Source organism: Polynucleobacter sp. (genome assembly GCF_040400325.1).
In the GTDB taxonomy this organism is placed as follows: Bacteria; Pseudomonadota; Gammaproteobacteria; order Burkholderiales; family Burkholderiaceae; genus Polynucleobacter.
Genome location: NZ_JBBAQK010000009.1, coordinates 1 through 57671, shown reverse-complemented (window position 1 = coordinate 57671; position 57671 = coordinate 1). Strand labels below are relative to the sequence as shown.

General features: G+C 43.0%; 53 protein-coding genes, 2 tRNA genes and 1 pseudogene (1 of these 56 running past the window's edge). 37 read left to right on the top strand and 19 right to left on the bottom strand.

Features of this window, described 5'->3' with window-relative positions:
* The 9 genes from nuoL to ABWP14_RS08085 all read left to right on the top strand — a co-directional run.
* Positions 1-359 carry the final stretch of an NADH-quinone oxidoreductase subunit L gene (gene nuoL, locus ABWP14_RS08125; RefSeq protein ID WP_353202471.1) on the top strand. 1696 nt of this gene lie to the left of the window's left edge, so 359 of the gene's 2055 nt are visible here — the last part of the coding sequence; its start codon lies off the left edge, out of view; it ends in the stop codon at positions 357-359.
* Positions 360-383: 24 nt separating this feature from the next.
* Complete coding sequence (locus ABWP14_RS08120; RefSeq protein WP_353202470.1) at positions 384-1850, top strand: NADH-quinone oxidoreductase subunit M; 1467 nt, start codon at positions 384-386, stop codon at positions 1848-1850.
* A 10-nt stretch (positions 1851-1860) separates the two neighbouring features.
* Positions 1861-3360: an NADH-quinone oxidoreductase subunit NuoN gene (nuoN, locus tag ABWP14_RS08115; protein ID WP_353202469.1), complete on the top strand. Its 1500-nt coding sequence runs from the start codon at positions 1861-1863 to the stop codon at positions 3358-3360.
* Between the two features lie 124 nt (positions 3361-3484).
* On the top strand, positions 3485-4084 hold the full coding sequence (locus tag ABWP14_RS08110; RefSeq protein WP_353202468.1) for an NUDIX domain-containing protein: 600 nt from the start codon (positions 3485-3487) through the stop codon (positions 4082-4084).
* 65 nt (positions 4085-4149) lie between these two features.
* On the top strand, positions 4150-4635 hold the full coding sequence (locus ABWP14_RS08105) for a DUF1178 family protein (protein ID WP_353202467.1): 486 nt from the start codon (positions 4150-4152) through the stop codon (positions 4633-4635).
* A gap of 70 nt (positions 4636-4705) precedes the next feature.
* Positions 4706-5455, top strand: coding sequence for a transporter substrate-binding domain-containing protein (locus ABWP14_RS08100; protein ID WP_353202466.1), 750 nt, complete (start codon positions 4706-4708; stop codon positions 5453-5455).
* Between the two features lie 24 nt (positions 5456-5479).
* A complete protein-coding gene (locus tag ABWP14_RS08095; RefSeq protein WP_353202465.1) occupies positions 5480-6133 on the top strand; it encodes an amino acid ABC transporter permease in 654 nt (217 codons plus the stop codon).
* A 34-nt stretch (positions 6134-6167) separates the two neighbouring features.
* The gene (locus ABWP14_RS08090; RefSeq protein ID WP_353202464.1) at positions 6168-6905 is read left to right on the top strand and encodes an amino acid ABC transporter ATP-binding protein; all 738 of its coding nucleotides are present in this window, start codon (positions 6168-6170) and stop codon (positions 6903-6905) included.
* Positions 6902-7570 carry an amino acid ABC transporter permease gene (locus ABWP14_RS08085; RefSeq protein ID WP_353202463.1) on the top strand — a complete coding sequence of 223 codons (669 nt, stop codon included), beginning with the start codon at positions 6902-6904 and terminating at the stop codon, positions 7568-7570. The genes ABWP14_RS08090 and ABWP14_RS08085 overlap by 4 nt, the downstream gene beginning before the upstream one ends.
* A 62-nt stretch (positions 7571-7632) precedes the next feature.
* On the opposite strand, the gene ABWP14_RS08080 is transcribed toward ABWP14_RS08085, so the two are convergent.
* Positions 7633-9153: a CoA-acylating methylmalonate-semialdehyde dehydrogenase gene (locus ABWP14_RS08080; protein ID WP_353202462.1), complete on the bottom strand. Its 1521-nt coding sequence runs from the start codon at positions 9151-9153 to the stop codon at positions 7633-7635.
* A gap of 167 nt (positions 9154-9320) precedes the next feature.
* Here ABWP14_RS08080 and ABWP14_RS08075 point away from each other — a divergent pair, with 167 nt between their 5' ends.
* Positions 9321-10442: an NADH:flavin oxidoreductase/NADH oxidase gene (locus ABWP14_RS08075; protein WP_353202461.1), complete on the top strand. Its 1122-nt coding sequence runs from the start codon at positions 9321-9323 to the stop codon at positions 10440-10442.
* Between the two features lie 37 nt (positions 10443-10479).
* Positions 10480-11457 carry a Bug family tripartite tricarboxylate transporter substrate binding protein gene (locus ABWP14_RS08070; RefSeq protein WP_502930159.1) on the top strand — a complete coding sequence of 326 codons (978 nt, stop codon included), beginning with the start codon at positions 10480-10482 and terminating at the stop codon, positions 11455-11457.
* Positions 11458-11462: 5 nt separating this feature from the next.
* On the opposite strand, the gene ABWP14_RS08065 is transcribed toward ABWP14_RS08070, so the two are convergent.
* On the bottom strand, positions 11463-12773 hold the full coding sequence (locus tag ABWP14_RS08065) for an amidase (RefSeq protein ID WP_353202460.1): 1311 nt from the start codon (positions 12771-12773) through the stop codon (positions 11463-11465).
* Between the two features lie 71 nt (positions 12774-12844).
* Here ABWP14_RS08065 and ABWP14_RS08060 point away from each other — a divergent pair, with 71 nt between their 5' ends.
* Together ABWP14_RS08060 and ABWP14_RS08055 are read left to right on the top strand one after the other, a co-directional pair.
* Positions 12845-13507, top strand: a complete 663-nt coding sequence (locus ABWP14_RS08060) for a SprT-like domain-containing protein (RefSeq protein WP_353202459.1) — start codon at positions 12845-12847, stop codon at positions 13505-13507.
* Positions 13508-13567: 60 nt separating this feature from the next.
* Positions 13568-14659, top strand: coding sequence for a tartrate dehydrogenase (locus ABWP14_RS08055; RefSeq protein ID WP_353202458.1), 1092 nt, complete (start codon positions 13568-13570; stop codon positions 14657-14659).
* 7 nt (positions 14660-14666) lie between these two features.
* Here the strand turns inward: ABWP14_RS08055 and dnaQ are convergent, their stop codons facing one another.
* The 5 genes from dnaQ to ABWP14_RS08030 all read right to left on the bottom strand — a co-directional run bounded on the left by dnaQ (position 14667) and on the right by ABWP14_RS08030 (position 21151).
* Positions 14667-15377, bottom strand: coding sequence for a DNA polymerase III subunit epsilon (dnaQ, locus tag ABWP14_RS08050; protein WP_353202457.1), 711 nt, complete (start codon positions 15375-15377; stop codon positions 14667-14669).
* Positions 15377-18475, bottom strand: a complete 3099-nt coding sequence (locus tag ABWP14_RS08045) for an efflux RND transporter permease subunit (RefSeq protein WP_353202456.1) — start codon at positions 18473-18475, stop codon at positions 15377-15379. Before ABWP14_RS08045 ends, dnaQ begins: the two co-directional genes overlap by 1 nt.
* A complete protein-coding gene (locus tag ABWP14_RS08040; protein WP_353202455.1) occupies positions 18472-19770 on the bottom strand; it encodes an efflux RND transporter periplasmic adaptor subunit in 1299 nt (432 codons plus the stop codon). The genes ABWP14_RS08045 and ABWP14_RS08040 overlap by 4 nt, the downstream gene beginning before the upstream one ends.
* A 108-nt stretch (positions 19771-19878) precedes the next feature.
* Complete coding sequence (gene rnhA / locus ABWP14_RS08035) at positions 19879-20343, bottom strand: ribonuclease HI (protein WP_353202454.1); 465 nt, start codon at positions 20341-20343, stop codon at positions 19879-19881.
* Between the two features lie 4 nt (positions 20344-20347).
* Complete coding sequence (locus tag ABWP14_RS08030; protein WP_353202453.1) at positions 20348-21151, bottom strand: class I SAM-dependent methyltransferase; 804 nt, start codon at positions 21149-21151, stop codon at positions 20348-20350.
* A 6-nt stretch (positions 21152-21157) separates the two neighbouring features.
* Between ABWP14_RS08030 and gloB the strand changes: the two genes are divergently transcribed.
* The 7 genes from gloB to ABWP14_RS07995 all read left to right on the top strand — a co-directional run bounded on the left by gloB (position 21158) and on the right by ABWP14_RS07995 (position 31031).
* On the top strand, positions 21158-21967 hold the full coding sequence (gene gloB, locus ABWP14_RS08025; RefSeq protein ID WP_353202452.1) for a hydroxyacylglutathione hydrolase: 810 nt from the start codon (positions 21158-21160) through the stop codon (positions 21965-21967).
* Entirely contained in the window at positions 21967-23406 is a 1440-nt protein-coding gene (locus ABWP14_RS08020; protein ID WP_353202451.1) for a transglycosylase SLT domain-containing protein, read from the top strand. Before gloB ends, ABWP14_RS08020 begins: the two co-directional genes overlap by 1 nt.
* A 27-nt stretch (positions 23407-23433) precedes the next feature.
* Positions 23434-25317: a propionate--CoA ligase gene (locus ABWP14_RS08015; RefSeq protein ID WP_353202450.1), complete on the top strand. Its 1884-nt coding sequence runs from the start codon at positions 23434-23436 to the stop codon at positions 25315-25317.
* Between the two features lie 205 nt (positions 25318-25522).
* Positions 25523-26716: a glutamine-hydrolyzing carbamoyl-phosphate synthase small subunit gene (gene carA / locus ABWP14_RS08010; protein WP_353202515.1), complete on the top strand. Its 1194-nt coding sequence runs from the start codon at positions 25523-25525 to the stop codon at positions 26714-26716.
* Entirely contained in the window at positions 26716-29979 is a 3264-nt protein-coding gene (carB, locus tag ABWP14_RS08005; RefSeq protein WP_353202449.1) for a carbamoyl-phosphate synthase large subunit, read from the top strand. The genes carA and carB overlap by 1 nt, the downstream gene beginning before the upstream one ends.
* 58 nt (positions 29980-30037) lie before the next feature.
* A complete protein-coding gene (greA, locus tag ABWP14_RS08000) occupies positions 30038-30514 on the top strand; it encodes a transcription elongation factor GreA (protein ID WP_353202448.1) in 477 nt (158 codons plus the stop codon).
* A gap of 22 nt (positions 30515-30536) precedes the next feature.
* The gene (locus ABWP14_RS07995; protein WP_353202447.1) at positions 30537-31031 is read left to right on the top strand and encodes a DUF4149 domain-containing protein; all 495 of its coding nucleotides are present in this window, start codon (positions 30537-30539) and stop codon (positions 31029-31031) included.
* A gap of 52 nt (positions 31032-31083) precedes the next feature.
* Here the strand turns inward: ABWP14_RS07995 and ABWP14_RS07990 are convergent, their stop codons facing one another.
* Positions 31084-31710 (bottom strand): YhbY family RNA-binding protein, encoded by a 627-nt coding sequence (locus ABWP14_RS07990; RefSeq protein WP_353202446.1) that lies wholly within the window; start codon positions 31708-31710, stop codon positions 31084-31086.
* Between the two features lie 93 nt (positions 31711-31803).
* Between ABWP14_RS07990 and ABWP14_RS07985 the strand changes: the two genes are divergently transcribed.
* The 4 genes from ABWP14_RS07985 to glmM all read left to right on the top strand — a co-directional run bounded on the left by ABWP14_RS07985 (position 31804) and on the right by glmM (position 36783).
* Entirely contained in the window at positions 31804-32478 is a 675-nt protein-coding gene (locus ABWP14_RS07985) for an RlmE family RNA methyltransferase (protein ID WP_353202445.1), read from the top strand.
* A gap of 146 nt (positions 32479-32624) precedes the next feature.
* Positions 32625-34502, top strand: coding sequence for an ATP-dependent zinc metalloprotease FtsH (ftsH, locus tag ABWP14_RS07980; protein WP_353202444.1), 1878 nt, complete (start codon positions 32625-32627; stop codon positions 34500-34502).
* Between the two features lie 37 nt (positions 34503-34539).
* Entirely contained in the window at positions 34540-35379 is an 840-nt protein-coding gene (folP, locus tag ABWP14_RS07975; protein WP_353202443.1) for a dihydropteroate synthase, read from the top strand.
* A gap of 60 nt (positions 35380-35439) precedes the next feature.
* A complete protein-coding gene (glmM, locus tag ABWP14_RS07970; RefSeq protein WP_353202442.1) occupies positions 35440-36783 on the top strand; it encodes a phosphoglucosamine mutase in 1344 nt (447 codons plus the stop codon).
* 31 nt (positions 36784-36814) lie between these two features.
* Here glmM and ABWP14_RS07965 read toward each other — a convergent pair whose 3' ends face one another.
* Entirely contained in the window at positions 36815-37786 is a 972-nt protein-coding gene (locus tag ABWP14_RS07965; RefSeq protein WP_353202441.1) for a hypothetical protein, read from the bottom strand.
* Entirely contained in the window at positions 37783-38181 is a 399-nt protein-coding gene (locus tag ABWP14_RS07960; protein ID WP_353202440.1) for a hypothetical protein, read from the bottom strand. The genes ABWP14_RS07965 and ABWP14_RS07960 overlap by 4 nt, the downstream gene beginning before the upstream one ends.
* A gap of 401 nt (positions 38182-38582) precedes the next feature.
* Here ABWP14_RS07960 and pstS point away from each other — a divergent pair, with 401 nt between their 5' ends.
* From pstS to phoR, 7 genes and pseudogenes are all read left to right on the top strand, one after another.
* On the top strand, positions 38583-39575 hold the full coding sequence (pstS, locus tag ABWP14_RS07955; protein WP_353202439.1) for a phosphate ABC transporter substrate-binding protein PstS: 993 nt from the start codon (positions 38583-38585) through the stop codon (positions 39573-39575).
* 84 nt (positions 39576-39659) lie between these two features.
* A complete protein-coding gene (gene pstC, locus ABWP14_RS07950) occupies positions 39660-40649 on the top strand; it encodes a phosphate ABC transporter permease subunit PstC (protein WP_353202438.1) in 990 nt (329 codons plus the stop codon).
* A complete protein-coding gene (gene pstA / locus ABWP14_RS07945) occupies positions 40646-41512 on the top strand; it encodes a phosphate ABC transporter permease PstA (protein WP_049805592.1) in 867 nt (288 codons plus the stop codon). Before pstC ends, pstA begins: the two co-directional genes overlap by 4 nt.
* A gap of 56 nt (positions 41513-41568) precedes the next feature.
* Positions 41569-42356, top strand: a pseudogene (gene pstB / locus ABWP14_RS07940) (phosphate ABC transporter ATP-binding protein PstB).
* Positions 42357-42369: 13 nt separating this feature from the next.
* Entirely contained in the window at positions 42370-43077 is a 708-nt protein-coding gene (gene phoU, locus ABWP14_RS07935) for a phosphate signaling complex protein PhoU (RefSeq protein ID WP_353202437.1), read from the top strand.
* A gap of 14 nt (positions 43078-43091) precedes the next feature.
* The gene (gene phoB / locus ABWP14_RS07930) at positions 43092-43805 is read left to right on the top strand and encodes a phosphate regulon transcriptional regulator PhoB (RefSeq protein ID WP_353202436.1); all 714 of its coding nucleotides are present in this window, start codon (positions 43092-43094) and stop codon (positions 43803-43805) included.
* A gap of 66 nt (positions 43806-43871) precedes the next feature.
* A complete protein-coding gene (phoR, locus tag ABWP14_RS07925; RefSeq protein ID WP_353202435.1) occupies positions 43872-45173 on the top strand; it encodes a phosphate regulon sensor histidine kinase PhoR in 1302 nt (433 codons plus the stop codon).
* Here phoR and ABWP14_RS07920 read toward each other — a convergent pair.
* A complete protein-coding gene (locus tag ABWP14_RS07920; protein ID WP_353202434.1) occupies positions 45159-45374 on the bottom strand; it encodes a hypothetical protein in 216 nt (71 codons plus the stop codon). The two genes, phoR and ABWP14_RS07920, sit on opposite strands and share 15 nt — an antisense overlap.
* A gap of 284 nt (positions 45375-45658) precedes the next feature.
* Between ABWP14_RS07920 and ABWP14_RS07915 the strand changes: the two genes are divergently transcribed.
* Positions 45659-45886: a GDCCVxC domain-containing (seleno)protein gene (locus ABWP14_RS07915; protein ID WP_353202433.1), complete on the top strand. Its 228-nt coding sequence runs from the start codon at positions 45659-45661 to the stop codon at positions 45884-45886.
* 98 nt (positions 45887-45984) lie between these two features.
* Positions 45985-47547: an exopolyphosphatase gene (ppx, locus tag ABWP14_RS07910; RefSeq protein WP_353202432.1), complete on the top strand. Its 1563-nt coding sequence runs from the start codon at positions 45985-45987 to the stop codon at positions 47545-47547.
* 1 nt (position 47548) lies between these two features.
* Here ppx and ABWP14_RS07905 read toward each other — a convergent pair whose 3' ends face one another.
* Genes ABWP14_RS07905 through ABWP14_RS07890 form a run of 4 tightly spaced genes read right to left on the bottom strand, consistent with a single transcriptional unit; the run spans position 47549 to position 50776 of the window.
* The gene (locus ABWP14_RS07905; protein ID WP_353202431.1) at positions 47549-48481 is read right to left on the bottom strand and encodes a GNAT family N-acetyltransferase; all 933 of its coding nucleotides are present in this window, start codon (positions 48479-48481) and stop codon (positions 47549-47551) included.
* 42 nt (positions 48482-48523) lie between these two features.
* Positions 48524-48928: a diacylglycerol kinase gene (locus ABWP14_RS07900; protein ID WP_353202430.1), complete on the bottom strand. Its 405-nt coding sequence runs from the start codon at positions 48926-48928 to the stop codon at positions 48524-48526.
* Positions 48929-48941: 13 nt separating this feature from the next.
* Positions 48942-49970: a glycosyltransferase family 4 protein gene (locus ABWP14_RS07895; protein WP_353202429.1), complete on the bottom strand. Its 1029-nt coding sequence runs from the start codon at positions 49968-49970 to the stop codon at positions 48942-48944.
* Positions 49967-50776, bottom strand: a complete 810-nt coding sequence (locus ABWP14_RS07890; RefSeq protein WP_353202428.1) for a UDP-2,3-diacylglucosamine diphosphatase — start codon at positions 50774-50776, stop codon at positions 49967-49969. Before ABWP14_RS07890 ends, ABWP14_RS07895 begins: the two co-directional genes overlap by 4 nt.
* A gap of 286 nt (positions 50777-51062) precedes the next feature.
* On the opposite strand from ABWP14_RS07890, the gene ABWP14_RS07885 reads away from it, so the two are divergent.
* Entirely contained in the window at positions 51063-51662 is a 600-nt protein-coding gene (locus ABWP14_RS07885; RefSeq protein ID WP_353202427.1) for a lysophospholipid acyltransferase family protein, read from the top strand.
* A gap of 55 nt (positions 51663-51717) precedes the next feature.
* Positions 51718-52623: a polyphosphate kinase 2 gene (ppk2, locus tag ABWP14_RS07880; RefSeq protein ID WP_353202426.1), complete on the top strand. Its 906-nt coding sequence runs from the start codon at positions 51718-51720 to the stop codon at positions 52621-52623.
* Here the strand turns inward: ppk2 and ABWP14_RS07875 are convergent, their stop codons facing one another.
* Positions 52624-54699: a TonB-dependent receptor gene (locus tag ABWP14_RS07875; RefSeq protein WP_353202425.1), complete on the bottom strand. Its 2076-nt coding sequence runs from the start codon at positions 54697-54699 to the stop codon at positions 52624-52626. It abuts the gene before it with no gap.
* Positions 54700-54787: 88 nt separating this feature from the next.
* A complete protein-coding gene (locus ABWP14_RS07870) occupies positions 54788-55153 on the bottom strand; it encodes a hypothetical protein (protein ID WP_353202424.1) in 366 nt (121 codons plus the stop codon).
* 60 nt (positions 55154-55213) lie between these two features.
* Between ABWP14_RS07870 and ABWP14_RS07865 the strand changes: the two genes are divergently transcribed.
* Positions 55214-55290: transfer RNA gene (locus tag ABWP14_RS07865), tRNA-Pro, on the top strand.
* Positions 55291-55327: 37 nt separating this feature from the next.
* A tRNA-Arg gene (locus tag ABWP14_RS07860) sits at positions 55328-55404 on the top strand.
* A gap of 330 nt (positions 55405-55734) precedes the next feature.
* Here ABWP14_RS07860 and ABWP14_RS07855 read toward each other — a convergent pair.
* Positions 55735-57147, bottom strand: a complete 1413-nt coding sequence (locus ABWP14_RS07855) for a carbohydrate porin (RefSeq protein WP_353202423.1) — start codon at positions 57145-57147, stop codon at positions 55735-55737.
* Between the two features lie 261 nt (positions 57148-57408).
* Positions 57409-57671, bottom strand: a 263-nt coding sequence (locus tag ABWP14_RS07850) for an integrase core domain-containing protein (protein ID WP_353202422.1), incomplete at its 5' end; no start/stop codon positions are given.

Below are 57671 nucleotides of genomic sequence, written 5' to 3'. Positions count from 1 at the left end.
TTGGAGTATTGACAGCGGCGATTGGATATCTTTGGGTGCCTAAATTACCCGCTCAATTTGCTAAAGCATTTGCACCCATCAAAACATTATTCGATAACAAATACTATTTAGATGATCTAAACCAGGCTGTATTTTCTAAAGGCCTCATTTGGATTGGTGGCTTCTTATGGCACCGTGGTGATCAAAAAATTATTGATGGTTTCTTTGTTAATGGCAGCGCGCATGTAGTTGGGCGCTTTGCTGGAGTGATTCGCCATTTGCAATCCGGTTATCTTTATCACTATGCCTTTGCAATGATTGCAGGCCTAGCTTTATTGCTAGCCTGGGTTTTATATGCCTACCTACCTTTTGTTCGCTAGGTCTATGTTACTTAAGTACCCACTATGATTCTTTCTTATGTCATCTGGATTCCGATCGTTTTTGGACTCATCATTTTATTTTATGGGTCTGATAAACCGTCGGCTGGTGTTCGCTGGTTAGCGCTGATTGGTGCAATTCTTGGCTTTATTGCAACGCTTCCTTTAATCATCCAGTTTGATATCGCTAATCCAGGAATGCAGTTTATTGAGAAGTTGAGTTGGATTCCTCGTTATGACATTAATTACTATCTTGGTATCGATGGTATTTCTGTCTGGTTTATTGTTCTGACTGCATTTATTAATATTATTGTAGTGATCGCAGCATGGGAAGTAATCGATACTAAAGTTTCGCAGTACATGGCTTCATTCATGATCCTTTCAGGATTAATGATTGGAGTATTTTGTGCCTTAGATGCCTTGCTGTTTTATGTGTTCTTCGAAGCCACCTTAATTCCGATGTACATCATTATTGGCGTATGGGGTGGTCATAACCGTATCTACGCAGCATTTAAGTTCTTTTTGTACACCTTGCTTGGATCCTTGTTGACTTTAGTTGCCATGCTTTACCTGTACAACGCAACGAATACCTTCGATATCCTGGTTTGGCAAACTGCACGTCTTGATATTGTTGAGCAAATTCTCTTATTTGCCGCATTCTTTATGGCTTTTGCTGTAAAGGTTCCAATGTGGCCATTGCATACCTGGTTGCCTGATGTCCACGTAGAGGCTCCTACGGGAGGATCTGTTGTGCTGGCCGCCATTATGTTGAAACTAGGTGCCTATGGTTTCTTGCGCTTCTCATTACCAATTGCCCCGGATGCTAGTCAATATCTCGGACCTTTTATCATCTTCCTATCTTTAGTAGCTGTGATCTATGTTGGGGCTGTAGCCCTAGTACAAAAGGATATGAAAAAACTGGTGGCCTATTCATCGGTCGCACACATGGGATTTGTAACTCTTGGCTTTTTCCTCTTTAGCCCTTTGGGCATTGAGGGCGGTATCGTGCAAATGATTTCACATGGTTTTATTGCCGGCGCAATGTTTCTCTCCATTGGTGTTCTATATGATCGTATGCATACCCGACAAATTGCCGATTACGGCGGGGTAGTGCATCGGATGCCTGTTTTTACTGCTTTTGCAGTACTCATGTCAATGGCGAACTGCGGCTTGCCTGCCACATCTGGTTTCGTTGGTGAGTTTATGGTGATCTTGGCTGCAGTTGACTACGACTTTGTTATTGGTATTTTGGCTGCTACTGCTTTAATTCTAGGGGCTGCATACTCTCTATGGATGGTCAAGCGTGTGTTCTTCGGCGTGATCGCCAATGATCAGGTAGAGCAGCTTAAAGATCTGAATGGCCGAGAATATTTCATGATGGCCGTTCTGACGATTTGTGTGATTGGTATGGGTGTATATCCAAAACCAGTTACTGACATCATTCATCCAGCCGTCATTAATCTGCTACAGCATGTTGCTGTAAGCAAACTCTGAGTAAAAGCAAATGCAAGCATTCGACCTTTACGCCATCCTGCCGGAACTCGTTTTACTAGTAGTGACTTGTCTGCTATTGCTTATTAGCGTTTACATTCGTGAAAACCATGCAATCACACCTGGTATAGAACAAGATATTTTCCATACGCCCCGTGCAGTTGGTTTTGTATATTTTTTCACCATGATATTGCTCGTATATTTAATTTTTTCTTATATTACTCGCATACCAGATATTTCATTAGTTGCCATGAATGGTTTGTTCCAGTCAGATCCATTCTCCAACTTACTGAAAGCGTGCTCATGTATTGCTGTATTAGTTAGCCTAATTTATTCCAAGCAGTATCTAAAAGATCGCGCATTATTTCGTCCAGACTTTATTGTTTTAGCTTTACTAGCATTGTTGGGTCAAATGGTCTTAATTTCGGGTGCCAATCTCTTGACGCTCTATCTTGGCCTAGAACTAATGGCTTTGCCAACCTATGCTTTAGTAGCGATGCGACATAGTAGTGAGAAAAGTGTTGAAGCAGCCATCAAATACTTTATTTTAGGAGCCTTGGCATCGGGATTCTTACTCTATGGAATGTCGATGCTGTATGGTGTTACAGGCTCATTAGATCTGATTGAGATCTTCAAAGTAGTTGCCGATCCTCGCGTTAACCATTTAGTCATGGCTTTTGGTTTAGTCTTTATTGTAGCTGGTCTGGCATTTAAGTTGGGTGTAGTGCCGTTTCATATGTGGGTCCCAGATGTATATCAGGGTGCTCCTACGGCAGTGACTTTGCTGATTGCGGCAGCACCTAAAATTGCTGCATTTGCCTTATTATTCCGTTTGCTAGTTAATACATTGCTGCCTTTGATGGGAGATTGGCAGCCAATGTTGGTGATACTAGCTATGTTGTCTCTCATTGTAGGCAACGTGACAGCGATAGCGCAGATTAATCTTAAGCGTATGTTGGCCTACTCAGCTATCGCCCAAATGGGTTTTGTTCTTTTGGGAATGCTATCTATTTTTGATGATATTGCTTTTAGCGCATCAATGTTTTACGCAATAACCTATGTATTAACTACTTTGGGTACATTCGGTTTATTGATGATTCTGTCACGCAAAGGTTACGACTGTGAAACCTTAGATGGACTCAAGGGATTAAACAAAATACATCCGTGGTATGCCTTTATAGGTTTGATCATGATGTTCTCATTGGCTGGCATTCCACCAACGGTTGGATTTGCAGCAAAACTCGGAGTTTTAGAGGCTTTAGTAGATGCTGAACATACCTTTTTGGCAGTGATTGCTGTGTTTGCCTCTTTAATTGGTGCTTTCTATTACCTGCGGGTAGTCAAGGTCATGTATTTTGATGAGCCAGAGCATGAGATAACAGTTTCTGGATCAAGTTTTACGAAAAGCATTCTAGGCTTGAATGGTCTGCTGGTACTCATCATTGGTATTGTGCCGGCTAGCTTGATGACAGTTTGTTTGGATGCAATGCGCCGTACCTTGCTAGGATCCTAGAGCATCTATAGTTGGTGTGGGTATATAGGCTCCGCTTGGGGCCTATATTCTTTTGAGATGCCATTGAAATGACATTCCTTTTTTGTATGATGAGTTATTCCATTTTAAGAAAGCCACGAACTTCATGACTGAAAAATTATTTTGCGATTTACCTGCGGGTGATAAACACTTACGTGAAGAGTGTATATCTGGTGAAGACATCTATGGTGGAATTTTTCTTCATATGAAGCGAGATCAGGTTCGTTTACCTGATGGTCAGCAAGCTGTGCGTGAGTATCTAACTCATCCAGGAGCAGTTGCTGTATTGGCTATCTTAGATGATGGCAGAGTTTTATTGGAGCGTCAGTATCGCTATCCCATTGCAAAAACCTGTATTGAAATTCCTGCAGGTAAATTAGAGATTGGTGAGGATCATTTGCTTTGTGCTCAACGCGAGCTCGAGGAAGAGACGGGCTACACTGCAAAAAAGTGGAGTTATATCCGGCGCATTCACCCCGTAATCTCCTACTCTACAGAATTAATTGATATTTATTTGGCTGAGGATCTAGTGCCTGGCAAAAGTAAGCTAGATGATGAAGAGTTTTTAGACGTATTTGCTGCCCCCCTTGAGCAATTAATTGCTTGGGTAGAGGGTGGTGAAATCACGGATGTAAAAACTACCATATCAGCTTATTGGCTTGATCGTTATCGCAAAGGGCTTGTGAAACCACATTCCATTAAATAATAACTATCAAAACCCATTAAAATAGAGGGTATTGAATTTGGTACTTTTGCCCCGATATAGGTCTTATGAAAGTTTATAACCTCGCATGTCCTTCAGATCACCGCTTTGAAGGTTGGTTTGCCTCTGAAGCTGATTGTCTTGCCCAGCAGGATAAAGGGATCTTGGCATGCCCAATTTGTGACAGTACTGTCATTACGCGGATGCCTTCTGCGCCACATATCGCTAAATCATCCTCAACAGAACTCGCTATCGTGCAGCCCGAGAGTCCTCATTTAAGCGGTGATGCTGTTGCTCTTACTGGCCAGGATCACTCCCAGCTTGAAGCTCAGATTCAATCAGCCTTCTTAAAAGGTATGCGAGAGTTAATGGGCCGATCTGAGGATGTTGGTAAAGCCTTCGCAGAAGAGGCTCGAAAAATTCACTATAAAGAAGCGCCTGAACGGAGTATTCGGGGTCAAACTACTGTAGATGAAGCAGAGTCTCTCAGGGATGAGGGAATTGAAGTCTTGGCGGTGCCTATGATCCCTGCATTTAAAAATACTCTCCAGTAAGTGTTTTAGCAAATCCCATATACTTGTTAGGATATTTTTTAGACCTAACTTGATTAATGGGGATATGTGAATGAAACGGATTTTTCTGGCTCTAGTAGTCTGCCTAATGGCCTTAGGCATTTCTGCATGCTCTAAATCGAATTCAAAAGAAATTAAGGTGGCAGTATCTCCAGCTTCGCCCCCCATGGTGTTTGAACAAAACGGCAAGATTGTTGGTGTCGATATGGATATTTTTGATGGTTACTGTAAAGCCCGCTCTTGTACTCTTAAGGTGACGCCATATGATTGGCAGGGAATGTTAGGTGCAGTGTCTAGTGGTCAAGCCGATGTCGCCTTTTCAGGAATATCCATTACGGATAAACGCAAAGAGGTCATGGATTTTTCGCAGCCATATTACGATAATGCTTGGCATTTGGTGAGTATGAAAAATCGTAATATTCAAATTAAGGATTTGAATGAGCTTAAAAAATATAAGATTGGCTATCCGCGTGGGATGGCTTATGACGATCTGATACGTAATGAGTTAGAGCCAAAGGGTTACTACTCTTTAAGCGACGTAAAACTCTATCCTTCTTATACTGAGGTCATCACAGATCTACAAAATGGCAACATTGATCTTGCCTTCATTGAAGAACCGGTACTGGCTAACTTTATTAATAAAATGAAGTTACCCATTGAAAGTGATTATGTCTTTAGCGGCTATGACAAGCTTGGTTTTGCTTTTGCCAAGGGATCGAAGTTACGCGATGATTTTAATGCCTACTTGAAAGAACTCGGTCCAGACAAAGTGAAGGCTATTCTAGATAAGTGGATGAATTAGTTTTTAGTTTTATAGGGCTTTCTTGTGAATTTTTATGACATCCTTGCTCAATTAGCGCAAGGTATTTCTTACACTGTCATTGTTACCTTAGTCTGTAGCGCTACAGGTTTGGTAATCGGCCTTACTTTAGCGAGTTTACGTCGACTAAAAATTCCTGGCGTAACACCACTGATTGATACCTATACCTATATCTTCAGGGGTGTACCGGTTTTAGTCTTACTTTTCATGGTGTATTTTGGTTTGCCTAGCGTGGGTATTAAAGTGCCGCCCTTGATGGCGATGGCACTCAGTCTTGGCCTTGTTGCCTCCGCCTATCTTGCTGAAGTATTTCGTGGTGCCTTCAATTCAGTCAATGCCGATGAAATTTTGGCAGGCCAAGCAATGGGAATGAGCAAATTACAGGTGCTTTGGTATATCGATTTGCCGCAGATGTTTCGTTTTTCAGTGCCAGGCATGATTAATGAATTTACATCTGTTTTAAAGTATTCCCCATTTGCTTACACCGTCGGTATTCCTGAGATTACCAAGCAGGCAATTGCCCTAACTTCTACAACTTTGCGCGGTGTTGAGATTTACTTTGCTGTTGGCATACTCTACTTCGCTATTTATCGTATTTTATTGTTCGGTATTCAGTTAATTAATCGTCATTATCAAATTCCAGGATTGGGTAAAGCATGATGAACTCAAGGATTACATTCAGAGAGGCTGCTTCGTGGCATTAATTCAGGTTCGTGACCTCAAAAAAATATACGGCGATCAAGTCGTACTATCAGACATCAATTTTGATGTAGAGGATGGGGCAGTCCGTGTCTTGATGGGCTCCTCTGGCTCAGGTAAATCTACGTTATTACATTGTCTTAATCGCCTTGAAGATCCCACCTCAGGATCTATTTTGTTTCGCGGCAAAGAAGTGGCTGGTCTCGATGTTGATGTGAGGGCATTGCGGAAACAAATTGGATTCGTATTCCAACAATTTGCCTTATATAGCCACCTGACCGTTTTAGAAAATGTGACATTAGCCTTAACAGTATTAGAGGGCATGAAAAAACCAGAGGCAAATGAGAAGGCCTTAGTGACCTTATCAAAATTTGACATGACGATTCACCAACACAAGTATCCAGCCCAGCTTTCGGGAGGCCAACAACAACGAGTAGCGATTGCCCGAGCCTTGGCTATGGATCCAGCGGTACTGGTATTGGATGAACCGACTTCAGCGCTTGATCCAATCATGTCACGTGATGTCGCCGATTTAATCAATCGTCTGCATGAGGCTGGTATTACGATGCTCTGTGTTACTCATGATTTAGCACTCGCGCAAAATATTTCTGATACGGTGATGTTCTTAGACAAGGGAGTCATTCGTGCGGATGAAAAGATTTCAATCCTGATGAGTGACACATCTGATCCTGATATTCATGCATTCTTTGGTAATAAGGATAACAAGAAATGAATGCATGGAAGATTTTTGAAGCAGATCTGATCACACAGATGCCGCTGATTTTGTTGGGCCTCGTCAATACCCTAAAACTGGCGGGCCTAGTTAGTATTACTGGCTTGTTACTTGGGATTGTGGTGTTTTATCTTTCGATAAGTAAAAATGTCTTCATTCGTACAGTCACTAATTCTTATATATCGTTTTTTATTGGTATGCCCCTAATTGTCCTATTGTTCTTGATGTACTACGGACTACCGCAATGGGGTCTTCGGATGGATCCTTTTACTGTTGCTACGATTGGGTTTACATTAAATGTGGCTGCTTATAACGCTGCCTATATGAAAACAGCTTATAACGGATTGAATTTTATTCAACTAGAGGCTGCTGCAGCACAGGGCTTTAGTCCTTTTCAAATCTTTCAGCTCATCACTTTGCCTCAAGTCCTGAAATTATCGGTTCCAGCATTAACCAATCAAGTCATTGCTAATTTAAAGGATAGTTCTGTAGCCTTTCTGATTCAATACACGGAGTTTTTTGCACGAATGCAAGAATTAGCCGCAAGTAACTTTCAATTCTTTAAAGCTTACTTACTCACCGCAATTGTTTACTTGGCAATGGTATCTGTCATCGTCTTGTTTGCCAGGGCAATTGAGAGAAGAGTGGTTTTTCCAACACACTAAATTAGAGTTTTTATAACAAAAAAATGACCCGTAGGTCACTTTTAAGTTTGAGAAAGAAGTGATTATTTAGATGTTGGCATAACAAATTCAGCACCCTTAGCAATACTCTCTGGCCAGCGCTGCATGACACTTTTTTGTTTAGTATAAAAGCGCACGCCTTCTTTACCGTAAGCATGCGTATCACCAAAGATCGATTTCTTCCAACCACCAAAACCATGCCAAGCCATTGGCACTGGAATGGGTACATTGATACCAACCATACCCACTTGAACCCTGCGAGCAAATTCACGGGCGATATTGCCATCGCTTGTAAAGCAGGCAACCCCGTTACCAAACTCACAAGAGTTCACTAAATTGAGAGCATCGGTGAAATTTGCTACACGTACACAAGAAAGAACAGGGCCAAAAATTTCTTCTAAGTAGATTTTCATGTCAGGGGTGACATTATCGAATAAGGTGCCGCCAATGTAAAAGCCACTCTCGTTACCGGGAACCTTCAGGCCACGCCCATCTACTAAGAGTTTTGCACCAGAAGCTATGCCACTCTCGATATATCCGGTAATGCGCTCTAATGCAGCCTTTGTCACAATCGGCCCCATCTCAGCATCTAACTCCATACCATTTTTAACTTCCAAGGTTTTGGTGCGCTCAATCAGTTTAGGCATGATTTTCTCAGCCACATCACCGACCAAGACTGCAACCGAGATTGCCATACAGCGTTCCCCAGCTGAGCCATAAGCAGCCCCTACCAGTGCATCAATTGCCTTATCAATGTCCGCGTCGGGCATGATCACCATATGATTCTTAGCACCGCCCAAGGCCTGCGAACGTTTACCAAAGTGGGCACAACGCTCATAAATATAATTTGCAATTGGGGTCGATCCAACGAAGCTGACAGCCTTAACGTCTGGATTTTCAATCAAGGCATCTACCGCTTCTTTATCGCCTTGAACAACATTAAAGACACCATCTGGTAAGCCAGCATCCTTTAAAAGTTTTGCCATAAACAATGCGGCAGAAGGGTCAGTAGGGCTTGGTTTGAGGATAAATGTGTTGCCACAAGCTATCGCCATTGGATACATCCACATCGGCACCATCACAGGGAAGTTAAATGGAGTAATTCCAGCGACAACGCCTAAAGGTTGGCGCATCACCCAGTTATCAATGTCTGTAGAAACCTGTTCGGTATAGTCCCCTTTTAGTAATTCGGGGATACCGGTAGCAAATTCTAGGATCTCAATGCCACGAGTGACTTCGCCTTGGGCATCGGTAAAGACTTTCCCATGTTCGGCGGTAATGATGGCAGCTAATTCATCGCGATTGGCATTCATTAATTCTAGAAATTTGAACATGATGCGGGCCCGGCGCAATGGGCTTGTTTGGCCCCAACTCACAAATGCCTCTTGAGCAACTGCCACTGCAGCATCAACCTCTTTGCGGCTAGCTAAAGCAACTCTGCGGGCAACAGATCCTTGGGCAGGGTTGTATACGTCTGAAAAACGCCCATCCTTAGGGTTGACGAGCTTGCCGCCAACGTAGTGGCCAGTATCATCTTTTGATGCAAAAGCTTGTGGTGCATTCATAGTCATTTGCGCTTATTTTTTCAAGGGTGTTAGATAAATGATAAAGAGAGCGAGTCTAATGTTGTGCAGGACTTCGCTGTCTCGTTTATTCTACTATTGCACTATTTTATCGCTATAAGTCTGTTTTGGATATTTGTTACATTTTGTGAGTTTTTTAAAGGTCCGATATGAGTCTTCTTTTCTCTGAATACACTCTAAATAGCCCCCGTGGCCCATTAAAGCTAGCGAATCGGGTGGTTGTGGCCCCAATGTGCCAATACTCAGCTATGAATGGTGAGGCTACTGACTGGCATCTGATGCATTGGGGAAACTTACTGAATAGTGGGGCGGCTTTATTCATTATTGAAGCTACTGCAGTCACTCAAGAGGGGCGTATCACACCTGCCTGTCTGGGACTATGGGATGACCGTACCGAAGCTGCCCTATCAGATAAATTGATCAGAGCTCGTAAATTGGCGCCTGCTACACCGGTATTTATTCAACTGGCTCACGCTGGTCGAAAGGCATCGAGTGCTACCCCATGGGATGGTGGTCAATTGCTTGCAGTAGATCAGGGCGGCTGGGAAATGGAAGCACCTTCTGCTATTCCACAATTAGAAGGCGAGCGCTTGCCACATGAACTCACTAAGGAAGATTTACAAGAATTAATAGAAGCTTTTGTCGTTGCGGCTAAACGCTCAAACAAAATTGGTATCGATGGAGTGGAATTGCATGGTGCCCATGGATATTTATTACATCAGTTTTTATCTCCGATAGCCAATCAGCGTCAAGATGAATATGGTGGCTCATTTGAGAACCGCATTCGTTTTCTACTGGAACTCTTTAAGGCTGTACGAGCAGCATATCAAGGGGTTTTAGGTATTCGATTATCTGCTAGCGATTGGATTGCCGGAGGATGGACTCCTGAGGAAACGGCAGACTTGGCGGCACGTCTTAAATCCTTAGACGCCAACTATGTTCACATCTCATCTGGAGGTATTTCTCCTGCACAAAAAATTGCCATTGGCCCACACTACCAAGTTCCTTTTGCCAAGATTGTCAAAGAAAAATCGGGACTACCTACCATGACGGTAGGTCTCATTACCGACCCCCATCAAGCCGAAGAAATCTTACAAAGAGGTGATGCTGATTTAATCGCCCTAGCAAGAGCCTTTTTATATAAGCCACGTTGGGCTTGGGAGGCTGCTACAGCTCTTGATGGCACTGTTGCCTCTAATGAGCGCTATTGGCGTTGCTTACCAAGAGAAGCCCAGGCAATATTTGGTAATGTAAAAGTTGGTCAAAGATAATTTTAAAAATACTCAATAAGAGTCAAGGGAGATCTCCATGAAACATATTTACCTAATAAAGACTGCTCTGATTGCAATGTGCGCTTGCATGATTTCGGTTATTGCACACGCACAAACATTTCCTGACAGGCCTATTACATTAGTAGTACCTAATCCTCCTGGAGGCTTAGTCGATACTTCTGCACGCATACTGAGCGAGCCTTTGACGAGAGTGATTGGGCAGCCAGTCGTAGTCGATAACAAGCCCGGCGCAAGTGGTAATACTGCCTATCAATACGTCGCAAAAGCAAAACCCGATGGCTACACTTTGTTGATTTCGTACTCGGGATATCACGTTGCTAATCCTGCGCTGATGGATAAACTTCAATGGGATCCCATTAAAGATTTTTCACCCATCGCGCTATTAACTGTCTCAACTAACGTGATTGCTGTCCATCCCTCGGTGCCTGTCAATAATTTAAAAGAATTGATTGCTTATGCAAAGGCTAATCCGGGTAAGCTCAATTATGCGTCCCAAGGAAATGGCTCTGTTTCTCATATCGGCACTGAGATATTTAAACAAAGCACGGGAGTAGATATGGTGCATGTACCCTATAAAGGCTCTGGGCCAGCGATCCTGGATGTTTTAGCTGGTCAAGTACAAGTCTTTATTACAACGCCGCCCTCGGTAATGCAGCATGTTCAAAGCGGAAAGTTAAAAGGCTTAGCCGTTACTGGCAAGAGTCGCCATCCAGGTATGCCAAATGTGCCCACCACTGCTGAAGCTGGCTTGGCATCATTTCAATTGGAGGCATGGGTGGCTTTATATGCTCCAGCAGGGACACCAGGCCCCATTATTACTAAGCTGACAGATTCTGTGAAAACAAGCTTAGCTTTGCCTGAAGTCAAAGAGCGTGGAGATTCTGCTGGCATTGAGTTGCGCTATCTCAATCCTCAGGCAATGGATGCATTACTCAAGAAAGAGTTACCTTATTGGAATAAGGCGATTAAATCAGCTAATATCACCGTGGACTAACAGTCTTATGCCTGGTCTCTTAAAATGGGATCAGGCAATGCTTGAGCAAATGCTCTAGCAGCACTCAATAAGAATCGATCTTTTCCAGGACCTGCAATCAGCTGCACGCCTACTGGCAAGCCATTGGGGCCACTACTGACATTAAGGTTGATGCATGGTAGTCCTGATAGAGTCCATCCCCGGCAAAATACTGGGTTACCGGTACCATCTTTTGCTAGCGGAGCTTCACCAGGTGCGCTAGGAGCAATCAAAATATCGACTTCATTATCAAAGAGTTGCGCAATAGCAAAACGCGCCGCTTGGGCTTTCATTAAATCCTTTTGATACTGTTCGTAAGGTATTTGCGCGCCTTCAGAGAGTTGCTGTGATAGCTGAGGACTCAATTTTTTATTAAAACGTGTGCGCTCAAAAATAAGCGCACGGGCCATCTCAAAACTCATGATCCGAGTTTGAATTAAGGTTAGATCTTTGCAGGCTGCCGGTAAAGAAATATCTTGAACCATTCCTTTAGCAATCTCTTCAGCAGTAAAGCGGGCTAAGGCTATAGCGCCAGCAGTTTCTTTGCTAGCAAAAGACCAATCCTTAGTTTTGCAAATAGCCACTCGTGGTTTGTTATGAAGTTGATCAATCTCATCGAGAGAAAGGTCATTACTCATGGCTGCAACACCCAGAGCAACATCTCCAACACTTCTGCCAAAGCAGCCCAAGGTATCTAAAGAGGGAGCTAAAGCTTTAACACCAGCCAGCATGACTTTGCCAAAGCTGGGTTTATAACCGACAACACCACAATAGGATGCTGGTCGAATAATAGAACCGGCGGTTTGACTGCCTGTTGCCAAAGGAACCATAAAGTCTGCAACAGCTGCAGCTGATCCACTAGACGATCCCCCGGGGGTATGTTTAAGGTGATGTGGGTTGTGAGTAACAGGGGGCTTAAATGTTGCAAATTCTGTACTGATAGTTTTGCCTAGGATAATTCCGCCTGCTTGACGCATTAAGGCTATAGAAACCGCATCTGAGGCAGGGTAGTTGTTGGCATAGATGGGTGATCCATAGCTAGTCGGTAAGTCATAGGTATCAAATAGGTCTTTTACGCCTATCGGCAGCCCATGCAGTATTCCTTTAATTGAGCCCTTATCAAGCTCCCTAGCGCGTGCCAGGGCATTTTCTTTGCCGAGACTTGACCAAGCCTTCACTAGGCTCTCTCGATGGCCTATACGATCCAAACAGGAAAGCAGTAGGTCGGTTGCTTTGATATCTCGCCTAGCAAGTGCACGTGCAGCTTGCGAGGCACTTAGGCTCTCTAGATCTTTCATTCCTTTATTCTACTAAGTGTGGCGTATGATCGCAATTTAACATTTTTAAAGTACTCAGAAATTCTACCTAAATGAAGCAACATTCCGTTCGTGAAGCATGGCTTGAGGATGCCGTTAAACACCTTGAACCCGTATTCTCTAGAGCTGGGTATGCTATTCCCCCCGTGCGCGTTTCTTGTGGATTTCCGGCATCTAGTAGCCCCAGAACCACTTTGGGCCAGTGCTGGCCTCGCCAGCGCTCAGAAGGGGGCATCAATGAAATTTTTATTTCACCTAAAATTGATGAACCAGTGCAATTGCTAGATACTTTGGTTCATGAGCTTTGTCATGCCGTTGATGATTGTTTTAGTGGACATGGAGAAGACTTCAAAGGGATTGCACAGACAGTAGGCTTGGAGGGGCCAGCCAGAATGGCTCATGCTACCGAAGAACTAACTGTCAAATTGATGATGATCAGTCAAGAATTAGGACCCTACCCACATAAAGCGATTATCTTCCCACCCCCAAGAGCAAGTAATGCGAGCAGAAGTAAGGCTAAATGTGGTCAATGTGGTTACGAGGTTACTTTGCTAAAAAAATGGGCCAGCTATGGTGCTCCTATCTGTCCAAAAGATCATATCCGCATGCTAGAAGATGTCCCTGAAACGATTGAAAATACAAGTGATTACGATAGCGAGTCGGTTGGTAAGGGAGCTAAAAAAGCTCCTGATGAGATTCGTAGAGCCATTAGTTAAATTATTCAGTTGTAAAATTTTACTATTCAAAATAACACCTCAATTGAGAGACCTTTTCACATGAATGCAAAGAAAATTTTCAAAAATCCAAAGATTGCTGTAATTGCTGGCGACGGCATTGGCAAAGAGGTTATGCCTGAGGGTCTTCGTGCATTAGAGGCCGCCAATCGAAAGTTTGGGGTTGGTATGCAGTTTGACCATTTTGATTTTGCAAGCTGTGATTACTATCTCAAGCATGGCAAGATGTTGCCTGATGATTGGTTTGATACCTTGATGAAGTATGACGCTATTTTCTTTGGCGCAGTAGGTATGCCAGACATCTTGCCTGATCACGTATCTTTATGGGGTAGCTTGATCCAGTTTCGTCGCGGTTTTGATCAGTATGTGAGCCTACGTCCTGTTCGCCTCTTGCCTGGTGTTCCTTGTCCTTTGGCAAATCGTAAACCGGGTGATATTGACTTCTTCGTAGTTCGCGAAAATACTGAGGGCGAATACTCCAGCGTAGGTGGCAAGATGTTTCCCGATACCGATCGAGAGTTCGTCATTCAAGAATCAATTTTTACAAGACAGGGCGTCGATCGTATTTTGCAGTACGCATTTGACTTAGCTCAAAGTCGCCCTAAAAAGCATTTAACTTCAGCCACTAAATCGAATGGTATTGCCATTACCATGCCGTATTGGGATGAGAGGGTTGTGGCCATGTCTAAAAACTTCGCGGATGTGCGAACAGATAAATATCACATTGATATTTTGGCTGCACAATTTGTAATGAACCCTGATCGTTTTGATGTGGTTGTTGCGAGCAATTTATTTGGAGATATCTTGTCTGATTTAGGTCCAGCTTGCACAGGAACGATTGCGGTAGCGCCATCGGGAAGCATTAATCCTGAAGGAAAATTCCCATCTTTATTTGAACCAGTGCATGGATCTGCGCCAGATATTTACGGCAAGATGATTGCTAATCCGATTGGCCAAATATGGAGTGGAGCAATGATGCTAGACCACTTGGGTTACCCTGAAGCTGGTAAAGCCATCTATTCCGCAATTGAAAAAGTGCTAGCCTCTGGGCCCGGTAATGCGCCTTTGACGCCCGATGTAGGTGGCTCTGCTAAAACGGATGATTTAGGCAAGGCAATCGCTGCTGCAATCTAGAAATCATTTAGCTAACGGTTTGAATAGGACTCCATACGGGGTCCTTTTTACTGGCCGTGGCTATTTCTTCTAAAACTTTTTCATGCAGCAGACATTCATCAGCACTTGCTGCAATGAATTTTAAATTCACGGGCAGTGATTTCTTATGACCGTCAGAATCTGTGTCAACGGTATAGTCAATTAAATCAATCGATAGATCTTCTTGGCCACGCGTCATCGCTACATAGACTTCTGCTAACAATTGGGCATCTAATAGCGCGCCATGAAGTGTACGGTGTTGATTGCTAATAGAAAAACGCTCACACAGTGCATCTAATGAATTACGCTTACCAGGGAACATTTGACGAGCCTCTAGTAGGGTGTCAGTTACTCTGCTAGCTAAATTTCGAAACGGTGGGCGCTTTAAAAGAGCGAACTCATTATCCAAGAATCCTAAGTCAAATGCGGCGTTATGAATCACAATTTCTGCGCCATCGACAAACTCAATCAATTGTTCAACAACATTAGCAAAGATGGGTTTATCAGACAGAAATTCTCTCGAAAGGCCATGAACCGCAAAAGCTCCTGCGTCGATATCCCGCTCAGGATTAATGTAGTAATGAAAAGTCTTATCGGTTAGGCGTCGTCCAACCATCTCTACGCAACCGATTTCAATAATGCGATCTCCGGTTGCAGGATTTAATCCCGTTGTTTCAGTATCTAAAATTACTTGGCGCATTAGGTACCCTCAAGGACTGATGGCGGTATTTCCATTGGGCCTTTGCCCGCGTATTTATCAAGGTAAAGATAAATCACAGGGGTAATAATCAAGGTAACAAATTGCGATAGGATTAGGCCACCAGCAACACTAATGCCCAAGGGTTGGCGCAACTCTGCTCCTGCGCCAATACCAAATGCAATCGGCAGGGCGCCCATTAGGGCTGCAAAGGTAGTCATCATAATAGGACGGAAACGCAAGATACAGGCTTCTTTAATTGCTTGTTCAGGGCTCATTCCTTGATTACGTTGTGCATCGAGCGCAAAGTCAATCATCAAAATGGCATTCTTTTTAACGATACCAATCAGCAGCAAAATACCAATAGAAGCAATGACTGTTAACTCAAAGCCAAAAATACGCAATGCTAATATTGCCCCAATGGCAGCAGATGGCAAACCCGCCAGAATAGTGAGCGGGTGAATATAACTTTCATATAAAACTCCAAGCAGAATGTAAATCACTCCAAGAGCAGCCAAAATTAAGATCACCTGGCCGGATTGATTCTCTTTAAATACTGCTGCATCACCACCATAGCTGGTAATAATAGAAGGCGGCAGACCAATTTCTTTGGTGAATTCTTCTATTTTCTTGGTTGCATCGCCAAGGAAAACATCGGGCGCTAAGTTAAATGACAGAGTCACCGCAGGTATTTGCCCAAGATGATTCACCGAGGTAGGGCCGATCGATCTAGTAAATGTTGCAACACTAGAAAGGGGAATTAATTTATCAGTAGCTCGACCGCGAACAAATATTTTATTAAGATCAGTTTCATACTGCCGATCTTCTTTAGCAGTTTCTAGAATGACATAGTAAGTGTTGACAGGGGTGTAGATGGTCGATACTTGTCTTTCACCATAAGATGCATACAAAGCAGATCGAATATCAGCGATCGTAATACCTGCACTGGCTGCCTTTTCTCGATTAATGTCAATTTTGACATTCAGACCTTTTAATTGTGAATCACTTGTAACGTCCCTAAAGATCGGATCGGTACGCAGTTTTTGCATGAGCTTGTCGGCCCATTCATTGACACCATCAAAGCCAACACTTTGCAGGGTAAATTGGTAGCGACTTTTACTACTTCGACCACCAATTTGTAAATTTTGTACAGGGCGCATATATACCTGAAGCCCCGGTATTTCTCTAAATTTGACTCTCAGATCTTCCATTATCTTAGCCATCTTTGCACGTTCACTTTTCGGTTTGAGAACAGTAAAAATACGTCCAGTATTTTTGCCAGAGCTATTACCGCCACCGATAATAGAAATTGAGGTGTCTACGTTTGGATCTTTACTAACGATATCAGCTGCCTGGTCCTGAAGTTTTAACATCGAATCAAATGACATATCCTCCGATGCTTCGGTAGTCATCAGAATTTGTCCAATGTCTTCTTCTGGAAAAAATCCCTTTGGGCTATTCATAAATAAGAAAATAGAAATAGCAAATGTAGAGATAGCACCCAACAAGACTATCTTACGATGGTGTAATGCTAAATCAAGATAGTGAATATAGGTTTTGAGCATCCAATTGAAGAAGCGATCAAATTGTTTGTTGATAGCGAATTCTTTGGCGTGTACCCCAGGCTTAGGCAGGAAGCGACTACACAACATTGGCACTATTGTTAAAGAAACAATGGCCGATACAAAAATCGCCAAAGAAACAACCACTGCAAATTCTCTAAAGAGCAGGCCAATGGGTCCAGGCAAAAAGAAGAGAGGAATAAACACAGCAATTAATGAAATCGAAATAGAAATAATGGTAAAGCCAACCTCTTTACTGCCCTTGAGTGAGGCCTTGAGAGGGTCCATACCATTTTCAATATGACGCATGATGTTTTCTAGGACTACGATTGCATCATCAACCACCAAACCTACTGCTAGCGTAATACCGAGCAGCGAAATATTATCAAGGCTATAGCCCATGATGTAGAGTAAAAAGAATGCGCCAATTAAAGAAATGGGCAAGCTAATTGACGGTATTAAGGTTGCTGCTGCGTGCTTTAAAAATAGGAAGATGACCAACACAACCAACAACACAGTTAAAGCAAGTGTGACATTCACATCGTGTATCGCTTCAATAATAGACAAAGATCGATCGTTTGCCACTTGGAGCTTAATCGACTCAGGCATCTGCTTTTGTATCTCAGGCAGTAATGCTTTGACTGATTTGACAACCTCCACAGTATTTGCATTAGGTTGACGTAATACTGCGATTGCAATCGATCTTTCGCCATTAGAGCTCGCTAGTGTATAGACGTTTTCGTAACTCTCTATCACTTCAGCAACATCTTTGAGGTAAATAGGTAGACCATTTTTTTGGCTGATGATGAGATTCCCAAATTCTTCAGGTCTGACTAATTGAGGGTTTGCGTAGATTGTGATCGATTGGCGAGGCCCATTAAGAACACCTACCGGGGTATTGGAGTTGGCCTTATTAATGGCATTGGCCACATCATCCATGGTGAGGTTGCGGTTACCCAATGCATCAGGGCGAGCCAGCACTCGAACTGCGTAACGCTTTGCACCATAAACAATAATTTGTGCTACACCGCTAATGGTGGACAGATTTGGTGACAGTAAATTTTCTGCATAGTCATTTAAATCCGACAAACTCACTGATGGGGAACTCAAACGCACAACTAATACAGGCGTATCAGCTGGATTGACTTTGCGGTATGACGGTGAAGTCGTCATTTCAATTGGAAGCCGTCTTTGCGCCCTTAAGAGTGCTGCCTGGACATCAACCGCTGCTTTGTCAATATCTCGATTGTTATTAAATTCCAAGGAAATGCTGGTGCTGCCCAATGAATTGACAGAGCTGATGGCTTTAATACCGTCAATCGTTGAAAATTCCTTTTCCAATGGCAGTGCAACAGCGGACGCCATATTTTCTGGAGAGGCGCCCGGTAGTGATGCGCTAACTGAAATAACGGGAGTATTAAAACTTGGTAAGGCCGCTACTGGAATATTGAAATAGGCGACTGTTCCGGCAACGACGGTTGCAAAAGAAAGCAAGACCGTCATAACGGGGCGCCGAATACATAATTCGGAAAGCGTCATTTTTTCTCGGTCGCAGGTGGGTTTTGAGGAGCGGCGTCTTTAGTTTTAGCTTCGCGTACTTTACTGCCAGGACGGAGATTTTGTTTACCTTCTACTACTACCTTATCGCCCGCTTCAATTCCAGTAACGATAGAAGTACCTTGGTATTCGTAAACTACTTTAACGGGCTTTGCAACAGCCTTTCCTTCGCTATCTACTGTATATACAATTCTTCCTCTAGGATTGATGATGATTGCCTGTGAGGGAACCGAGAGAGCATCCTTTAAGGTATTAGCCACTATAGATACACGAGCAAACTGACCCGGAAGAATGCTCATGGACTTATTGGGGATTTGTGCCTTGACCCTTACTGCTGCAATTGAAGGGTCGACTTGGTTATCGATGACAAGCACCTTGCCCTCATAGGTTTTCTTACCTGAATCACCGACTGTGACTTTGACTGTCAGAGGCTCTCCATCTAATTGATTTTCAAGCAATATAGGGATATCTTTTTCAGGTACTACAAACTGAACATTGATGGGATTTAGTTGTGTAATAGTCACCATCGACCCAACACTTGATGTTGCAGTTGAGCTGGTAGCGGTTGTGACGACGTTACTCGCTTGTACTAGAGACCCAGGGAACACATTTACAATTCCAGCACGTCCAGTAATCGGAGAGCGAATCGAATCAAAGGATAACTGAACTTCAGCTGAGCGGGCTGCTGCCTGAGCAGCCTTAGCATTAGCCAAGGAGGTTTCTAAACCCGCTTTAGAAATAAAGTTTTTACTGACGAGTTCAGTGGCGCGCAGATATTGTTTTTGGGCATCTTCAGCTAAGGCATTCAGTCTCTCATAGTTAGCAGTATCATTGCGATTATCTAGCGTAAATAATAGATCGCCAGCTTTGACTTCCTGACCATCTTTAACATGAATTTTGGCAACTGTATTGGTCACCATTGGTCTGATATCGACAATCGCATTTGAAACCATCGTACCAGTGGCCTCAATCACAAGCGGAATATCTTTCTTCTCAACCACAATGGTACTTACTGTCGTGGGTCCACCACCTTTTTCGGCCCTAGCGACTGGCGGATAAAAATAATCATAGGTTTTTGAACCTGCGAACAAAATAATGATCACAATGAAGATGCGCCATTTGAAGCCGAAAATAAAAGACTTTACCGAAGCGAAAGAGATGGTCGGCATGCGGTTTGAAATTTTTTGCCATAGAGCACAAAGACAAGACATTAAATACCCAAAAACTTGCGCAACCTTAGTGGGTATTTTGTTTAATGTAGATTCTATTTTTGACACGGCTTCATTTTCTTAATTTTTAGCATTCTAATGGGGTTTTTGCTAATTAGAGTGCCTGTGCATTCTCTCATAGGGGTTAAAAAAGAGCTTGTTCAATGCTTATACGCTCTAAGGTAAAAACTCTTCAGCTCCTTTATTGGCTAGCTGATCAGCAAGTTCATTACCTGGATGTCCAGCATGGCCCTTAACCCAGTGCCATGAAATCTCATGGTTCGGAAGCAGGGCGTCCAATTCTTGCCATAAATCAGCATTTTTGACAGGGGACTTGGCTGCCGTCTTCCAGCCACGCTGTTTCCAGCCCTGAAGCCACTCTGTAACGCCTTTTTGAACATATTGTGAGTCCGTCCAGAGTTCGACAGCACTAGATTGTTTAAGGGCTTTTAAGGCATAAATGACTGCACTCATTTCCATACGATTATTGGTTGTGTGCTTTTCACCCCCATGCAGGTGCTTTTCGTGATTTCCAGAGCGTAAAACGACACCCCAGCCGCCAGGCCCTGGATTTCCTTTGCATGAGCCATCTGTATAGATAACGATATGCGGTAGTTGCTTGCTGTGCTTGGTGTGAGACATAGCCCTACTCTAATGGGTCTTGTTTGAGATTGCTTCTTTCAGTAGCTGGGCTTAAAGGGGCAATTTGGGGGATAAGACTAGTCTTAACCTTGCCAATGAGACGTATTCCTTGATGGCGTTTAATAGCGGAAACAATGAAAATGGCGCCAAAAATAGGCCACCATCGGTTACCCATTGGCTCCAGATAATCCATTTTGGAGATGCTTTGGCCTTGGAGGGGCAGTTTGTAACAGCCAAAATGCCCTCTATCTAAGGAAAAGTTGAGTAATTGCAACCAATCTTTGATTCTGATTAGACTAATGAACTGACCATCACGCGGTAAATAAGGGCTGCCAATTAGTCTACTGATGTATTGGCGGGCTCCCCACAGGCTTGCTGGGTTAAATCCAGAGATAACTAAGCGACCCTCAGGACGAAGGATCCGATCAATCTCACGCAGTATTTGGTGGGGGTCGGCTGCAAACTCTAGAACGTGTGGCAAAACAATCAAATCAATACTTTCACTGGCAAAAGGCAGTTCTGTAGCATCACCCTCAATGCAATGCCAATTTGAAGATAAATTAGGGGGCATGTTGTCATTAGCATGAACCAAAATGGCATGCAAGGGCATTCGATTCTCCCGCAAGCAATTGATTTGCGGTAGCCCAACTTGGACTGCATTAAAGCCAAAAACGTTATCTACGATCTGATCAAAACAAGTTTGCTCCCACTGCAATACATATTGACCTGGTGGGGATTGTAGCCATCCCTCCCATGAGCTCCATGGGGGCGCAGGGGACTGAGTAGGGGTGGGTGGGGTTGGTATCATGGAAGTATGGATAAGAATACTTTATTGCAAGTTTGGCCTATACCCGCCTTTGATGATAATTACATTTGGTGTGTACATGACGGACATTTTGCATTGGTTGTAGATCCAGGCGATGCAAGCCCAGTTTTGCATTACTTAGCCCAAGAAAAATTATCCCTTACCGGAATACTGGTTACTCACCATCATGCTGATCATACTGGTGGAATTTTGGAATTATTAAATACCCTAGGAACTGCAATTCCTGTGTATGGCCCCACTAGCAATGAAATACCCGGTCGAACTATAGCAATGATGGAGGGCGACAAGTTCGATATTGTTTCTCCTCGAATCAGCGTGAGTGTTCTTGAAGTTCCAGGCCATACCCTTGATCATATTGCTTACTTTGCAAATGTGCAGACGAATATATCTGAACCCATACTCTTATGTGGGGATACTTTATTTGCTTCTGGCTGTGGGCGCCTATTTGAAGGGACGCCCACTCAAATGGCTCAGTCTCTTTCCAAGTTTGCCGCTTTACCGAAAAACACTTTGGTGTACTGCACACATGAATACACCCTCTCTAATATTCGTTTTGCTTTAGCAGTAGAGCCACATAATTATCAATTGATTGAGTGGTCAAAAAAAGCACAAGCATTGCGTGCACAAAATAAACCCACCTTACCAACCACGATCGCTCAAGAGTTACAAACGAATCCTTTTATGCGATGTGATCAAGCTGATGTGATTGCGGCTGCCGAAGAAATTTCAGGGCAGCAAAACTTGCCCAGTACGGCGCATGTCTTGGCTGCCATCAGGGCCTGGAAAGATCGCTTCTAATGCGACTGATTTATGCGGTAATTGCTCTTGTCGCTTTAATCAATGGTTGTGCCAGTTCGGGTGATTGGTCATCTGATACACCAACAATAGTCAATCCCAAGGCATCAAAAGCCGCACGCGTTGATTTTGAGAAGCAATCTGTCAGCAAGGTTTATGCGCCCTCTGATAATTTATGGATTCGTATTCGGGATGGCTTTCAGATGGAGCCTATGAATAACCCATTAGAAATCGAACAAGTACGTTGGTTAAGCGCCCGCCCTGACTATGTGAATCGCTCTATGGCACGTTCTTCACGCTATCTCTTCTATATCGTACAAGAAGTCAACGCACGCAGCATGCCAACAGAAATCGCTTTGCTACCTTTTGTAGAGAGTGCCTTTGTTACTCATGCTAAATCCAGAGCAAAGGCAGTTGGTTTATGGCAATTCATGCCTGCTACCGGAAAAGATTTTCGCTTAACGCAAAATGTGTTTCGCGATGAGCGGCGTGATGTTTTGCAATCAACAGATGCAGCACTAGATTATCTGCAGCGTTTGTATGCACAGTTTGGTACTTGGGAGCTTGCTTTAGCTGCCTACAATTGGGGTACGGGCAACGTGATGAAGGCCCAAAAACGAAATATTGCTGCAGGGCTTCCCACGGATTATGAAAGTCTGAAGATGCCAAAAGAAACTCGGCAATACGTTCCGAAGTTGATGGCTTATCGGCAAATTGTTTTAGATCCAAGTGCTTATGGAATTGTTCTACCGGAACTAGAGAATCATCCGTACTTTATAGCAGTAGATGTTAGCAACGATATTGATGTGGCCTTAGTGATTAAGCTTGCTGAAATTCCAGCAGAAGAGTTTCATAATCTTAATCCGTCATTTAATAAGCCCGTAATTTTAAGTAATGCTAATCAACAAATTTTGTTGCCATTTGCTCATGCAGAAATTTTTCAAGAAAATCTAAAAAACTACTCTAAGCCACTTGCATCGTGGACAGCTGTTCAAATCAAAAAAACCGAGAGCCTAGATCAGGTAGCTAAAACCTTGGGTGTAGCTCCAGATACTCTGAGGGATATCAATGGCATCCCTAAGGGCATGCGGATTAAAGCGGGATCAACGGTTCTGATCCCCAAAAGTAGCCTTGTATCAAATGATGTTTCTCCAACTTTGGCTGAAAATGCCAGTCTCAGCTTAGAAAAGCCGCCCCCACCGCCATCCGCTAGTAAATGTGTCAAGCCAGCCAGTAACGCAAATGGCTCGAAAGGGACTCAACAAAACAAGTGTGCTCCAGTAAAACAGGCACAGAAGACTGATCAAACAAACGCTAAGGGCAATTCTTCCAAAAATAGTGCTGCATCTCAGCATAAATCCGCATCGACAGATCCTGGAAAATCTGCGAAAAATACTAGTTCAGCCAACCCCATTAACAAGGGGGTGAATGCAAAGCAGTAATTTCAGTCACTTTTCTTTAGGTAGATCATGTCCTATCAAGCACATCACGAACGCTCAATTCAAGATCCTGACGGTTTCTGGGGCGAGCAGGCAAAGCTCATTCACTGGGAAAAACCATTTGATAAAGTTCTCAATTATGAAAATCCTCCATTTGCAAAATGGTTTGAAGGAGGGCTTACCAATCTTTGCTACAACGCATTAGATCGCCATATTAAAGAGCGACCAAATCAAACCGCCTTGGTTGCGGTATCTACTGAAACGAATTTAGAAAAGGCGTACACATACCAGGAGCTCTACGAAGAAGTCAATCGTATGGCAGCGATTTACAAAGCCCATGGTATTAAAAAGGGTGATCGAGTCCTGATTTATATGCCAATGATTGCAGAAGCTTGCTTTGCAATGCTTGCTTGTGCTCGTATTGGTGCAATTCATTCTGTGGTGTTTGGAGGTTTTGCTTCTCACAGTCTGGCATCCCGTATCGACGATGCAAAACCAAAGATGATTGTGACATCAGAGGCTGGTATGCGAGGTGGCAAAGCAGTTCCATACAAACCACTTCTAGATGAGGCAATTACCCTAGCAATCAATAAACCTAAAAAAGTTCTGATCGTCAATCGTGGCTTATCTGAATTCACTACCGTTCCTGGCCGTGACTTAGATTACGCAACAGAGCGCCAGAAACACCTCAATGAGATTGTTCCGATTGAATGGGTGGATGCAACCCATCCCTCATATATCCTTTATACATCCGGAACTACTGGCAAGCCTAAGGGCGTGCAACGCGATACAGGCGGATACGCAGTGGCGTTAATGTCCAGCATGAATCACATCTTTTGCGGTAAGCCTGGTGATACCATGTTCACTACTTCAGATATTGGTTGGGTGGTAGGTCATAGTTACATCATCTATGGACCACTACTCAATGGTATGGCAACCATCATGTATGAGGGTACGCCTTTACGCCCCGATGCAGGGATCTGGTGGGCATTGGTTGAAAAATACAAAGTGTCTGTGATGTTCTCGGCACCAACAGCTGTTCGTGTTTTGAAGAAGCAAGACCCAGCATTTTTAACTAAGCATGATCTTTCTACTTTAAGGTCTTTGTTCCTCGCGGGTGAGCCATTGGATGAGCCTACGGCAACTTGGATTCATGAAGCGATTCAGAAACCAATCGTAGATAACTATTGGCAAACTGAGACTGGCTGGCCGATGCTTGCTATACAGCGTGGTGTTGAAGTCATGCCGCATAAATTCGGCTCACCAGGAGTCCCTTCTTTTGGATACAATATGAAGTTGCTTGATGATGCAACATCGATAGAGTTGGGCGCTGATCAAAAAGGAGTGATTGCAATTGAGGGACCTTTGCCTCCAGGTTGCATGCAAACTATTTGGGGTGACGATCAGCGTTTTGTGAGTACTTATTGGGAAACGATTCCTGGTAAATTGATTTACTCTACCTTTGACTGGGGAATCAAGGATAAGGATGGGTACTTCTTCATATTGGGTCGCACAGACGACGTGATTAACGTAGCAGGGCATCGCCTTGGAACGCGCGAAATTGAGGAAAGCATATCTAGCCATCCAAATATATCTGAAGTGGCTGTGGTGGGTATTGAAGATAAATTAAAGGGTCAAGCAGCGATTGCATTTGTTATTCCAAAAGACTCCTCTAAGACTGACAATCTAGAAAAAGAATGTATGAAAACAGTCGATTCCCAGTTAGGGGGAATTGCTCGTCCAAGTTGTGTTTATGTAGTGACGGCACTACCTAAGACCAGGTCAGGAAAGATTGTGCGACGAGCTTTACAGGCTGTTGCGGAAGGCCGTGATCCTGGAGATATCAGCACCATGGAAGATCAAACTGTTTTGGCACAAATTAAGACCGTTATCGAGCAGGGCGCCCATTCTTAAATGACCATCGATACCCCCCTCTAAGCCCATATTGGCTGGGTTTTCAAGGATTTAGGAGCAAAAATGGTATGATTCAAAGATTCGAAACTAAATAAATACCCTAGCGCTTAAAGACACTCACCTCCCGCATAAACAAGCCTCGGGTTGGTCTTTTTGGGGGTTTTGAGCGTCGGATGGAGCAGGGACTGGAGATGGTTTGTCACCCTTGCTTCCTTCTTTTCCTCCTGCCGTGTTGGCTCTAGCCGACGGCACGATATTTCCTGGTTTAAGCATTGGCGCCTCTGGCGAAACTACCGGAGAAGTTGTATTTAATACCGCATTAACTGGATATCAAGAGATCATCACTGATCCAAGCTATGCGCGTCAAATTGTGACCTTGACCTACCCGCATATTGGTAATGTTGGGGTTAATCCTCAAGACGCTGAATCAGACCAGATTCATGCTGCTGGTCTCGTCATTAAAGATCTTCCAAAGCGCGTCTCAAATTTTCGCTCTCAAGAGACTTTAGATAACTATCTCACTGCTGCTGGTGTTTTAGGTATTGCCGGAATTGACACTCGCAAACTGACTCGTATTTTGCGTGATAAAGGCGCCCAATCTGGTGCTATCGTTGCCGGTAAATTAGGTGATGACATTGAAGTTTTGTCTAAGAAAGCACTTGAACTCGCTAAAGCCTTTCCTGGAATGGCTGGTTTAGATCTTGCTAAGGTAGTAAGCACCAAAACCACCTATGAGTGGCGCGAAGCTGAGTGGGAATTACATGGAGTTAATGGCAAGCCAGCTTATCGAACTTTGGATACTTCCAAACCAGTTAAAAAAGTGGTTGCATATGATTTTGGCGTCAAGCGTAATATTCTGCGCATGCTTGCTGAACGTGGATGTGAGCTTACTGTAGTTCCAGCCCAAACAAGCGCTGCTGAGGTATTGGCAATGAATCCTGACGGGGTCTTCTTTTCAAACGGTCCTGGCGATCCTGAGCCATGTGATTACGCTATTGCTGCTGCCAAAGAAATTATTGAAAAAGGTCTTCCTACATTTGGTATCTGCTTAGGACATCAAATCATGGGTTTAGCTGCTGGCGCTAAAACTTTAAAAATGAAGTTTGGTCATCATGGAGCAAATCATCCTGTAAAGGATTTGGATACCGGGCGGGTAGCAATTACTTCGCAAAACCATGGCTTTGCAGTTGATGCCAGCACTCTGCCTAAGAACATTCGCGTGACACACGTATCTCTATTCGATGGCTCCTTACAAGGCCTGGCATGGGAAGATAAACCTGCACTGTGTTTTCAAGGTCATCCTGAGGCCTCACCGGGCCCTCATGACATAGCTTATTTATTTGATCGTTTTATGGAGTTAATGAATGCTACGAAAGCTGGCAATAAGGGGGGCAAATAATGCCTAAGCGTAGCGATATTCACAGCATTCTTATTATTGGAGCTGGCCCCATTGTGATTGGCCAAGCTTGTGAGTTTGACTATTCAGGTGCTCAGGCTTGCAAGGCATTGCGAGACGAAGGCTATAAAGTTATTTTGGTCAATAGCAACCCCGCAACAATTATGACTGACCCAGAAATGGCAGATGTGACTTATATCGAGCCAATTACATGGGAAGTAGTTGAACGAATCATTGCTATAGAAAAACCAGATGCAATCTTGCCAACCATGGGCGGTCAAACCGCATTGAACTGTGCCTTAGATTTACATCGTCATGGTGTCTTGCAAAAGTATGGCTGTGAACTGATAGGCGCGTCTCCCGAGGCGATTGATAAAGCCGAGGATCGACAGAAATTCAAAGATGCAATGACAAAAATTGGATTGGGCTCTGCTAAATCTGGCATTGCTCATACCATGGATGAAGCCCATATAGTGCAACAACGAATTCAACAGGAGACTGGTAGCCCAGGTTTCCCAGTGGTGATTCGTCCATCCTTCACTATGGGTGGTTCCGGTGGTGGGATTGCGTATAACCGTGAAGAATTTGAAGAGATCTGTAAACGGGGTCTTGATCTATCTCCTACCCATGAACTCTTGATCGAGGAGTCATTGCTGGGTTGGAAAGAGTTTGAAATGGAAGTAGTGCGTGATCGTAACGATAACTGCATTATTGTTTGTTCGATTGAGAACTTAGATCCAATGGGTATTCATACCGGTGACTCGATTACTGTAGCGCCTGCACAAACATTAACCGACAAAGAATATCAATTGATGCGCAATGCATCTATTGCAGTTTTGCGTGAAATTGGTGTAGATACTGGCGGTTCCAACGTGCAATTCTCTATTAATCCAGAAGATGGGCGCATGATTGTGATTGAGATGAATCCACGCGTCTCGCGTTCATCTGCCTTAGCATCTAAAGCAACTGGTTTTCCGATTGCCAAAATAGCAGCAAAACTGGCCGTTGGTTACACCTTAGATGAACTAAAGAATGATATTACTGGCGGCGCAACACCAGCATCTTTTGAGCCATCAATCGATTATGTTGTGACTAAAATTCCCCGTTTTGCTTTTGAAAAATTTCCGCAAGCAGATTCACGTTTAACAACGCAAATGAAATCAGTCGGTGAGGTAATGGCAATCGGCCGTACTTTCCAAGAATCTTTTCAAAAAGCGCTGCGAGGCCTTGAGGTTGGTGCTGATGGCTTAGATGAATTCTCTACTGATTTAGATGACATTATTCAAGAGATAGGTGAACCAGGCCCAGATCGTATTTGGTATTTAGCAGACGCATTCCGCATGGGGATGAGTCTAGATGATGTCTATAACGAAACCAAAGTAGATCCTTGGTTTTTAGAGCAGATTCAAGAGTTAGTCACGATTGAAAATGAGCTTAAGCTTCGTCAGATTGATAGCCTATCTGCTCAAGAACTTCGCTTTGTAAAGCAAAAAGGTTTTTCAGATCGCCGCTTAGCTAAATTACTTGGGGTAGATGCTGCATCGGTTCGTGCGGCACGACATCGCTTAAAAGTAGTACCCGTCTATAAACGTGTCGATACCTGTGCTGCTGAGTTCTCTACGAATACGGCCTACTTATATTCAACCTATGAGGCTGAGCATGGTGAGTGCGAATCCCAGCCTACGAATAGAGACAAAATCATGGTCTTGGGCGGAGGCCCTAATCGTATTGGTCAAGGCATTGAATTTGATTATTGCTGCGTCCATGCCGCTTTAGCAATGCGTGATGACGGTTATGAAACCATCATGGTGAACTGCAATCCGGAAACAGTTTCTACCGACTACGACACTTCAGATCGGCTTTATTTTGAGCCATTAACACTCGAAGATGTTTTAGAGATAGCTGCCAAAGAAAAACCAAAAGGAGTAATTGTTCAATACGGTGGACAAACTCCATTGAAGTTGGCCTTAGATCTAGAGCGCAACGGTGTACCCATTATCGGCACCTCACCCGATATGATCGATGCAGCTGAAGATCGTGAGCGCTTCCAAAAGTTATTACAGAATCTTGGTTTGCGTCAACCGCCAAATCGTACAGCGCGTACCGAAGATGAAGCTCTTAAACTTGCTGAAGAAATTGGCTATCCATTAGTTGTCCGTCCATCTTATGTTTTAGGAGGGCGTGCCATGGAAATTGTTCATGATGGTCGCGAACTAGAGCGTTATATGCGTGAAGCTGTTAAGGTTTCGCATGATTCACCAGTATTACTAGATCGCTTTTTGAATGATGCGATTGAGTGTGATGTCGATTGCATTAGCGATGGTCATCGGGTCTTCATTGGTGGTGTTATGGAACATATTGAGCAGGCTGGCGTTCATTCAGGAGACTCCGCTTGTTCTTTGCCGCCTTATTCACTCTCTGATGAGACGGTAGCGGAAATCAAAAGTCAAACTGCTGCTATGGCTAAGGGATTAAATGTTATTGGCTTGATGAACGTGCAATTTGCGATCCAACATGTTGATGGTAAAGATGTCATTTACGTATTAGAAGTGAATCCCCGAGCTTCACGTACAGTGCCATTTGTTTCTAAGGCTACTGGCTTGCAGTTAGCGAAGATTGCTGCGCGTTGCATGGTCGGTCAATCCCTAGATCAACAAGGGATCAAGGCAGAAGTGAAGCCTCCTTACTTCTCAGTTAAAGAAGCAGTATTTCCATTTAATAAGTTTCCAGGAATTGATCCAATCCTTGGACCAGAAATGCGCTCTACAGGTGAAGTGATGGGTGTTGGTAATACCTTTGGCGAAGCCCTCTTTAAATCACAATTAGGTGCTGGCATTAAGCTTCCTAAGAGTGGTACTGTAGTGCTGACAGTAAAAGATAGTGATAAACCTAAGGCCGTTGAAGTTGCTAAGTTACTACATCAACTAGGATTTCCGATGGTTGCTACTAAAGGAACTGCTGCAGCTATTGAAGCAGCCGGTTTGCCGGTGCGAGTCGTCAATAAAGTGAAGGATGGACGGCCTCACATCGTAGATCTGATTAAAAACGGTGAGATTTCACTTGTATTTACTACCGTTGATGAAACTAGGACTGCAATAGCTGATTCCCGCTCAATCCGAACCAGCGCTCAGGCTAATGGGGTTACTTATTACACGACGATTAGCGCAGCAAGGGCTGTCATGGATGGTTTAATGGCCTCACAAAATGGAAACAAGCAATCTTTAGAAGTTTATTCCTTACAAAACCTACATCAGTTACTCATTTAATCTAAAATCAACTCTTGTATGCGCAATGGAGCGCCAGAATTTAAGTTAGGTTAGTAGCATGAGCACAATTCCTATTACCAAACACGGTGCAGAGCTTCTAAAAGAAGAGCTGCACCGCCTCAAACATATTGATCGTCCGTCGGTAATTAATTCTATTTCTGAAGCTCGCGCTCAAGGAGATCTCTCAGAAAATGCTGAATACGATGCAGCTAAGGAAAAACAAGGCTTTATTGAAGGGCGCATTCAGGAGCTTGAAAGCAAGTTATCTGGAGCTCAAATCATTGATCCTGCATCTTTGGATGTCACTGGGAGAGTCGTATTTGGCGCCACAGTAGATTTAGAGTATTTGCAAGATGGCAGCAAAGTCACTTATCAAATTGTTGGCGATGATGAGGCCGATATTGCTTCCAATAAAATTTCTATTAGCTCACCCACTGCTCGTGCCCTGATTGGCAAAGAGGAGGGGGACGTTGTGGCAGTCCAAGCCCCTGGTGGCAATCGTGAAGTTGAAATCTTGGCTGTGCGTTATATCTAAGTATCTTATTTAGCTTGATCTCATGAATATCACTGGCGGTTCCAAACACGCTATCGCGCAAAGACTCTTTATTCTAGTTGCTGGTCTTTGGGTAGGCAGTATCTTATCGGCTGGATATTTAGTAGCCCCAACTATTTTTAATACCCTAACGGATCGTCAAGTAGCAGGCATGGTTGCCGGTAGTATTTTTAAGGTCGAAGCCCTGTTAAGTACGATTGTTAGTATTGCTCTGATGGTATTAGCCAATTTACTTATTAACCGAGGATTGTCTGAATATCGCTCTATTCGTTGGCTTCTATTGGCGATGTTGCTCTGTTCTCTTGTTGCTTCCATCATCCTTATCCCATGGATGAATACATTACGCGATGAAGCGCTAATACAAGGGATGCCCGTAATGTTATCCCCATCCGCAAGTGCTTTTGCTACATTGCATGGTGTATCTAGTGCGGTGTTTTTGATTCAAAGTGCACTAGGTATTTATTTGCTATGGCGCTTAACTAAAAATACTCAGTCATAATTTCTAATAAAAAAAACGCCAACACGCGGCGTTTTGAGAGATATGTACTTGTTTAGGACCCGAGCGATTTCTTTTTGGTGCTACTCATGCGAACCTTGCGCCGCTTAATGGGTGAGGGAGCTGCAGTGGCTTTTCGATATCCAGGGGATGACCAACCAATTTTTGACTCTGCGGCATCAGCACGCAATACACGTTTCTTTGGGGTGGCTGATTTAACTGCCGCTGCTCTTGTAAATGGAGATTGATTAGCAGCTGAACGACGGTCTGATCTTTCGGAATCGCTAGTACGAATGCCCGCTTTGGGAGGTGCTCGATTAGGCTGACGCTTGGTACGAGGTGCTTGCAAACTCTTTTTAGTTTGCTTGCTTGATCTACCAAGATTAGAAAATGCTTCCTCAATTGCATCCTTGGGTTTCCAAAGAACGAGTAATTTTCCAATATGTTGAACTGGGGCAGCATCTAACTTATCGCAAAGCTCTTCATAGATAGCTACTCGAGTTTCACGATCGTCACCAAATACTCGAATCTTAATTAAACCGTGATGACTAATAGCTAACTTCGCTTCTTTGATTACAGCAGGAGTAAGGCCATCACCCCCAACCATGACTACAGGACTCAGATCATGAGCATCAGCTTTAAGGGATTTTCGTTGTGTAGGGGTAATCGTAAGGGCTGTCATAGACTTGATGATAGAGCATTGATTACGCTATTAAGGCCTTATTTGCCTTAGGAGGCAGAAACAAGGAAAATAGAAGGCGAAAGTGGGTAAGTTGTGGCAAAGAATAAATTTAATAAAAGTTGGCTGCAGGATCACTTAACAGATCCTTATGTAAAGATGGCTCAAAAAGAAGGCTATCGCGCACGGGCTGTTTATAAGCTAAGCGAAATTGACGAGCAAGATCGCCTCATTAGAGCTGGTATGACGGTAATTGATCTTGGTAGCGCCCCTGGAAGTTGGTCTCAGTATGTACGTAATCGTTTAACTGAACTCGGTAAAGTAAATCCCAAGGTTGAGTCAGGCAAGCCTGATGGGGTCATCATTGCCATCGACATTCTTCCGATGGAAGACATTGCAGATGTCAGTTTTATTCAAGGCGACTTTAGGGAAGATGAGGGCCTTGCCGCCCTTAAGGCGCTATTACCCAAAGAGGCCGAAGGAAAGGTTGACCTTGTTTTATCTGATATGGCTCCAAACTTATCTGGAGTTGGGGTTGCAGATGCCGCCAGAATGGCCTTTTTGGCTGAAATAGCCCTTGATTTTGCTATTGGGCATTTGAAACCTGATGGTGCTTTACTGATTAAATGCTTTAACGGTAGCGGCTATAGCCAAATCGTCGAATCCTTCAAAAAGGTCTTTAAAACAGTCAATTCACGCAAGCCTAAGGCCTCTAGAGCCCGTTCATCAGAAATCTTTCTTTTGGGAAAAAACCTTAAACCAGCTAAATAAACTCCCAATACCAAGAAAAAACCCATCAAATATAGGGGTTTTAAAAATAAATGCAGCATTAGCTCTTGAAAAAGGGTGGTAGTAGAATCAATTACTTAGTTAGCAATTCGCTTTTACTACTGGATTGATCCAGAAAAGGACTCATTTTGAACAGCAATATGTTTCAAAAAATCGGTGTGTGGCTCATTGTGGGCTTGGTACTTTTTACTGTTTTCAAACAGTTTGATAAACCAAGGGAACAAACTGTTGTCACGTACTCCCAATTTATGGATGATGCCAAGGCTGGCAAAGTAAAACGTGTCGATGTACAAGGGCGCACATTGCAAGTAACACCAGCTGACGGTAATAAGTATTCTATTATTACACCGGGAGATATTTGGATGGTGGGCGACCTGATGAAGTATGGTGTTCAGGTAACCGGCAAGGCCGATGATGAACCTAACCTACTAGTTTCTGCTTTATATTATCTTGGCCCTACCTTGCTAATCATAGGCTTTTGGTTTTTCATGATGCGTCAGATGCAAGGTGGCGGTAAGGGTGGAGCATTCTCCTTCGGTAAATCTAAGGCGCGCCTGATTGATGAGAACAGCAATACCGTGACCTTCGCTGATGTTGCCGGCTGCGATGAAGCTAAAGAAGAAGTATTTGAGATTGTCGATTTCCTGAGAGATCCGCAAAAGTTCCAAAAATTAGGTGGTCGAATTCCGCATGGTGTTTTACTTGTAGGTCCTCCAGGAACTGGTAAGACTTTGCTAGCGCGTGCCATTGCAGGCGAAGCAAAAGTACCATTTTTCTCAATTTCTGGTTCAGACTTCGTGGAGATGTTTGTTGGTGTTGGTGCTTCACGCGTACGCGATATGTTTGAGAACGCCAAGAAAAATTCTCCCTGCATTATCTTTATTGACGAGATAGATGCGGTCGGGCGTCACCGCGGTGCTGGTATGGGCGGCGGTAACGATGAGCGCGAACAAACTCTTAATCAAATGTTGGTTGAGATGGATGGTTTTGAAAGCAATAGTGGCGTGATTGTGGTTGCGGCAACTAACCGTTCTGATGTTTTAGATCGTGCCTTATTACGTCCAGGACGTTTCGATCGTCAGGTCCATGTAGGCTTACCAGATATCCGGGGTCGTGAGCAAATCTTGCAAGTGCATATGCGAAAAGTTCCGATTGATCCTGATGTCAATGCTGCTGTATTGGCGCGTGGTACCCCTGGTTTCTCTGGTGCTGATTTAGCAAACCTGGTAAATGAGTCTGCTTTGTTTGCAGCACGTCGTGGCAAACGTGCAGTCGATATGAAAGACTTTGAAGACGCTAAAGATAAGATCTATATGGGTCCTGAGCGCAAGTCGGCTGTAATGCGTGAAGAAGAACGTCGTAACACAGCATATCACGAGTCTGGACATGCTGTGGTTGCCAAGGTCTTACCTAAGGCTGACCCAGTCCACAAAGTCACTATCATGCCGCGCGGTATGGCATTAGGCGTCACATGGCAGTTACCGGAGTTTGATCGTGTCAACTTGTATAAAGATCGCATGATGGAAGAATTGGCGATTTTATTCGGTGGCCGTGCTGCTGAAGAAGTATTCTTGCACTCGATGAGTACTGGTGCATCCAACGACTTTGAGCGTGCTACTAAAATGGCGCGTGACATGGTAACGCGTTACGGTATGAGTGATAGTTTGGGCACTATGGTCTACGTTGATACAGAGTCTGAGAGTATTTTTGGTCGTAACAGCACAAAAACAGTTTCTGAATTGACTCAACAAAAAGTAGATGCTGAGATCCGTGCGCTAGTTGATAGCCAGTACGCGTTAGCAAGATCTATTCTTGAGCAAAACCGTGACAAAGTAGAAGCGATGGTTGCTGCATTGCTTGAGTGGGAAACCCTTGATGCTGAGCAGATTACTGACATCATGGAAGGTCGTCCACCTCGTGCCCCTAAGCCGCCGACTGCAACCCAGTTTGGTAACTCTGCTGGAACGCCTGGTCCTGCACCAGGTGCCGCTCCAGCGACTGCTTAATTATTTCTCTGAAAATAGTTAGGTGATGAGGCAATTAATGCCCGCAACATGGCGTTGCGGGCATTTTCTTTTTGATTTCACGAGACGCAAGAAACCCCTAGTGATGGGAATTCTGAACGCTACACCAGATTCATTTTCTGATGGTGGAATGTTTAGAACAGTTGCTGATGCCATCGCTCAGGCTGAACTCATGGTGAAGTCTGGGGTAGATCTGATTGATATTGGTGGTGAATCTACCAGGCCCGGTGCAAAACCAGTATCACTACAGGAAGAGCTTGACCGAGTACTACCGGTCATTGAAGCCTTAAAAGGCTATGGTATTCCTCTCTCAATTGATACGTATAAAGCAGAGACGATGCGCCAAGCATTACGCTCTGGCGTTGATTGTGTCAATGATATTTGGGCTCTAAGGCAGGATGATGCAGTTGCCGCCGTATTAGAGAGCAAGGACTGTGGCATTGTCTTAATGCACATGCAAAGAGATCCTCTAACAATGCAATTTGATCCAGAATATCAAGATGTGATTGCTGAGGTTTCTCAGTTTTTAGATGAGCGCACCAAATTACTGATTCAAAATGGCATTAGCACAGATCGCATTGCAATTGATCCAGGCTTTGGTTTCGGAAAAAGTTTTGAACACAATATCAATATGTTGTCTCATTTTGAATCTTTTACTACTCTGGGCTACCCCTTATTGGCCGGAATTTCCAGAAAATCGATGCTCGGCAAAATTACCGGAAAAGATACCCATGAGCGAATGGCGCCAAGTGTTGCAGCCGCAATCATGGCGGCAGATCGGGGTGCTCAAATCGTACGAGTACACGATGTAGCTGAGACAGTTGATGCTTTAAAGCTTTGGGAAGCCTTGCAAGACTAGTCTTAAAACGCCTAAGTCTTAATATTAGGCATTATTCGCCTCGGTTTTATAATGAAATTCATGAAAAAACAATACTTTGGTACCGATGGCATTCGCGGTGAAGTGGGGCAATTTCCCATTGTTCCGGAGTTTATGACGCGCTTAGGTTATGCCGCTGGCAAAGTCTTAACTAAAGATGTCAAGCCTAGTGAGCGCTGCAAGGTATTAATTGGAAAAGATACTCGTATTTCTGGATATTTATTAGAAGCTGCTCTTGAAGCAGGATTTGCCGCTGCTGGTGTGGATGTGATGTTATGTGGCCCAATGCCAACCCCCGGTGTTGCTTATCTGACGAAAGCCTTACGTTTGACTGCAGGCGTCGTCATTTCTGCCTCACACAATCCGTATCAAGATAATGGTATTAAATTCTTCTCAGCAAATGGCGATAAGTTATCCGATGATTTTGAATTTGCGATTGAGGCAGAATTAGATAAACCAATGGGCTGTGTTAGTTCAAAAGAGCTTGGCAAAGCCTACCGTTTAGATGATGCAGCAGAGCGCTATATTGAATTTTGCAAATCCACTTTTCCAGGTGATCTCAATCTTAAAGGTTTAAAGTTGGTGGTAGATTGTGCTAATGGTGCTGCCTATCACACTGCCCCTTTTGTATTTCATGAGCTTGGCGCAGAAGTGATTTCGATCGGCGTTCATCCGGATGGCCGCAATATTAATGAAGGATGCGGCGCTACAGCACCACAAGCCCTCATTGCTAAGGTCAAAGAAGTAAAAGCAGATCTGGGTATTGCTTTAGATGGTGATGCTGATCGCCTGCAAATGGTTGACGCAACAGGTAGATTATTTAATGGTGATGAGTTGTTATATGTTCTAGCAAAAGATCGCTTAGATCGGGGTCAGAAGTTAGGTGGCGTTGTTGGTACCTTGATGACAAACTTGGCTGTTGAGAATGCAATTAAAGCTCTCAACATTGGCTTTGAACGAGCTAATGTCGGAGATCGTTATGTGCTTGAGCTTTTAAAGCAAAAAGATTGGCTCATCGGGGGTGAGGGCTCTGGTCATCTTCTTTGCCTAGATCATCATTCCACTGGGGACGGTACGATTGCCGCTTTACAGGTTTTAGCTGCTATGAGTCATACTAAGAAAAGTCTTCCCCAATTACTGGAGGGTATCAACACATTCCCTCAAGTACTACTAAATGTTCGTTATAAATTAGGCTATGACTGGAAATCAGACGAGAAGCTTGCGCAGCAAATTGCTAAAGTGGAGTCAGACCTCAAAGGTTTTGGGAGGGTGTTAATTAGGGCATCAGGCACCGAACCATTAGTTAGGGTGATGGTTGAAACTCAAGATGCAGATATCGCCATGAGCGCAGCTAAAAGTATTAGCCGATTAATCCCGGTTGCTTAGCTATATTTTTATCTAATGCTGTAATGGTGCTTTAAGGCTTTGGCCGGCGCCTATTTTCTTGCAACATTATTGGAGTAAAGCTGAAAGGTTGCTCTGCTCCGGGATTAATCTCAATTTCTACTGCCTGCACTTGATTTGCTCCCATCACTTCAAGTCTGATGACATTTTCAAGTACTTGCTTTTGATCAGCCGTTCTGAGTGGTTGGTCAATGATGAGGCGGTGACTGTCGCCATGAATCAATAAAATAGGCTTCTTAAATTCCTCTGCACTCTTACTTAACAGCTGAAGAGTGTCACGAAAGCCGCTCTCGGGGTCAGTTGCTTGTTTTGGCGTGTAGAACATGTCCGCCTGGTAGGCAAAAATGATTCCCTCATAATTTTTGCTAGTGGCGGTTTGAAATGCCTCTTGAATCCAGCTTAAATTGGCTTGATTTCTTTCGTAGTACTCCTCTCTGGAGCGATCATCACGCTCAAAATTATTATTAGATCCCGTAATGTGTAAATTAACGAATAAAAATTGATTTTTGACCCAAAATGAATTTTCAATAAACTTTCTATAACGAGGATCAGTGTCAGCTTGCCTGGTTAACGGAATTCTTTTCTGACCTAAGCTATATTGAGTTTGAAAAAATGTACGTCGTAAGTTATGTAAACGTTCAATTGGATCATAAGCATCAGCTGAGAGTCTATGGCAATCCGTCCATTCATTATCACCAGGGCTATAAATTAATGGAGATTTGAACTGATTAAAGTAATTCTGGACGATGAGGTTGTAATCATCAGAACATGGCGTTGAACCAGATTTTGTATCGCCAACAAAAATTGCAAAAGTTGGATTCAGATTGTTGATGCGCTGAATTAGTCTTTCATATCTGGCATAGTCATCAGGTATGTTGTAGGGCATATCACCAAGCGCAATAAATTTGAAGCTTTGCGCCGTAGCACTACTAGCAATGGTAATGAATATTGCTACAAATACACTTTTAAGGCAGTGAGATTTCATTTGTATAAGGAGGGTGCGGGAACTTCTCTAAATTCTTTAATTTCAATTTCACCAAATATATAGGACTCTGAGCTAATTTCTTTCCAATCTAAGTCTAAAAAAACATCAACATAATTTTTGGAGTATTTTTTTGTGTCTCCATAAAAGATATCACTCAATTCATTTTGCTCATCTTCACAGATATTTTCCGAGAAGTAGATGACCTTTTCACCCTCATAAACTTCACCTATTGAGCCACCAGGAATATCTTGTATGCAAATACCAAGATTCGGATCATAACTAGACCCAAATGATGGCTTTAATCTAGTTAATACTGAGCCTAGTTTCCATACTGTTCCACATTTAATTTCCATCATATTTTTTTGAAATATTTGTCGCTCAACTATAGAGCCCATTCTAGTGGAATAATTTGATAGCGCATTTTTACTCCATCAGAAATAAATTGAACTAATTGTCTAAAAAAATCCCCAAGCGAACTTGGGGATAAGAACTGCAAGGGAGTTACACATAGGACAACACTTGAATACTGATGCAGTTCTATTACGGTTTGATGAATTCTGTGAAGACCTCAATCAGACGCCATCAATTCATAAAAAATACGGATTTCATTTAAATAGAATTTCTATTTAAATATTTAGTTAATTTATAAGCCCATGATTTTATTGATTATTTTATCGGTAATCAAGGTGTCATCAAATCGTCACAGTCAAAACCCATCATTGCGGAATCTTTTCTAGAATCCCTCTTAAATTAAGGAACTATCAAATGAAATCTCTGTTTAAAAGTGTTCTCGCAGTTGGCGTCATTACTTTTTGCTCATTCAGCGTTTGCAATTGACATCACTGGTGCTGGTGCAACATTCCCATACCCAATCTATGCAAAATGGGCTGAAGCTTACAAAGCTAAGACAGGTACAAACTTTAATTACCAATCTATTGGTTCTTCCGGCGGTATCAAGCAAATTAAAGTAAAGACAGTTGATTTTGGTGCTACAGATGCGCCTGTAAAATTTGAAGATTTAGAAAAAGATGGCATGGTTCAATTCCCGGCCATTATTGGTGGCGTAGTAGCAGTGATTAACGTTGATGGTCTTAAACCAGGCGATATCAAGCTGGATGGCCCAACATTAGCGGATATTTTCCAAGGGATTATTACTGATTGGGGCGATATGCGTATTGCAATTATGAACCCAGGCGTAAAAATTCCTACTGGGCCAATTACTGTAGTGCATCGTGCCGATGGTTCAGGTACAACAGCAATCTTTACTGATTATTTAGCCAAAACCAGTACTTTATGGAAAGATGCCGTTGGTGCTGGTGCTGCTGTTAAATGGCCTGCAGTTTCATCAGTTGGCGGTAAAGGTAACGAAGGTGTTGCAGCCAATGTCTCACGCGTGAAGAACTCTATAGGTTATGTTGAGTACGCTTATGCCAAGAAAAACAAGATGATAACTATTTCTATGAAGAATAGGGATGGTAACTATGTCATGCCTGATGAATTAACTTTTGCTGCTGCAGCTGCTGGTACAGATTGGGCGAAAATTCCAGGTATGGGCACCTATATCACTAATGCACCTGGCGCTAAGTCATGGCCAATCACTGGTGCATCATTTATCTTGATGTACAAGGACCCAGAGAAAAAAGCCAACTCTGCAGAAGTGTTGAAATTCTTCGACTTTGCTTTTAAAGAAGGTAAAAAGATGGCAGATGATTTAGATTATGTACCAATGCCTGATGCAACCACCGATTTCATTCGTAAAAGCGTTTGGTCAAAAGTTGCTACTAAGTAATTTCCAATTGCTTGAAGATTTAATCTCAACACTGAAACAGCCCCACTCTAGGCGGGGCTGTTTCAATATTTATTTAAGCTTAATATGATTGAAATAACTCAGTCGCACTCAGCGCCAACGCCTCAGGCCCTGCGGGTTGCCAAGTTACAGGGTATACAAGATTTCTTATTTCATGCAGTGACACAGTTTTTTTCTTTATCAGTGCTTATTGCGCTGGTTGGTATCATCATTTCGCTTATGATTAATGCTTGGCCAGCTCTTGATAAATTTGGAGTTGGTTTCTTCTTTACTAAAGAGTGGGATATTCTTAACGGTGAGTTTGGTGGATTAATCGCCATCTACGGAACTATTGTTACCTCTTTAATTGCTTTGTTAATTGCCGTGCCTCTGAGCTTTGGTATTGCAGTATTTTTAACTGAGCTATGTCCGAATGCATTGCGCAGACCACTAGGCACTGCTGTGGAGTTATTGGCAGCAGTACCATCTATTATTTATGGAATGTTTGGTCTATTTATCTTTGCACCTATTTTCGCCGACTATATTCAACCTGCATTGGCAGGCACTTTAGGACAAATTCCCGGCCTCGGGATCTTATTTTCTGGAGCCTTAAATGGAATTGGTATTCTTTGTGCCGGGTTGATTTTGGCAATGATGATTTTGCCCTTTATTGCATCAGTTATGCGTGATGTTTTTGAAATTGTTCCGCCTGTTCTGAAAGAGTCTGCTTATGGCATTGGCTGCACTACTTGGGAAGTTGTTAAAAATGTTGTTTTACCATATACCAAGGCAGGTGTAATTGGCGGCATCATGTTGGGTTTAGGCAGGGCACTTGGTGAAACGATGGCAGTTACTTTTGTAATCGGCAACGCCCATCGACTATCTGCATCTTTATTTGCTCCTGGTAATTCAATTGTATCTACATTGGCAAATGAGTTTGGTGAAGCTGAGCTAGGACCACATTACTCTTCCCTGTTTGCGCTTGGTCTTGCGCTATTCATGATTACATTCCTAGTCTTGGCTATTGCTAAGTGGATGCTCCTGAGTATGGAGAAAAAGCAAGGACTTAAAACATGATCGGTCTATCAAATATCAATCCGGCAATTTTTGCCCGACGCAAGCTCACCAATAAGATTGGCCTAGTCCTTTCTAGTCTGGCTATGGTGTTGGGCATGACTTTCCTTTTGTGGATTTTGAGTATTCTATTTATTAAGGGATTCTCTTCCATCAACCTAGATGTGTTTCTGCATAGTACGCCTGCACCAGGATCTGAAGGGGGCGGTTTAGCCAATGCAATTGTAGGTAGCCTCATGATTGTGGGTAGCTGCACCTTAATCAGCACTCCAATTGGCGTGCTAGCTGGCTTATACCTCTCAGAATATGGTGACAGAAGTAAGGTTGCTGCTGTTACTCGTTTTGTGACGGACATCATGCTTTCAGCACCATCTATTGTGATAGGCCTCTTCGTGTATGCCTTAGTAGTTGCTCAAGTACGTCACTTCTCTGGCTGGGCTGGAACGATTGCATTAGCTTTAATTGCAATCCCTGTTGTAGTTAGAACAACTGAGAATATGTTACGACTTGTCCCGGGAAGCTTACGCGAAGCTGCTTATGCATTAGGTGCACCGAAGTGGAAGGTTGCATTCATGATTACCTTACGCGCAGCTAAAAGTGGTGTTATTACAGGCATTTTATTGGCCCTAGCACGTATTAGTGGAGAAACTGCACCGTTATTATTTACAGCATTAAACAATCAATTTTTCTCTACTAATATGAATGCACCAATGGCGAACTTGCCGGTGGTTATTTTCCAATTTGCGATGAGCCCCTATGATAACTGGGTTGATTTGGCCTGGGCTGCAGCACTATTAATTACATTTGCCGTACTTGGCTTAAATATTTTGGCCCGTGTGGTATTCCGTGAGAAGGTCCAAGGATGATGAGTAATATGAAAACTATGTTTGACTTAAATAGAGTTGATAGTCAAGGGGGCAAGATGGATGAAGTAAACACACTATCGGATCAAAAGGCAATGAATGCGATTGAAGTTAGAGATCTCAATTTCTTTTATGGTTCATTTCAAGGTCTAAAAGATATTAATCTCGATATAGAACAGGGTAAGGTAACTGCATTTATTGGACCTTCAGGTTGCGGTAAATCGACACTTTTACGAACTCTTAACCGAATGTATGACTTGTATCCTGGGCAGCGTGCGGAAGGTAAGATCAATTTCTATGGGCAAAATATTCTAGAACCTGGTCAAGATTTAAATTTGCTGCGTTCCCGAATTGGTATGGTTTTTCAAAAACCGACTCCGTTCCCAATGTCAATTTATGAAAATATTGCCTTTGGTGCCCGTTTATACGAAAAGCTTTCTCGTTCTGAAATGGATGAAAGAGTAGAATGGGCTCTAAATAAGGCGGCCTTATGGAATGAGGCAAAGGACAAGCTTAACCAAAGCGGCTTATCTCTCTCAGGTGGCCAACAACAACGGCTTTGCATTGCTAGAGCAGTAGCGGTAAAGCCTTCGGTAATTTTGCTCGATGAGCCAACCTCGGCTTTAGATCCGATTTCTACTGGTAAGATTGAAGAGTTGATTAATGAACTTAAGACTGAATACACCATTGCAATTGTGACGCACAATATGCAACAGGCTGCTCGAGTTTCTGACTATACCGCCTATATGTACTTAGGCGTTTTGGTGGAGTATGGTAAACTGATGCAATCTTTATCAAACCTAAGCGCAAAGAAACAGAAGATTACATTACCGGTCGCTTTGGTTAATTGGAGACATTAAATGCCAGACAAACACCTATCCTCGCAATTTGACGCAGATCTAAATTCACTCTCAAGTCGTTTACTTGAGATGGGTGGCCTGGTTGAGTCTCAAATATCTACTGCAATGCGTGCGTTCACTCAAATGGACCTTGATACATGCAATATTGTTATAGAGAATGAAAAGTTAGTAAATGATCTTGAAATTCAAATTGATCTAGCTTGTATTGAAGTCATTGCCCGTCGACAACCAACCGCTCGAGATTTGCGTTTGGTGATGGCAGTATCGAAGGCGATTACCAATTTAGAGCGGGCAGGTGACGAGGCGGAGCGTGTTGCCAAGAGAACCAAACGTTTAATAGAGTCTGCAGAGCCATACAACATTAACGTCGCAGAGATACGTTTATCAGGTCAAATGGCGATTACCCTACTAAGACGCAGTTTAGATGCTTTCGCAAGACTTGACACTATAGCAGCCGCTGAGGTTGTTGCTGAAGACCGTCAGATTGATGAAGAATTTAGAGGATTTGTTAGAAAGCTCATGACTTATATGTCTGAGGACCCACATATAATCAGTGCTGGTTTGGATATGCTGACAATTGCCAAGGCCATTGAACGTATTGGTGACCACGCTAAGAATATTGCCGAATTTGTTATTTATATAGCAAAGGGTTCCGATGTTCGTCATATTCCTCACGAAGATTTGGCACGCGAAGCTAATAAACCTTAACTTTATTGACCAAAATGACTCACCACATACTGATTGTTGAAGATGAGCCATCCATTGCAGAGTTAATTGCTATCAATTTATCTCATGCAGGCTATGAAGTAGAAAGGGCTATGCAAACCGATATTGCATTTGCCTTAATGAAGGATCGTCTTCCAAATCTACTGATCTTAGACTGGATGCTACCAGGAAAATCAGGCGTTCAATTTGCCAAAGAATTGCGTGCAAATGATCGAACGAGGGGATTGCCTATATTAATGCTGACAGCTAAAAGCGAAGAATCCGATAAGGTATTAGGTTTAGATTCTGGCGCAGATGATTATGTTACTAAGCCATTCTCACCCAAGGAACTGATAGCAAGAGTGAAGGCATTACTTCGTAGGCAAACTCCGATCGAAGATACTGGGCCCTTATCAGTTGGCCCCCTTAAATTGGATCCTAGTTCTCATCGCGTTTTTGCAATATCGTCCAATATTGATCCTCAGCCGATTTCTTTAGGCCCTACTGAATATAGACTTCTTCAGTTTTTTATGGCTAATCCAGAAAGAGTGCATTCACGTACTGGCTTATTGGATAATGTTTGGGGTAATGAGGTTTATATCGAAGAGCGAACAGTTGATGTTCATATCAAGCGATTGAGAGCCGCTTTAGCCCCTTTAGATTGCGATAGGTACATTGAAACAGTAAGGGGAAGCGGTTACCGTATTACAAAGACCCCGACGCAGACCTAATTCATAACTGTCGTTGTATCCCTGAGTTTTTCAGTGGCCTCGTAAAGATGGTCTAATATTGCATTCATGGTCGCTGCTTTATACCGCTTTTTTTTCATAGTATGCCTAGCAATCATTGCTGCATACATTGCCCTTCATTTATTTGGGTCTGATTGGGCTATTTTTACTTCAGCTGCGATCCTATCGATACCCCTAGTCTATTCCTACATCAATCTTACCCGCCTAAAAAAGTTGATTCAGACTGATTCAGTTGAGAATATTTCCCTTCCGAGCGGCTATTGGGAGGAGATCTATTTTGGATTACACCGACTTATTAAAGGTCTGAAACAAAAAATACGGATTATTGAACAACAACATGATCACTTCATAGAGGCATTCCAAGCATCGCCAAATGGAATTGTCATGCTAGATGAAAACGATCAAATTGAATGGTGTAACAGTATTGCCGAGCGATTCTTTGGTCTTAACTTTAAGCGCGATGCATTGCAGAGAATTCATTTTCTGATAAGACGGCCTGAATTTATTCAATATTTTGTTAAGCGTAATTTTGAAGAACCATTACTTCTTGAGCGCATGGGCTCAAGTAGCAGTCTTAGCCTCATGTTGCAGGCTTTCCCATTTGGTCAAAAAAGACATATATTATTGATACAAAATATTACTGATCTACAAAAAGCAGATGCAATGCGCAGAGATTTTGTTGCCAATGTATCGCATGAGATGAGAACGCCTATTACCGTACTCATGGGATTTCTCGAAACAGTTCAGTCTTTACATTTATCAAAAGAACAACAAGATCAGTATTTTGAGATGATGATGTCGCAGGCTCAAAGAATGAAGACCCTTGTAGAAGATTTGCTGACCTTAGCCAATCTTGAATCAAATGCACTTCCAGCCGCCACAAATGAGTTACAAATTAATACCTTGATGGCCTTAGTCAGAAACGATGCTGAAGCGCTTTCTCAAGGAAAACATTCCTTTACTTATGGCGCTGAATCTAGTCAAAATATTTTGGGGGATGAAAGGGAGGTATTGTCGGCATTTAGTAATTTAGTATCTAATGCGATACGCTACACCCCAGACCTTGGCGCAATCAATGTGAAATGGTCTGTAAATCAAGAAGGTCAGGGTGAATTTTCTGTATCCGATACTGGACCAGGTATTGCTCCAGAGCATTTATCCCGACTTACGGAGAGATTTTATAGAGTGGATCGAAGCCGATCGCGTGAAACGGGAGGTACCGGTTTAGGTTTGGCAATTGTTAAACATATTGCTAGTCGCCACCAGGCTCAATTACTCATCGAAAGTACACCTGGCATAGGGAGCACTTTCACATTACAATTTCCCATGGAGCGCTTAAGTACTTCTTAATTGCTCCTTCTTTTTCTTCTTCTTTTTCTTCGATTCTTTAGGTAATTTATCGAGTTTGCCGTTGGCGTAAAGGCACCATACCTTTATTTCTTCGCAAAGTTCTACAAGATCATCATGCGAGAGACTCTTAAGATCGACAAGACCAATACTGCTAGTTTCTTGCAATTGTTTTACGGCATCTTCGTACTGATATTTGCTCATAGCCAAACAATCCTATTAATAAAGAAACTTATTGTATCAAATTTGTATGACAAACCCTATTTTTGACGAATTTACTGTTTTAGTCGAAATTCCCTACTATTTAACTCAATTATGGCTTCAATCAATCTAATACGGACAACAATCAGGGGTTTTTCAGGGGTTCTATCTTCGCGAATTTGATGAGAAAATTGAAAGTCTGATAGCTATCACTTATGGACATTTTTGCTTCCTGGCTCCTATGAGTAACGAGTACTAGAAGGTGACATATCTTTGTAATATTTTCAGTGCAAAATCTCAACGTGAAAAATTTGGCATATGCTCAGCATTCAACTATTACCTGTCCACACTGTCAGGGGACAGAGATATTAGAGCTGCCAAGAGGCGCGTCACAGCATCTATTTCAATGTAGAGTGTGTAACGCAATTTTGAAGCCCAAATCGGGGGATTGCTGCATATTCTGTAGTTTTGGTGATCTCGACTGCTCAAGTGCTGAACAGAATTTAGCTGCTTAACTGATTTCTTGGAAGTTAATGCATTAAATTCGTTAATATGTCAAAAATTTACATATTGCAGACATAATGAATCAGCATTTTCACATTCAGGATAAATTTTGTTAGATCAACCACTGGATTCAGTTTTTACATCATCTGACTTAGTAGCAGCAGTGGATTTGGGTTCCAATAGCTTTCGCCTACTGGTTGCACAAACAGTCAGTACTTCGTCTGGTACCCAGTTGCGCCCCATTGATACCTTGCGAGAATCAGTTCGATTAGCAGCAGGGTTAACGGATACAAAGCTATTGGATGAGGAGGCTTACCAGCGCGGTTTATCGGCCATCAGACGCTTTGGAGAACGTATACGTGGATTCGACCCTTCCCATGTTCGCGCTGTCGCTACGAACACTCTTAGGGTTGCTAAAAACGCTCAAAAATTTGTTCTTGATGCACAAGAAGCTCTCGGTTTTCCAATTGAGGTGATTGCTGGCGTTGAGGAGGCTCGCTTAATTTATATTGGTGCCGCTCATGAGGTGCCGGCTGTTCAGGGCAATAGATTAGTAGTCGATATTGGTGGAGGATCAACAGAATTCATCATCGGCAAAGGCTATGAACCTAAATTGATGGAAAGTCTTTATATTGGCTGCGTTTCCCATAGTTTGCGATTCTTTCCAAGAGGCAATATAGATAGCCATGCATTTAAAGAGGCAGAGTTAGCAGCCAGACGCGAGATACAGGTTATTTCTGGGGCATATCTTAAAAGTGGTTGGAAGCAGGTCATTGGATCCTCTGGAACAGCTCGTGCATTAGCAGAGCTCATTTCCCAAAATGAATTTAATGGGAATGGTGATGGATTAACCATGGGTCGTGTCAATGGCTCCAGTGGGCTGATCACTCGTGAAGGCCTCAAATCCCTTAAAAAACATTTACTGAAATATGAGCATATCAGTCAGGTTCAATTACTCGGTCTAAAAGATGATAGAAGGGCTGTATGGCCTGGGGGACTGGCTATTATGTTAGCCGTATTCGATGAGCTCGGAATTGAGTCCATGGAAGTGACTGATGCAGCTCTTCGTGTAGGTGTTTTATATGATTTATTAGGCAGGTCACAACACCACGATATGCGCTACGTCACTGTAGAGCAATTTATGCAGCGCTATGCAGTAGATCGAGAACAGGCAACACGCGTAGGAAAACTTGCCGCTGATTTTTTAGCGCAGCTACCTAAACCAGATGTTGAAAATCGATCCGACAATATTGCACTCTTACAGTGGGCAGCTAATCTTCACGAGATTGGACTCTCTATTTCTCATAATGGATATCACAAGCATTCTGCCTATATTGCAGGTAATGCAGATATGCCAGGGTTTTCAAAAAATGATCAAGCTAGATTAGCGGCTTTATTGATAGGTCACACCGGAAAATTAGGAAAACTTTCCCATAATGCAAGCTTCAATGATTGGCGGATGCTTTTTTGCCTGCGATTAGCCCAAGTGTTATGTCGTGGACGTAATGATGTGGATATGCCAAGTGTTAAGGTTTCTGAGTATGGTGGATCTTATTTAGTCAGCCTATCAAAAGAATGGGCCGAAGAGCACCCATTGACTGAATTTAGTTTACAAAAAGAAGCAGTCGAATGGGAAAGAATTGGCCACTCGTACAAGCTTAGTTTAAAGTAAGTTAAAGATTAAAAAAGTGCTTTGCATATCTGGGATTAATTTCAGAAAGACGTAGCATGGTGAGTAAATCTGCTGTATTAAAGTCAGGGTCCCATGCAGGAGCGCTACAAATTTTAGCTCCCAGCTTCAGGTAGCCTTTAATCAAGGGAGGCGCCTCTACTTCTAATCCACCGTTGAGCTTATCTAAAGGAAGCGGCAAGCGCGGGAATGCATGAAACTCAGTTGGGGCCATTTGTTCGTTATTTAATGAGTTATATAGGCTTGCTGCAAAATGCCCGCCATCTGCCATTGGGATACTAGCGCAACCGAGCATGATTTCGTATCCATTTTTTTGCATATACTGGGCTAAGCCACTCCATAGCGCCATGATGACAGCGCCAGAACGATAGTCTTTGTGCACACATGATCTTCCAAGCTCTACTAATTTTGGTCTTAAATGATTTAAACGTGTTAGATCAAACTCTGAGTCTGAGTATAGGCGTCCAATTTCTAGTGCTTTATGAGGTGGGAGTACGCGATAAGTACCCACAACTTTTAAGCTATCCTGGTCGCGTATCAACAAGTGATCGCAATAGGCATCGAATTCATCAATATCCAGGCCTTCAAGGTTTTGTGAAAGATTGGCGCCCAATTCTTCTGCAAAGACCTTATAGCGCAAACGTTGCGCCTCCTTAATTTCAGCAGCATTAGAAGCCCAGCTAATCAGAAATGCTGCTTTTTTAGGCTTTACATGAACCGAAGGCTTGATATAGGAAATTTCTTCCAGTGTGGATAGTTGCTCACGGGCTTTAGTTGCAAATTTTTTGCCAAATAATTTTTTGGTTAATTTCTTAGAGAGTTTTTTAAGCGCTGCTGATTTTGAGCCTTTTAGTATCCGCTCTTTCTTGATCTTAAAGATTTCAAAAGCGCCAATTGGGTTCGGTAAGTCTGACATATTTAACCTTTATTAGATTACATGAATGTTATGTGTGACTTGTTACATTTTTAAGACAATAGGAATGCAAATGGCGGACCATATTAAGACTGCAATGACGAGTGCTAGCATCACAGCAGCTGATCCAAAATCCTTTGCCCGTTTAGACAAATCATGATGTTCGAATGAGATACGATCAATTGCCGCCTCAACACTAGAATTCAGTAACTCCACTACCAGCACCATTACGAGAGAAGAGATTAATAAGGATTTCTCCAGGTAATCAATTGGTAAAAACAAGGCAACTGGGGTAAGTAGTATCAATAAAGTTAATTCCTGCCTAAAAGCACTTTCTTCCACAAATGCATATACCAAACCACACCATGAATTTTTGGCCGCATGCCATGCTCGAGTAAACCCTTTATTTCCCTTATGGGGATTTTGATTAATATGGTATTTTGAGTTCACAGAGTTCTGTACCTTAGGCAAGGGCAGTTATATGAACATCGGTAGTAGCTACTGGCTTTAGGTGGTTTGCAAATTGCTCTGAGGCAGCTCGCCATGAAAACTTTTCAGCATGAGCTCTGGCTACTTCGCGAGGAATTTTTAATGCCTGCATACAGGCTTCTTTTAAGTCTTCATGCATTGCCCCTGCAGAAGAATTGCCCAAAACATCAATCGGGCCGGTTACAGGGTAAGCGGCAACAGGTGTGCCACAGGCCATTGCTTCGAGCAGTACTAGGCCAAATGTATCTGTTTTACTTGGGAACACAAATACATCAGCTGCTGCATAGACCTTCGCTAACTCGTGTTGCTGTAAGACGCCAAGATAATTAATATCAGGATACTTTTCCTTTATCCCAGACATTGCTGGACCATCACCAACTACCCATTTAGATCCAGGCAAATCTAATTCTAAAAAAGCATTGATATTTTTCTCTATAGCAACTCTTCCTACGTAAAGAAAAATGGGGTGGGCTGTATTTAAAGATTTGGATTCTTGCATCTTAAAAATATCCAGATCCACCCCTCTTGACCATAAAACAACATTGTGCAAGCCATATTTTTCTAAATCATCTTTCACAACAATGGTTGGTGCCATGACAGCCATTGAGGGCTTATGAAACCAGCGAATAAATGCATAGGTGATTGCAAGTGGAATTCCTGTCCGAGCTTTGACATATTCAGGAAAACGAGTGTGATAAGCAGTTGAAAAAGGTATTTTATTTTTGACTGCATAAGAGCGAGCCGATAAACCTAAAGGACCTTCAGTAGCGATATGCATCGCATCAGGTGCAAATTCCTTAATTTTTCGGGCTACTTCTTTACCAGGGAAAAGAGAGAGCGCAATATCGGGATAGGTTGGGCAGGGAATGGACTTAAAACCATTTGGGGTAATCATTTCTACTTCATGACCCATAGCGATTAATTCAGCACGAGTTTGCTTTAAGGTTCTCACAACACCATTGACTTGTGGATCCCATGCATCGGTAATGATCATTATTTTCATAAAGCAGCCTCTTTTATAAGTGCTTCAACAGCGGGTTGGTATGTGATTTCCGGAGTTTCAACTGGCTCACCTTTAATATGGGGCCAATGAATAATTTTGAGCTCTCCCGTATGAGTCTCAACTAAAGCTGTAAGGCTTTCGACCCAATCACCATCATTGCAGTAGATCAGACCATCAATTACACGGATCTCGGCTTTATGGATGTGGCCACAGACAACGCCATCACAACCTCGGAGTCGGGCCTCTCTGGCCATAATGTGCTCAAAATCAGCAATGTAACTGACCGCATTTTTGACTTGATGCTTTAGGTACTGAGAGAGGGACCAGTACTGCAAGCCCATCTTCACCCTGATCATATTAAAATGACGATTAACGAATAGGATAAATGTGTAGAGCGTATCTCCAACATAAGCTAACCATTTGGCATATTGCATTACCCCATCGAACAAATCGCCATGAGTCACCCAGAGCCTTTTGCCATCAGCAGTAATGTGAATGACTTCTTCTACGACCCTAATGTCACCAAAGGAAAGTCCAAAAAATTGACGGGCACTTTCATCATGATTTCCTGGTACATAAATCACTTCAGTCCCCTTACGCGCCTTACGTAAGAGTTTTTGCACTACATCGTTATGTGATTGTGGCCAATAAAATGACTTTTTCAGTCTCCAACCATCAATAATGTCTCCGACAAGATAAAACTTATCAGCTTCATTATGTTTTAGAAAATCGAGGAGGTAATTTGCCTGACACCCTGATGTTCCTAGGTGCACGTCTGAAATCCAGATAGCTCTGTAATGGATCATGAATTAGTATTAAGCCAATTCAATATGTAATCATCATGACAGTTTTATGGCAGTTTTATGACTATCGATACAATCTCAGTTATGTTCTATATTTCACAGCAAGATGAATATCCAATCTATCAAGCTCTCTAAAACAAGCTCATATCCGAGCCTTTTTGTCTATTGGTGCCTCACCTGTACACATATCTTTTATGGGGTTTTCATTTTAGTTTTTGTTTTTCCTTCATCTAGCATCAAAAATAAGCATGCCCTTATACAAAAATGGTCTCTTAGGCTTTTAAAAATTATGGGTGTTCAGTTAAAGGTAATCAATCCATCAATATTACCGATTTCCTCGTATTTATTGGTATCTAACCATATTTCATGGTTAGATATTCACGCAATCAATGCATTCAAACCAATTCGCTTTGTAGCCAAGTCAGAGGTAGAAAGCTGGCCTATTTTTGGTTGGATGGCAAAACAATTGGGCACTGTTTTTATTCAGCGAGGTAATTCAAGAAATGCAGCTCAGGTGGTAAATAATATGGCACATATTCTTCAGAGTGATTCTATTTGTATATTTCCAGAAGGGACATCGACAGAGGGGCGTAGCGTTAAGCCATTTAAAACAAACCTGTTTGAATCAGTAGTGATTAGTAAAGTACCGGTATACACCGTTGCCATTCAATATTTTGATCAAAATACGGGTTTATATTCAGAAGTAGCTGCTTTTATTGGGGACATGGGGCTTTTAGAGTCAATTGCTAAAATATTGAGGCACCATCATTTGCGCGTAGATCTCACTTTTATTGGCCCATCTGAGGCTGATCCAACATTCTTGAGTGATCGAAAATGGCTTGCATTGCACAGCCAAGAGCAGATTTCTGTAATCTTAGGCCCCAAATAAATATAGTAATAAATCTGCCATATCTGTAAGTTAAAATCCAATAATAGAAATTAATATGAGTACAAAGCATAAAGAAATGGCTGAGTGGTACCGCCGTGCACAAGAAGAAATTCTGGATAGCATGGACGAGGAGCTCGAGATGGAGCTCGATGATGATCGCCTTTCTCAAGATGGCGATAGTGACTCTCAGATACCTCGAAATGTTTATTTCAAAGAATTGTTTCGTCTGCAGGCAGAGCTAGTGAAGCTGCAAGATTGGGTTGTTGCTAATAAATTAAAGGTGGCTGTTCTTTTTGAGGGCCGTGATTCTGCTGGTAAGGGGGGCGCTATTAAGCGCATTACTCAGCGCTTAAATCCACGTGTTTGTAAGGTGGTTGCACTGCCTGCACCTAATGAACGTGAGAAAACCCAATGGTATTTTCAGCGCTATATCTCTCAGCTTCCAGCTGGTGGTGAAATTGTTTTATTTGATCGAAGCTGGTACAACCGAGCTGGTGTTGAAAAGGTGATGGGCTTTTGCACCACCGAAGAATATGAGGAGTTTTTAAGAACGGTACCAGATCTAGAGCGCATGATGATTAACTCGGGAATTATCTTAATTAAGTATTGGTTCTCAATCTCAGATGATGAGCAATACAACCGTTTTATGCTGCGTATTCATGATCCGCTAAAGCAGTGGAAGCTCAGCCCTATGGATCTAGAGGCACGTCGCTTATGGGAGGCCTATACCAAAGCTAAAGAGACGATGCTCGAGCGTACGCATATCCCAGAAGCGCCATGGTGGGTTGTTGCAGCGAATGATAAAAAGAAGGCCCGACTTAACTGCATCACGCACTTGTTGAGCCAAATACCTTATCAAGAAATTGATCATCCAATGATTACATTACCGGCGCGCGTCCATAATCCAGATTATTTACGCGGTCCGGTACCCCAGCAAATGTATGTGCCTGAAGTGTATTAATTAAAAAGTAGCTCTTAAGCCCACCATAAAACTACGTCCTGGTTGAGGTGCATAGAGTCTCACAGCCATTGGTGTTGTGGCATACCGAATTTGATCATTTAGAAGATTCTTCAGGTTCATATACACAGTCCAATTAACGGCCTTAATTTTCTCTGTATAGGAGATTCCTGCATTTAATAAGTTATAGCTTGGTGCAGGGCCCTGTTCCCAATCTGCCAATCTATTTTGTTGAAAGCTGTAGATGTAAGTTGCATTTGCTAGCCAACCATTACGCTGGTGGGCAATCTCAGCGCCAAGACGTGGAGCTGGTTGAAGCGGCAAATTACCGCCAGCATCAAAAGTTCCCTGTGAGGCATCGCCAAAGATCCTCCCACCAACTCCATGCTGCCTCCAGTTATAAGTAAGCTCTGCTTCAACCCCTTTAATTGTGGCCGAAGCTTGTTGAGCTACTACAACTGAAAAGTCTTCCGCATCAGGAACCGATTGGCCAGAGTAATAACCATATATATAGTTATTAAAGCGATTGGCATAGACGCTAGCTTTACCACCCAATAAGCCGCTAGTCTTTTGTATATTGAACTCGAGGTTATGCGAAGTTTCCTTATTGAGGTTGGGATTGCCAATATCAAAGGTTGCTGTCGATTCATGCGCGCCATATGAGTAGAGCTCTTGTGCACTAGGCGCTCGTTGAGACACTGTATAGGCTATACCGGCACTATGACCTTGCATAAAGTTCCATAAGCCACCAGCAGAATAGGACATCAAATTAAAGTTCCGGTTTTGCAGTGCGATACTTGGGGTATCGCCACCTGTATTCATTTCCTGTGGAACTAATTCAGTGCCTAAGTTAGGATTCTGCGCAACATTGTTATAGCGCAAACCAAGATTGCCTTGCAGGGAATTCCATTTGCCTTCTTCAATCCAAAATAATGCACTCGAATTGGTTTTAGTAGGTGGAACAATTGCGTAACTTGCTGTTCCAACTTCAGTAGCATTTAAAGAAGAGGCTGTAACTTGTGCACCAAAGGTACCTTTCCAACCAACAATAGGTTTGTGGGCTAACTCAATGCGTGCTTCATTTGCAATATTCTTCCACTGGGAAGCTGCTTCACCCTGGTTATTAAATTCAGTATGGTTATAGTTTGTATTTGCGGCACTGAATTTAAAAGAGGTAAATCCTGAAAATGGATCGCGCGTTTGATGTTGTAAATCATAGCGATTCTGTGATTGATTAATCGATCCACCTTCGGGTGTTGGAATTCCATAATTATTATTCAAGCGTTCAACTGATGCACCGGTGTATCCAGACTTACCAATATAAGATGCCCCAAAACCAAAATTATTTTGGTTGCTAAATGTATTGGGAAGCTTGCCGGTGTAATTAGTCGCCTCGGCACCTGCGGGTGGTACTGTCCAGCCACCAGGCGTCTGAACTGAGCCACCAGGAATAGTGTAGTTATTAGCATTATTAATAGCGGTATCTAGGTGGACTGCCACTGAGCCAAAAGCACTATCGACTTGCAGTGCCCCAGCTCTTCCGTTATTCACGGTTTCATAACTAGTGTTGATTGCCCCGGTTGGACGGTCTGGAAGATTAGTCAAGATGCGGTCATTTACCACATTGACTAAGCCACCACTTGAGCCTGAACCATAGAGTAGAGCTGCGGCACCGCGCAAGATTTCGATTTGGCGGGCATTTTGCATATTGTTGCCAACAGCATGATCTTGGGAGATATTGGATACATCGCCTACAGATAGACCATTTTGCAAAATTTGTACACGTGGACCCTCAAGACCACGAATTACTGGACGAGATGAGCCGGCACCATAACCTGTTGCAGACACCCCCAATTCATTGGCTAAAGTGGCGCCGAGTGTACTGCCTAATTTATTGAGAAGTTCATCGCCTTGCAGTATTTTATTTGGCGTCAAAATACTTTGCAAAGATTCTTGTGATCCTGTTGCTGTTACCTCGAGTGAAGGTTGCGATTGGGCTACTGCGCCTGTACTAATGAGACCTGATACAAGAATGTAGATAAGCTTATGCGCAGCTACGGGCTGGCTAGTCGGATACATTTTATTCTTTCTTTCAAATACTCGCATTCACTTGGAATGGCGAAAATAATCAGATCACCAAACAAATAGTTTGGTGAATTAAGAAGATTTACAGAATGAAAGAGGGTGGGGCTCTAGATTGGTAAAGCCCAACATGAATACGCTCAGACCTCGATTGATCAGACGTATTTAGTGCTTGGCTTTCAGGCTTGTTGCTTATAAAAATACTGAGATCGGAAGCAATGAATCCAGCAAGGGTTAATGCATCTAGTAAGTGGCAGCTAGCCGAACCATGCTTCGAGTCGGAGCTATGATCTTGGCAGCTTATTTCAGCACTATGGCTATCAATGCCCGAGTGGGCAATGTTGTGAGTAAAGCCAATCCAGTGAGTGCCAATTAAGCTAGCTAGTAGAAAACTCAGGGCAATTAACCCCCGGAATCGTTTACTATTGTTGCTTAAAAATGAGGCGCTCATGCGCTGTATCTTACAGTATTTGCCCCTCAGTGCCTTCTCAGTGTAGAATGTTTGTTCCGTCGGAGTGTAGCGCAGCCTGGTAGCGCACCTGCTTTGGGAGCAGGGGGTCCAAGGTTCGAATCCTTGTACTCCGACCATTTTCTCTATTTAGCCATAAACTAATACCAGCATATTCTGCCCATAGCTCAGCTGGATAGAGCAACGCCCTTCTAAGGCGTAGGTCGCACGTTCGAATCGTGCTGGGCAGACCAAATTTCATATCGGTTCATATAAAAGTAGGCTGGTTGATTGTGGTCTATTGACTCAATCTTGGGTCTACTTGGCCGGCGTTGGGTTCACCTTAGTCTAGCGTGGTGGATCCAGTTAACTATCGGCAACTCAGAGGAAATTTGACTCTGGCCATCGGGTGTCGGTTTGACCCGACCTGGAGGTGTCCGGTTACGTGACGGTTAGGCGTCTCTTCTAGGGTGGCTTGCTGACGTTAAATTTGAGTAATTTGTGGTGGCTGGGTGGCGGAGAACGGTCTATGGTGCAGAGGATTGTTCATCGCTTTGTCAGTCGATATCGTTTAAAACGACAAATCAATACTCTGCGTGGATTCTGAATGAAAAGATATTCACTGGTCCACGAGCGGCGTTATAGGCTGGATTTTGAATATGCTGAAAGTTCACTCCAGCAAATACATTTTTAATCACTGTAGCGTTGTAGTAAATCTCCGCTATCTGTTCAGGTTTGTAGGTGATGGTTTGCCCAGTACCAGCATAATCGCCAATAAAAAACGAAACACCGCCAGCTTGAAGGTACTGTTGGCGGGCGCTGGATAATCCGTTGCGCATTAAAGATACTCCCAAAGTATCTGCTGGTCTAGACCATGATGTTCCATTAATACCAGCGCCAACAGAAACAGAATTATCAGCCTCAGCAAACGCCATTGTTTCTGTTTGTCCATCGGATTTGAAGGCTCGCATATAAACACCAGCATCTTTAGTGATTGCTTGCTCAGCATTAATACCAAAGCCAGTTTTAAATTGCTCATTGGTACGAACATTATTAATTGCTTGAGTGCCTTGAGCATTATTCTGTATGACGTAATTGGTCGCATCAGCAAAGCGAGCAAGCACCATTTTGTTGCGATACGCTAGAACGCTGACTTTTCCTGGTAAATCAGCTATCGAGTGTCCACGCTCAACTTCAATCTGATCGCCGTAGTGCTTCATGATGTTCCAATCGACAGGCAATCCATTTGGATCTCTTGGAGTGGTCATTCGTGAGGCACGCATTACCCAATTTTCTAAATACCATTCACCAGCTAAGCCCCAGCCATAACCTCTGCTATCTGCGGCATAGTCATATGCCAGGTAGGTTAAGTTACCCCAGTTCATAAATTGTGTTCTTGGGTCTTTAGCGTAGCGACTATCGTCAAAAATATCTAATGTAGAGAATTGACCAGCGGTCACTACTACACGATTACTGCTAACAGTTTGCGATATCTGATTGGCTTCATCTTCGAGATAAATCTTCTCGCCATCTTGATTGATAGTTGATCGTAAAAAAGCACGAGCAGAGTAAAACTTTGCTTGTGATCCTGCGGCTTTATTTGCCTCGCCGTTACTCAAACCGCCCAAGCCAACTAATCCTGAAAATGGAACCCCAGAGAATACTTCGGGGTTGAAGTAGATATCTGTATTAGGCGCAACTCTGGCGCCCAAGAAAAGTGTTCCAGACCACGTATAACTTAGAGAATGGTCATTCTTCAAACTATTTGGACCGCTATATTGAGCATTAAAGTTTGGATAGCGTTGGTTGATATAGGTTGTTTGAGCATGCCAATTCACTGGCATTCCAAAAATATCAAACTCAGTAGGGATTGGCTTATATCCCTCCATTGCTTCTGATGCTTCGTGAATCGCTGATTCTGGGCGATAGCCTTCTACCCGCTGAGCAATAGTAGAGAAGGAGGCAATTAATAGGAGGGCTGTCAAGAACAGGCGCATCAAGAAACACTCAAAACATAGAAGTCATTACTTTATGACAACTTTGTGAAAGTTCTGTGAATTTAAGACTTCAAGCCCTGTCTAAACTATATCTTCAGAGATGTGATCGTTTGGAAAAAAATATGAAGAACCAGTTGCGCTTAGCTACAGTCATTTGTTCTTTGAAGTAGGTGCCCCAATTAGGCGGACTAAGTTGTAGGTTCACTTCTTGAACTGCTGTCAATTTAGGTCCACTACCAAAGAGAGTATTTCTATAGTAAATCATTGCAGCAACATGGGTTGATTTTGTATTATTTGGGGTACTTGGGTTTGGGGTGCTGGAGGTCTGTAACCTAAAGCGCTATGCGGCCTGACATGGTTGTAATGCTTAACCCACTCCCCCACGATGATCTGGGCCTCTTTTAGGCTATAAAAGATCTCCCCATCTAAAAGGTTGTCCCTAAAAGTGCCGTTAAAGCTTTCACAAAAGCCATTTTCCCAAGGGCTACCGGGTTCAATGTAAGCGGTTTTGACACCAATGCCAG

What these genes read in the sequence shown, in the direction of transcription:
- ABWP14_RS07995 (WP_353202447.1), top strand. Translation starts at nt 30,537, where the DNA reads ATGAATATCACTGGCGGTTCCAAACACGCTATCGCGCAAAGACTCTTT.
- dnaQ (WP_353202457.1), bottom strand. Translation starts at nt 15,377, where the DNA reads ATGCGCCAAGTAATTTTAGATACTGAAACAACGGGATTAAATCCTGCA.
- ABWP14_RS08055 (WP_353202458.1), top strand. Translation starts at nt 13,568, where the DNA reads ATGAATGCAAAGAAAATTTTCAAAAATCCAAAGATTGCTGTAATTGCT.
- ABWP14_RS08075 (WP_353202461.1), top strand. Translation starts at nt 9,321, where the DNA reads ATGAGTCTTCTTTTCTCTGAATACACTCTAAATAGCCCCCGTGGCCCA.
- gloB (WP_353202452.1), top strand. Translation starts at nt 21,158, where the DNA reads ATGGATAAGAATACTTTATTGCAAGTTTGGCCTATACCCGCCTTTGAT.
- ABWP14_RS07890 (WP_353202428.1), bottom strand. Translation starts at nt 50,776, where the DNA reads ATGATCCATTACAGAGCTATCTGGATTTCAGACGTGCACCTAGGAACA.
- ABWP14_RS08070 (WP_502930159.1), top strand. Translation starts at nt 10,480, where the DNA reads ATGAAACATATTTACCTAATAAAGACTGCTCTGATTGCAATGTGCGCT.
- ABWP14_RS08065 (WP_353202460.1), bottom strand. Translation starts at nt 12,773, where the DNA reads ATGAAAGATCTAGAGAGCCTAAGTGCCTCGCAAGCTGCACGTGCACTT.
- ABWP14_RS07960 (WP_353202440.1), bottom strand. Translation starts at nt 38,181, where the DNA reads ATGGGCTCTATAGTTGAGCGACAAATATTTCAAAAAAATATGATGGAA.
- folP (WP_353202443.1), top strand. Translation starts at nt 34,540, where the DNA reads ATGCCCGCAACATGGCGTTGCGGGCATTTTCTTTTTGATTTCACGAGA.
- ABWP14_RS08085 (WP_353202463.1), top strand. Translation starts at nt 6,902, where the DNA reads ATGAATGCATGGAAGATTTTTGAAGCAGATCTGATCACACAGATGCCG.
- ppk2 (WP_353202426.1), top strand. Translation starts at nt 51,718, where the DNA reads ATGAGTACAAAGCATAAAGAAATGGCTGAGTGGTACCGCCGTGCACAA.
- ABWP14_RS07870 (WP_353202424.1), bottom strand. Translation starts at nt 55,153, where the DNA reads ATGAGCGCCTCATTTTTAAGCAACAATAGTAAACGATTCCGGGGGTTA.
- ABWP14_RS08120 (WP_353202470.1), top strand. Translation starts at nt 384, where the DNA reads ATGATTCTTTCTTATGTCATCTGGATTCCGATCGTTTTTGGACTCATC.
- ABWP14_RS07895 (WP_353202429.1), bottom strand. Translation starts at nt 49,970, where the DNA reads ATGAAAATAATGATCATTACCGATGCATGGGATCCACAAGTCAATGGT.
- ABWP14_RS07920 (WP_353202434.1), bottom strand. Translation starts at nt 45,374, where the DNA reads ATGAGCAAATATCAGTACGAAGATGCCGTAAAACAATTGCAAGAAACT.
- pstC (WP_353202438.1), top strand. Translation starts at nt 39,660, where the DNA reads ATGATTGAAATAACTCAGTCGCACTCAGCGCCAACGCCTCAGGCCCTG.
- ABWP14_RS07965 (WP_353202441.1), bottom strand. Translation starts at nt 37,786, where the DNA reads ATGAAATCTCACTGCCTTAAAAGTGTATTTGTAGCAATATTCATTACC.
- ABWP14_RS08080 (WP_353202462.1), bottom strand. Translation starts at nt 9,153, where the DNA reads ATGAATGCACCACAAGCTTTTGCATCAAAAGATGATACTGGCCACTAC.
- phoB (WP_353202436.1), top strand. Translation starts at nt 43,092, where the DNA reads ATGACTCACCACATACTGATTGTTGAAGATGAGCCATCCATTGCAGAG.
- ABWP14_RS07990 (WP_353202446.1), bottom strand. Translation starts at nt 31,710, where the DNA reads ATGACAGCCCTTACGATTACCCCTACACAACGAAAATCCCTTAAAGCT.
- ABWP14_RS08045 (WP_353202456.1), bottom strand. Translation starts at nt 18,475, where the DNA reads ATGACGCTTTCCGAATTATGTATTCGGCGCCCCGTTATGACGGTCTTG.
- ABWP14_RS08105 (WP_353202467.1), top strand. Translation starts at nt 4,150, where the DNA reads ATGAAAGTTTATAACCTCGCATGTCCTTCAGATCACCGCTTTGAAGGT.
- carB (WP_353202449.1), top strand. Translation starts at nt 26,716, where the DNA reads ATGCCTAAGCGTAGCGATATTCACAGCATTCTTATTATTGGAGCTGGC.
- ABWP14_RS08020 (WP_353202451.1), top strand. Translation starts at nt 21,967, where the DNA reads ATGCGACTGATTTATGCGGTAATTGCTCTTGTCGCTTTAATCAATGGT.
- ABWP14_RS07855 (WP_353202423.1), bottom strand. Translation starts at nt 57,147, where the DNA reads ATGCGCCTGTTCTTGACAGCCCTCCTATTAATTGCCTCCTTCTCTACT.
- ABWP14_RS08060 (WP_353202459.1), top strand. Translation starts at nt 12,845, where the DNA reads ATGAAGCAACATTCCGTTCGTGAAGCATGGCTTGAGGATGCCGTTAAA.
- nuoN (WP_353202469.1), top strand. Translation starts at nt 1,861, where the DNA reads ATGCAAGCATTCGACCTTTACGCCATCCTGCCGGAACTCGTTTTACTA.
- ABWP14_RS08015 (WP_353202450.1), top strand. Translation starts at nt 23,434, where the DNA reads ATGTCCTATCAAGCACATCACGAACGCTCAATTCAAGATCCTGACGGT.
- phoU (WP_353202437.1), top strand. Translation starts at nt 42,370, where the DNA reads ATGCCAGACAAACACCTATCCTCGCAATTTGACGCAGATCTAAATTCA.
- ABWP14_RS08100 (WP_353202466.1), top strand. Translation starts at nt 4,706, where the DNA reads ATGAAACGGATTTTTCTGGCTCTAGTAGTCTGCCTAATGGCCTTAGGC.
- rnhA (WP_353202454.1), bottom strand. Translation starts at nt 20,343, where the DNA reads ATGTCTCACACCAAGCACAGCAAGCAACTACCGCATATCGTTATCTAT.
- glmM (WP_353202442.1), top strand. Translation starts at nt 35,440, where the DNA reads ATGAAAAAACAATACTTTGGTACCGATGGCATTCGCGGTGAAGTGGGG.
- ABWP14_RS07885 (WP_353202427.1), top strand. Translation starts at nt 51,063, where the DNA reads ATGGGTGTTCAGTTAAAGGTAATCAATCCATCAATATTACCGATTTCC.
- ABWP14_RS08030 (WP_353202453.1), bottom strand. Translation starts at nt 21,151, where the DNA reads ATGATACCAACCCCACCCACCCCTACTCAGTCCCCTGCGCCCCCATGG.
- pstA (WP_049805592.1), top strand. Translation starts at nt 40,646, where the DNA reads ATGATCGGTCTATCAAATATCAATCCGGCAATTTTTGCCCGACGCAAG.
- ABWP14_RS07875 (WP_353202425.1), bottom strand. Translation starts at nt 54,699, where the DNA reads ATGTATCCGACTAGCCAGCCCGTAGCTGCGCATAAGCTTATCTACATT.
- ABWP14_RS07905 (WP_353202431.1), bottom strand. Translation starts at nt 48,481, where the DNA reads ATGTCAGACTTACCGAACCCAATTGGCGCTTTTGAAATCTTTAAGATC.
- greA (WP_353202448.1), top strand. Translation starts at nt 30,038, where the DNA reads ATGAGCACAATTCCTATTACCAAACACGGTGCAGAGCTTCTAAAAGAA.
- phoR (WP_353202435.1), top strand. Translation starts at nt 43,872, where the DNA reads ATGGTCGCTGCTTTATACCGCTTTTTTTTCATAGTATGCCTAGCAATC.
- ABWP14_RS08110 (WP_353202468.1), top strand. Translation starts at nt 3,485, where the DNA reads ATGACTGAAAAATTATTTTGCGATTTACCTGCGGGTGATAAACACTTA.